General features: G+C 35.6%; 59 protein-coding genes and 2 pseudogenes (1 of these 61 only partly in view). 30 read left to right on the forward strand and 31 right to left on the reverse strand.

Annotated elements, in window-relative coordinates:
* The 4 genes from GWI68_RS19070 to GWI68_RS19085 form a co-directional block, all read right to left on the reverse strand.
* On the reverse strand, positions 1-213 hold the start of the coding sequence (locus GWI68_RS19070; RefSeq protein WP_166541311.1) for a hypothetical protein. 735 nt of this gene lie to the left of the window's left edge; only the first 213 of its 948 coding nucleotides appear in the window; its start codon is at positions 211-213; its stop codon lies off the left edge, out of view.
* 200 nt (positions 214-413) lie between these two features.
* On the reverse strand, positions 414-1,337 hold the full coding sequence (gene rluB / locus GWI68_RS19075) for a 23S rRNA pseudouridine(2605) synthase RluB (protein ID WP_166541312.1): 924 nt from the start codon (positions 1,335-1,337) through the stop codon (positions 414-416).
* 402 nt (positions 1,338-1,739) lie between these two features.
* Complete coding sequence (locus GWI68_RS19080; RefSeq protein WP_072067997.1) at positions 1,740-2,360, reverse strand: L-threonylcarbamoyladenylate synthase; 621 nt, start codon at positions 2,358-2,360, stop codon at positions 1,740-1,742.
* A gap of 24 nt (positions 2,361-2,384) precedes the next feature.
* A complete protein-coding gene (locus GWI68_RS19085; RefSeq protein ID WP_166541313.1) occupies positions 2,385-3,245 on the reverse strand; it encodes a PHP domain-containing protein in 861 nt (286 codons plus the stop codon).
* Positions 3,246-3,553: 308 nt separating this feature from the next.
* Between GWI68_RS19085 and GWI68_RS19090 the strand changes: the two genes are divergently transcribed.
* The 6 genes and pseudogenes from GWI68_RS19090 to GWI68_RS19120 all read left to right on the forward strand — a co-directional run bounded on the left by GWI68_RS19090 (position 3,554) and on the right by GWI68_RS19120 (position 10,714).
* Positions 3,554-5,131: an anthranilate synthase component 1 gene (locus GWI68_RS19090; RefSeq protein ID WP_166541314.1), complete on the forward strand. Its 1,578-nt coding sequence runs from the start codon at positions 3,554-3,556 to the stop codon at positions 5,129-5,131.
* Positions 5,131-6,727, forward strand: a pseudogene (gene trpD, locus GWI68_RS20550) (bifunctional anthranilate synthase glutamate amidotransferase component TrpG/anthranilate phosphoribosyltransferase TrpD). The gene GWI68_RS19090 and the pseudogene trpD overlap by 1 nt, the downstream one beginning before the upstream one ends.
* A gap of 4 nt (positions 6,728-6,731) precedes the next feature.
* Positions 6,732-8,087, forward strand: a complete 1,356-nt coding sequence (trpCF, locus tag GWI68_RS19105; protein WP_109408747.1) for a bifunctional indole-3-glycerol-phosphate synthase TrpC/phosphoribosylanthranilate isomerase TrpF — start codon at positions 6,732-6,734, stop codon at positions 8,085-8,087.
* Positions 8,088-8,126: 39 nt separating this feature from the next.
* Positions 8,127-9,317, forward strand: a complete 1,191-nt coding sequence (trpB, locus tag GWI68_RS19110) for a tryptophan synthase subunit beta (protein WP_036937130.1) — start codon at positions 8,127-8,129, stop codon at positions 9,315-9,317.
* On the forward strand, positions 9,317-10,123 hold the full coding sequence (gene trpA / locus GWI68_RS19115; protein ID WP_166541316.1) for a tryptophan synthase subunit alpha: 807 nt from the start codon (positions 9,317-9,319) through the stop codon (positions 10,121-10,123). Before trpB ends, trpA begins: the two co-directional genes overlap by 1 nt.
* A gap of 276 nt (positions 10,124-10,399) precedes the next feature.
* Positions 10,400-10,714 (forward strand): BON domain-containing protein, encoded by a 315-nt coding sequence (locus tag GWI68_RS19120; protein ID WP_036937135.1) that lies wholly within the window; start codon positions 10,400-10,402, stop codon positions 10,712-10,714.
* A gap of 671 nt (positions 10,715-11,385) precedes the next feature.
* Here GWI68_RS19120 and ompW read toward each other — a convergent pair.
* A complete protein-coding gene (gene ompW, locus GWI68_RS19125) occupies positions 11,386-12,021 on the reverse strand; it encodes an outer membrane protein OmpW (RefSeq protein ID WP_166541317.1) in 636 nt (211 codons plus the stop codon).
* Positions 12,022-12,454: 433 nt separating this feature from the next.
* Here ompW and GWI68_RS19130 point away from each other — a divergent pair, with 433 nt between their 5' ends.
* A complete protein-coding gene (locus tag GWI68_RS19130) occupies positions 12,455-13,228 on the forward strand; it encodes a YciC family protein (RefSeq protein WP_109408744.1) in 774 nt (257 codons plus the stop codon).
* A 120-nt stretch (positions 13,229-13,348) separates the two neighbouring features.
* Here the strand turns inward: GWI68_RS19130 and GWI68_RS19135 are convergent, their stop codons facing one another.
* A complete protein-coding gene (locus tag GWI68_RS19135; RefSeq protein ID WP_166541318.1) occupies positions 13,349-15,154 on the reverse strand; it encodes a SulP family inorganic anion transporter in 1,806 nt (601 codons plus the stop codon).
* A 308-nt stretch (positions 15,155-15,462) separates the two neighbouring features.
* Here GWI68_RS19135 and GWI68_RS19140 point away from each other — a divergent pair, with 308 nt between their 5' ends.
* Both GWI68_RS19140 and yciA read left to right on the forward strand, forming a co-directional pair.
* Complete coding sequence (locus GWI68_RS19140) at positions 15,463-16,116, forward strand: septation protein A (protein ID WP_166541319.1); 654 nt, start codon at positions 15,463-15,465, stop codon at positions 16,114-16,116.
* A gap of 150 nt (positions 16,117-16,266) precedes the next feature.
* The gene (gene yciA / locus GWI68_RS19145; protein WP_006536988.1) at positions 16,267-16,698 is read left to right on the forward strand and encodes an acyl-CoA thioester hydrolase YciA; all 432 of its coding nucleotides are present in this window, start codon (positions 16,267-16,269) and stop codon (positions 16,696-16,698) included.
* Between the two features lie 143 nt (positions 16,699-16,841).
* Here yciA and tonB read toward each other — a convergent pair whose 3' ends face one another.
* Both tonB and GWI68_RS19155 read right to left on the reverse strand, forming a co-directional pair.
* A complete protein-coding gene (gene tonB / locus GWI68_RS19150) occupies positions 16,842-17,561 on the reverse strand; it encodes a TonB system transport protein TonB (RefSeq protein ID WP_166541320.1) in 720 nt (239 codons plus the stop codon).
* A gap of 113 nt (positions 17,562-17,674) precedes the next feature.
* Positions 17,675-17,857, reverse strand: coding sequence for a YciY family protein (locus GWI68_RS19155; RefSeq protein ID WP_109408740.1), 183 nt, complete (start codon positions 17,855-17,857; stop codon positions 17,675-17,677).
* 305 nt (positions 17,858-18,162) lie between these two features.
* Here GWI68_RS19155 and cls point away from each other — a divergent pair, with 305 nt between their 5' ends.
* From cls to GWI68_RS19170, 3 genes are all read left to right on the forward strand, one after another.
* A complete protein-coding gene (gene cls / locus GWI68_RS19160; RefSeq protein ID WP_109408739.1) occupies positions 18,163-19,623 on the forward strand; it encodes a cardiolipin synthase in 1,461 nt (486 codons plus the stop codon).
* 88 nt (positions 19,624-19,711) lie between these two features.
* On the forward strand, positions 19,712-20,035 hold the full coding sequence (locus GWI68_RS19165) for an HI1450 family dsDNA-mimic protein (protein WP_109408738.1): 324 nt from the start codon (positions 19,712-19,714) through the stop codon (positions 20,033-20,035).
* Positions 20,036-20,139: 104 nt separating this feature from the next.
* A complete protein-coding gene (locus tag GWI68_RS19170) occupies positions 20,140-20,337 on the forward strand; it encodes a hypothetical protein (protein ID WP_109408737.1) in 198 nt (65 codons plus the stop codon).
* 97 nt (positions 20,338-20,434) lie between these two features.
* Here the strand turns inward: GWI68_RS19170 and GWI68_RS19175 are convergent, their stop codons facing one another.
* The 8 genes and pseudogenes from GWI68_RS19175 to GWI68_RS19210 all read right to left on the reverse strand — a co-directional run bounded on the left by GWI68_RS19175 (position 20,435) and on the right by GWI68_RS19210 (position 25,655).
* The gene (locus GWI68_RS19175; RefSeq protein ID WP_166541321.1) at positions 20,435-20,716 is read right to left on the reverse strand and encodes a hypothetical protein; all 282 of its coding nucleotides are present in this window, start codon (positions 20,714-20,716) and stop codon (positions 20,435-20,437) included.
* Between the two features lie 166 nt (positions 20,717-20,882).
* A pseudogene (locus tag GWI68_RS19180) lies at positions 20,883-21,337 on the reverse strand (GNAT family N-acetyltransferase).
* A 195-nt stretch (positions 21,338-21,532) separates the two neighbouring features.
* Positions 21,533-22,072: an Ail/Lom family outer membrane beta-barrel protein gene (locus tag GWI68_RS19185; protein ID WP_166541322.1), complete on the reverse strand. Its 540-nt coding sequence runs from the start codon at positions 22,070-22,072 to the stop codon at positions 21,533-21,535.
* A gap of 331 nt (positions 22,073-22,403) precedes the next feature.
* A complete protein-coding gene (locus GWI68_RS19190) occupies positions 22,404-22,940 on the reverse strand; it encodes an Ail/Lom family outer membrane beta-barrel protein (protein ID WP_166541323.1) in 537 nt (178 codons plus the stop codon).
* Between the two features lie 439 nt (positions 22,941-23,379).
* The gene (locus tag GWI68_RS19195; protein ID WP_166541324.1) at positions 23,380-23,979 is read right to left on the reverse strand and encodes a pentapeptide repeat-containing protein; all 600 of its coding nucleotides are present in this window, start codon (positions 23,977-23,979) and stop codon (positions 23,380-23,382) included.
* Positions 23,980-24,048: 69 nt separating this feature from the next.
* Positions 24,049-24,369, reverse strand: a complete 321-nt coding sequence (locus GWI68_RS19200) for a hypothetical protein (RefSeq protein WP_166541325.1) — start codon at positions 24,367-24,369, stop codon at positions 24,049-24,051.
* A 66-nt stretch (positions 24,370-24,435) separates the two neighbouring features.
* A complete protein-coding gene (locus GWI68_RS19205) occupies positions 24,436-24,732 on the reverse strand; it encodes a putative quinol monooxygenase (RefSeq protein ID WP_166541326.1) in 297 nt (98 codons plus the stop codon).
* 131 nt (positions 24,733-24,863) lie between these two features.
* Positions 24,864-25,655, reverse strand: a complete 792-nt coding sequence (locus tag GWI68_RS19210) for a nucleotidyltransferase domain-containing protein (protein ID WP_166541327.1) — start codon at positions 25,653-25,655, stop codon at positions 24,864-24,866.
* A 255-nt stretch (positions 25,656-25,910) separates the two neighbouring features.
* Here GWI68_RS19210 and leuE point away from each other — a divergent pair, with 255 nt between their 5' ends.
* From leuE to ttcA, 3 genes are all read left to right on the forward strand, one after another.
* Positions 25,911-26,552, forward strand: a complete 642-nt coding sequence (gene leuE, locus GWI68_RS19215) for a leucine efflux protein LeuE (RefSeq protein WP_166541328.1) — start codon at positions 25,911-25,913, stop codon at positions 26,550-26,552.
* Between the two features lie 266 nt (positions 26,553-26,818).
* Positions 26,819-27,376: a 4Fe-4S dicluster domain-containing protein gene (locus GWI68_RS19220; protein WP_166541329.1), complete on the forward strand. Its 558-nt coding sequence runs from the start codon at positions 26,819-26,821 to the stop codon at positions 27,374-27,376.
* A 290-nt stretch (positions 27,377-27,666) separates the two neighbouring features.
* Complete coding sequence (ttcA, locus tag GWI68_RS19225; RefSeq protein WP_109408727.1) at positions 27,667-28,590, forward strand: tRNA 2-thiocytidine(32) synthetase TtcA; 924 nt, start codon at positions 27,667-27,669, stop codon at positions 28,588-28,590.
* Positions 28,591-28,903: 313 nt separating this feature from the next.
* Here ttcA and zntB read toward each other — a convergent pair whose 3' ends face one another.
* Positions 28,904-29,887 (reverse strand): zinc transporter ZntB, encoded by a 984-nt coding sequence (zntB, locus tag GWI68_RS19230; protein WP_109408726.1) that lies wholly within the window; start codon positions 29,885-29,887, stop codon positions 28,904-28,906.
* A gap of 347 nt (positions 29,888-30,234) precedes the next feature.
* Between zntB and GWI68_RS19235 the strand changes: the two genes are divergently transcribed.
* Positions 30,235-30,576 (forward strand): DUF4377 domain-containing protein, encoded by a 342-nt coding sequence (locus tag GWI68_RS19235; RefSeq protein WP_166541330.1) that lies wholly within the window; start codon positions 30,235-30,237, stop codon positions 30,574-30,576.
* Between the two features lie 259 nt (positions 30,577-30,835).
* Positions 30,836-31,396: an Ail/Lom family outer membrane beta-barrel protein gene (locus tag GWI68_RS19240; protein WP_166541331.1), complete on the forward strand. Its 561-nt coding sequence runs from the start codon at positions 30,836-30,838 to the stop codon at positions 31,394-31,396.
* A gap of 614 nt (positions 31,397-32,010) precedes the next feature.
* On the opposite strand, the gene GWI68_RS19245 is transcribed toward GWI68_RS19240, so the two are convergent.
* A complete protein-coding gene (locus tag GWI68_RS19245; RefSeq protein ID WP_166541332.1) occupies positions 32,011-33,630 on the reverse strand; it encodes a peptide ABC transporter substrate-binding protein in 1,620 nt (539 codons plus the stop codon).
* Between the two features lie 224 nt (positions 33,631-33,854).
* Here GWI68_RS19245 and tpx point away from each other — a divergent pair, with 224 nt between their 5' ends.
* A complete protein-coding gene (gene tpx / locus GWI68_RS19250; protein WP_166541333.1) occupies positions 33,855-34,358 on the forward strand; it encodes a thiol peroxidase in 504 nt (167 codons plus the stop codon).
* Positions 34,359-34,425: 67 nt separating this feature from the next.
* Here tpx and tyrR read toward each other — a convergent pair whose 3' ends face one another.
* The 8 genes from tyrR to pspA all read right to left on the reverse strand — a co-directional run bounded on the left by tyrR (position 34,426) and on the right by pspA (position 41,181).
* Positions 34,426-35,991 (reverse strand): transcriptional regulator TyrR, encoded by a 1,566-nt coding sequence (tyrR, locus tag GWI68_RS19255; protein WP_166541334.1) that lies wholly within the window; start codon positions 35,989-35,991, stop codon positions 34,426-34,428.
* Between the two features lie 154 nt (positions 35,992-36,145).
* On the reverse strand, positions 36,146-36,565 hold the full coding sequence (locus GWI68_RS19260; RefSeq protein ID WP_208105249.1) for a hypothetical protein: 420 nt from the start codon (positions 36,563-36,565) through the stop codon (positions 36,146-36,148).
* A gap of 537 nt (positions 36,566-37,102) precedes the next feature.
* Positions 37,103-38,146: a YcjF family protein gene (locus tag GWI68_RS19265; protein ID WP_166541335.1), complete on the reverse strand. Its 1,044-nt coding sequence runs from the start codon at positions 38,144-38,146 to the stop codon at positions 37,103-37,105.
* Positions 38,143-39,537, reverse strand: coding sequence for a YcjX family protein (locus GWI68_RS19270; protein WP_166541336.1), 1,395 nt, complete (start codon positions 39,535-39,537; stop codon positions 38,143-38,145). Before GWI68_RS19270 ends, GWI68_RS19265 begins: the two co-directional genes overlap by 4 nt.
* Positions 39,518-39,772, reverse strand: a complete 255-nt coding sequence (locus GWI68_RS19275) for a phage shock protein PspD (RefSeq protein WP_227336812.1) — start codon at positions 39,770-39,772, stop codon at positions 39,518-39,520. Before GWI68_RS19275 ends, GWI68_RS19270 begins: the two co-directional genes overlap by 20 nt.
* A gap of 117 nt (positions 39,773-39,889) precedes the next feature.
* On the reverse strand, positions 39,890-40,246 hold the full coding sequence (gene pspC, locus GWI68_RS19280) for an envelope stress response membrane protein PspC (protein WP_109408718.1): 357 nt from the start codon (positions 40,244-40,246) through the stop codon (positions 39,890-39,892).
* Positions 40,246-40,476, reverse strand: coding sequence for an envelope stress response membrane protein PspB (pspB, locus tag GWI68_RS19285; protein ID WP_036937208.1), 231 nt, complete (start codon positions 40,474-40,476; stop codon positions 40,246-40,248). The genes pspC and pspB overlap by 1 nt, the downstream gene beginning before the upstream one ends.
* A 36-nt stretch (positions 40,477-40,512) precedes the next feature.
* Positions 40,513-41,181, reverse strand: a complete 669-nt coding sequence (gene pspA, locus GWI68_RS19290) for a phage shock protein PspA (RefSeq protein ID WP_166541337.1) — start codon at positions 41,179-41,181, stop codon at positions 40,513-40,515.
* Between the two features lie 218 nt (positions 41,182-41,399).
* Between pspA and pspF the strand changes: the two genes are divergently transcribed.
* The 11 genes from pspF to GWI68_RS19345 all read left to right on the forward strand — a co-directional run bounded on the left by pspF (position 41,400) and on the right by GWI68_RS19345 (position 51,979).
* Positions 41,400-42,398 carry a phage shock protein operon transcriptional activator gene (gene pspF, locus GWI68_RS19295; protein WP_166541338.1) on the forward strand — a complete coding sequence of 333 codons (999 nt, stop codon included), beginning with the start codon at positions 41,400-41,402 and terminating at the stop codon, positions 42,396-42,398.
* Between the two features lie 293 nt (positions 42,399-42,691).
* Entirely contained in the window at positions 42,692-44,377 is a 1,686-nt protein-coding gene (gene sapA, locus GWI68_RS19300) for an ABC transporter substrate-binding protein SapA (RefSeq protein ID WP_166541339.1), read from the forward strand.
* A gap of 3 nt (positions 44,378-44,380) precedes the next feature.
* Positions 44,381-45,346, forward strand: coding sequence for a putrescine export ABC transporter permease SapB (gene sapB, locus GWI68_RS19305; protein WP_109408715.1), 966 nt, complete (start codon positions 44,381-44,383; stop codon positions 45,344-45,346).
* On the forward strand, positions 45,333-46,226 hold the full coding sequence (gene sapC, locus GWI68_RS19310; protein WP_166541340.1) for a putrescine export ABC transporter permease SapC: 894 nt from the start codon (positions 45,333-45,335) through the stop codon (positions 46,224-46,226). Before sapB ends, sapC begins: the two co-directional genes overlap by 14 nt.
* Positions 46,226-47,227 (forward strand): putrescine export ABC transporter ATP-binding protein SapD, encoded by a 1,002-nt coding sequence (gene sapD / locus GWI68_RS19315; protein ID WP_109408714.1) that lies wholly within the window; start codon positions 46,226-46,228, stop codon positions 47,225-47,227. Before sapC ends, sapD begins: the two co-directional genes overlap by 1 nt.
* Complete coding sequence (gene sapF, locus GWI68_RS19320; RefSeq protein WP_072067956.1) at positions 47,217-48,026, forward strand: putrescine export ABC transporter ATP-binding protein SapF; 810 nt, start codon at positions 47,217-47,219, stop codon at positions 48,024-48,026. Before sapD ends, sapF begins: the two co-directional genes overlap by 11 nt.
* A gap of 207 nt (positions 48,027-48,233) precedes the next feature.
* Complete coding sequence (fabI, locus tag GWI68_RS19325; protein WP_072067955.1) at positions 48,234-49,022, forward strand: enoyl-ACP reductase FabI; 789 nt, start codon at positions 48,234-48,236, stop codon at positions 49,020-49,022.
* Between the two features lie 305 nt (positions 49,023-49,327).
* Entirely contained in the window at positions 49,328-50,029 is a 702-nt protein-coding gene (locus GWI68_RS19330) for a DUF3592 domain-containing protein (protein WP_166541341.1), read from the forward strand.
* Between the two features lie 198 nt (positions 50,030-50,227).
* Complete coding sequence (gene gstA / locus GWI68_RS19335; protein ID WP_166541342.1) at positions 50,228-50,839, forward strand: glutathione transferase GstA; 612 nt, start codon at positions 50,228-50,230, stop codon at positions 50,837-50,839.
* A gap of 168 nt (positions 50,840-51,007) precedes the next feature.
* Complete coding sequence (locus GWI68_RS19340; RefSeq protein ID WP_166541343.1) at positions 51,008-51,466, forward strand: hypothetical protein; 459 nt, start codon at positions 51,008-51,010, stop codon at positions 51,464-51,466.
* A gap of 21 nt (positions 51,467-51,487) precedes the next feature.
* A complete protein-coding gene (locus GWI68_RS19345) occupies positions 51,488-51,979 on the forward strand; it encodes an SMI1/KNR4 family protein (RefSeq protein ID WP_166541344.1) in 492 nt (163 codons plus the stop codon).
* Positions 51,980-52,074: 95 nt separating this feature from the next.
* On the opposite strand, the gene pdxY is transcribed toward GWI68_RS19345, so the two are convergent.
* From pdxY to anmK, 4 genes are all read right to left on the reverse strand, one after another.
* Positions 52,075-52,944: a pyridoxal kinase PdxY gene (gene pdxY, locus GWI68_RS19350; RefSeq protein WP_109408709.1), complete on the reverse strand. Its 870-nt coding sequence runs from the start codon at positions 52,942-52,944 to the stop codon at positions 52,075-52,077.
* 121 nt (positions 52,945-53,065) lie between these two features.
* Positions 53,066-54,340: a tyrosine--tRNA ligase gene (gene tyrS, locus GWI68_RS19355; RefSeq protein ID WP_072067950.1), complete on the reverse strand. Its 1,275-nt coding sequence runs from the start codon at positions 54,338-54,340 to the stop codon at positions 53,066-53,068.
* A 130-nt stretch (positions 54,341-54,470) separates the two neighbouring features.
* Positions 54,471-55,124, reverse strand: coding sequence for a pyridoxamine 5'-phosphate oxidase (gene pdxH, locus GWI68_RS19360; RefSeq protein WP_166541345.1), 654 nt, complete (start codon positions 55,122-55,124; stop codon positions 54,471-54,473).
* Between the two features lie 45 nt (positions 55,125-55,169).
* Positions 55,170-56,282, reverse strand: a complete 1,113-nt coding sequence (gene anmK, locus GWI68_RS19365) for an anhydro-N-acetylmuramic acid kinase (protein WP_166541346.1) — start codon at positions 56,280-56,282, stop codon at positions 55,170-55,172.
* A gap of 221 nt (positions 56,283-56,503) precedes the next feature.
* Between anmK and GWI68_RS19370 the strand changes: the two genes are divergently transcribed.
* Positions 56,504-56,971, forward strand: a complete 468-nt coding sequence (locus GWI68_RS19370; protein WP_109408706.1) for a glycine zipper 2TM domain-containing protein — start codon at positions 56,504-56,506, stop codon at positions 56,969-56,971.
* Between the two features lie 174 nt (positions 56,972-57,145).
* On the opposite strand, the gene slyA is transcribed toward GWI68_RS19370, so the two are convergent.
* Positions 57,146-57,574, reverse strand: a complete 429-nt coding sequence (gene slyA, locus GWI68_RS19375; protein WP_109408705.1) for a transcriptional regulator SlyA — start codon at positions 57,572-57,574, stop codon at positions 57,146-57,148.
* Between the last annotated feature and the right edge of the window lie 97 nt (positions 57,575-57,671).

Consider the following 57,671-nt stretch of genomic DNA (forward strand, 5'->3'; position numbering starts at 1 on the left):
TAATACATGTTTTCCATTCTCTAATTTTATTTCTTTTACTTCACCTGTATTAAGCCAAAAAGAATTTTCATCAATTTGAAAGACTAACGGTACGGTTTTATTGTTACTGATATAAAACACGCCAGATTGTGAATTTGAGTTAGCTTCTGGCTCACAACCCGTAGTAAGAGTAGTCGCACATAACATTGTTGTTAAATAAAAAAAACGATGCATATATCGCGTATACCTTATTGTAAAATATACAAACAAAATATTATTTTAATAAAAATGACTTCTTATCTTATTAATCTATGCATCATAGTTTTATTTATAGAAAAAAGAAAGCTATCAAAAAAGAGGCACCCAATGTTTATTGGCTGCCTCTTAATGAAATATGATATTTTAATTTAAAATAATAAATAATTATTCAAAAACTACTTATTATTTCCAGTTGACTGACGACGACTTGACGCTCTTTTTGCAGGTGATGTAGAGGTGCGAGCTGATATTTTAGTATGACGCTTAACCGCACGACGAATTTGATTTGCTTTAATTCGACGTTGGTCTTTTTCTACCGCTACTTTTGTTACTGTTTCATCATTTAACTCAACCAGTTGACGCAAGTAGTTAATCTGCTCTAACCCAAGCTCTACCCAGCCACCGCGTGGTAGACCTTTAGGTAAATCAATATCACCATAGCGAACACGAATAAGACGGCTTACTTGAACACCAACCGCTTCCCACATACGGCGAACTTCACGGTTACGGCCTTCTGTCAGTGAAACGTTGTACCATTGGTTAATCCCTTCACCACCACGATAAGAAACAGAGCGGAATGACGCTGGGCCATCTTCTAATTGCACACCACGAGTTAATTGACGAATTTTAGCATCATCAATTTCACCGAAAACACGAACCGCATATTCACGTTCCACTTCTCGGCTTGGGTGCATTAAACGGTTAGCTAATTCACCATCTGTTGTAAATAGCAATAATCCACTGGTATTCACATCAAGACGACCAACAGCGATCCAGCGAGCACTGTTAAGACGTGGAAGACGTTGGAAAACGGTAGGACGGCCTTGTGGATCACTACGAGTACACAGTTCACCTTCAGGTTTGTAGTACGCTAACACTCGACAAACATCTTTTTGGGCTTCGCGAATATTTAAAATACGACCATCTAAGCGGATTTTTGCTGTTGTGGTGACATCAATACGATCACCTAATTTTGCTTTTGTACCATCAATGCTGATACGTCCTTCTTGAAGGTAACCTTCAATCTCACGACGAGAGCCGTGGCCAGAACGAGCAAGGATTTTTTGTAATTTTTCAGTACGTTGCGATTTATCGCTCATGAAACAACCTCATGTGTCGCCTTCACAGGCGTCATAAAAATAGAATTAATTTTTAAAAATCAATTAAGTAAAAAATAACCCATGTTTATTAAATTCACTAATAAACACAGGTTTATTGATTCAATAGTGAACAATGTTGATGATTTTCACATCAACATTGTGATAAATAGTTTCGATAAAATAGCATGACGGTTTTAACTGCTTCTTTTGTATGCATATTAACGCATCAACGAAAACGCTCATTGACATAACCGATGTTAAAAACAAGCACCGTGATTTTTATCGCAATGTATAAATTTAACACAAGCGATAAATCCCTTCACCTTTTATCTCTTTATCTCACGATAAATTTCTTCACTATGCATCTATCGAATCGATATTTAGTTTAATCGACCAAATCATTTACTGAAATGGAGTAATATCTCCGGTACCTTCTCGGATTATCACTGGGCTATCTTCTGTTAAATCAATTACTGTTGTAGGTTTTTGACCTAAATAGCCACCATGGATCACTAAATCAACTTGTTTGCTTAATAAATCGTTGATTTCTTCAGGATCAGACTCGGCAAAATCATTACCTGGTAAAATCAGGCTAGTTGACATCAATGGCTCACCAATATTTTCTAACAATGCTAATGCAATAGGGTTAGAAGGAACACGTAAGCCAATCGTTTTACGTTTATCATTCATCAAACGCTTTGGTACATCTTTAGTCGCTTTTAAGATAAAGGTGTAATTACCTGGGGTATTATTTTTTATTAAACGAAATACCACGTTATCAACATAAGCGTAATTAGCGATTTCTGACAGATCACGACACATCAGTGTGAAATTATGGTTTTTATCTAATTGACGAATACGACAAATCCGCGTCATTGCATCTTTGTTTTCTAAACAACAGCCAATAGCATAGCCAGAATCTGTTGGATAAATCACCACTCCGCCTTTGCGTAAAATATCAGCACTTTGTTCAATTAAACGAGCCTGCGGATTATCAGGGTGAATATAAAAAAGTTGGCTCATACATCCCTCAACGAATTTCTGATGTTACTCCTGCCATAGCGACCAAACTGGTTCAACGCCACCGGGTAACCATAAATTACGCCCCAACTCTATCCACGAGCAAGGACGATGAAAATCAGAACCTAACGAAGCTTTTAACTCATAAGATTGAGCTAATGCCGCGTGTTGTTCTCGTTCTTGTGGTGGTTGTTGGCATTGTGCCACTTCGATTGCATCACCACCTTGTTGTTTAAAATAAAGTGTTAATCGTTTTAACCATTTAGAAGATAGACCATATCGACCCGGATGTGCTAACACTGCAACACCACCAGCAGCATGAATTGCTGTGACCGCGTCACCTATTGAGCACCATTGCGGGGGTACATAGCCTGTTTTTCCTTTCGCTAAATAACGTTTAAATACTTTATTAACTGAGGCAACATGTCCGTCATTCACTAAAAATCGGGCAAAGTGCCCTCTTGTTATTTGCCCACCATGCGCTAGCGCTTTAGCGCCTTCAAAAGCATTGGCAATACCTGCTTTTTCTAATCGCTCACCTATCATTATCGCACGTGTTTCACGACATTGGCTTTGTGATGAAAGGAGCGATTTCATTGCGTTATGGTCGATATCCATATTTAATCCAACAATATGGATTTCTATATTCTCCCACAAAGTCGATATTTCGACACCTGATATCAGAGTAAGAGGCAGATTTTTTTCTGCAATATAATGCTTAGCAGGTGTAATTGCCGCTGTTGTATCGTGATCCGTAATCGCTAAAACATTAATTTGACGCTCTATCGCTCTATCAACCAGTTCTTCTGGTGAAAGCTCGCCATCTGACGCGGTAGTGTGGCTGTGTAAATCATAAATCACTCTTAAATCAGATAGCCCTTCAGTCATCACGTCTCCCTTTTCACCTTAGCAAGATAATAATTTTTAAAGAGTATGCCATAAAGTACTTGACGAACCTAACGCAATCCAGTTAACTAGTACGCAACACGAGCTAGTTCACTTTCTGTTTATTTGTCGTTAGCTGTAAGGAGATCTTATGAATATCAATCAACATCTTATCGCTCTTTGGTGGCGCAACACTCTTTTATGGGCGGTTTGATCTCCGGCTTAACGTCAGTGATATCTAAAACCCGCCTACGCGGGTTTTTTTATGCTTTAAAAACAGTAAATAAAGAAAATAATATAGAGCGATAACAATGAATACATCACTTGCATTCTCATTTAATACCAAGGCAACGCCACTGCCTTATCACAGCGAACCAGCTTTGCTTTTCAATACATTATGTGAAAATCAACATTACACATTATTGCTAGAATCCGCACAAATCGACACTAAAGCAAACCTAAAAAGCTTATTAATTGTTGATAGTGCATTACGCATCAGTGCAGTAAAAAATCAAGTCACTATTGATGCACTAAGTGTTAATGGACAAGCGTTATTGCCCGCATTAAAAATCGCACTAAAAGAAAAAGCTAATTTAACGTCAGAGAGCGACAAACAGTGTGTTTTTACTTTTGCTACACCTTCACAAGAGACCGATGAAGAAAGCAAATTAAAATCAGCTAGCGTATTTGATGCGTTGCGTTTCTTTCTTGTTAATAAAGACACTAAAGATGCAAACTTTATCTTTATTGGTGGCTTATTTGCGTATGACTTAGTCTGCGGGTTTGAATCTATTCCTGAATTAGAAAGTGATTTTTCTTGCCCTGATTATTGCTTTTATTTAGCCGAACAATTAATCGTGATCGACCATCAAAATAAAGATAGTCAGTTGGTTTCCATTGCATTTACTGATGATAAAACAGAATGCCAACGTCTCGCTTTACGACAAACTGAATTAATTTCACTGGCTAAACAACCATTAAAACACCCTATTCGCCACGCTTTAACAGCGGAAGGTTCAACAATACACACCAATATGGACGATAAAGGCTATGGTGATATCGTTGAGGCAATGAAAACTTATATTCGTCGTGGTGATATTTTCCAAGTCGTACCATCACGTCGTTTTCAAATAGCTTGCCCTTCACCACTTGCCGCATATCAAGTGTTGAAACAGAAAAACCCAAGCCCGTATCTGTTTTATATGCAAGATGCTCTATTCACTGTTTTTGGTGCATCACCAGAAAGTGCACTGAAATATCAAACCAGTGATCGCCAAATTGAAATCTACCCAATTGCAGGAACTCGTCCTAGAGGACGCAATGCTGATGGTTCAATTAATGCAGATTTAGACAGCCGCATTGAGCTAGAAATGCGTACTGACACCAAAGAACTTTCAGAGCATTTAATGTTAGTTGATTTGGCGCGTAATGATTTAGCACGTATTTGCCAAGCAGGCAGCCGCTATGTTGCAGAGCTAACAAAAGTTGATCGTTATGCTTTTGTAATGCATTTAGTATCTAGAGTGGTTGGAAAATTACGTGATGACTTAGATATTTTCCATGCTTACCAAGCATGTATGAATATGGGAACACTATCAGGTGCCCCTAAAGTCAGTGCTATGCAATTAATTGCTCGTTATGAAAAAACAAAACGTGGTAGCTATGGTGGAGCCATTGGTTATTTTACTGGTACCGGTGATTTTGATACTTGCATAGTTATTCGCTCCGCTTATGTTGAAAATAATATTGCCACAATTCAAGTCGGAGCCGGAATTGTGCTCGACTCAGATCCCAAAATGGAAGCGGAAGAAACCCGCAATAAATCACAAGCTGTAATCAATGCCATTTTACAAGCTCATACAGAAATACAAATACAGGAGGCTTGCTAATGGCAACGATCTTACTTCTCGATAACATCGACTCTTTTACTTATAACCTTGTCGATCAATTACGTAGCCTTGGCAATAACGTTGTCATTTATCGCAATAGCGTCACTGCTGATTTTATTGAACAAAAACTATGCGAACTCGATAACCCGATTTTACTGTTATCCCCAGGGCCAGGTGCACCTTCACAAGCAGGCTGTATGCCTGAATTGTTGAAACGTGTACTAGGTACAACATTACCTGTTGTTGGTATCTGTTTAGGTCATCAAGCCATCATTGAAGCTTACGGTGGCAAAGTTTCTTCATGTGGAGAGATCTTACACGGTAAAGCGACATTGGCTGAACATGATAACAGCGAAATGTTTGTGAATTTACCTAATCCTTTACCCGTTGCTCGTTATCATTCGCTTTCAGGAGAACACGTTCCAGAACAACTTATTATTAATGCTTGGTGCGATAACACTGTTATGGCGGTGCGCCACCGTCAACATAAAACTTGTGGTTTTCAGTTTCACCCAGAATCAATTTTAACCACCAAAGGTGCACAACTCTTAGAACAAACAATCGCATGGGCATTAACTCCTAAAGGAGACAAATAAAATGGAAACTATCTTCAACAAATTATTTAGCGCACAGCAGTTAACATTAGAAGAAAGCCAAACCCTGTTTAGCGCGATTATCCGTGGTGAATTAACAGAATCACAATTAGCTGCTGTATTAATTAGCATGAAAATGCGTGGTGAACATCCACAAGAAATTGCTGGTGCTGTACGAGCATTACTTGAAAATGCACTGCCATTTCCTCGTCCTGATTACACCTTTTGCGATATTGTTGGCACTGGTGGCGACGGCGCGAACAGCATCAATATCTCAACAGCTAGCGCATTCGTAGCGGCAGAAGTCGGTATCAAAGTGGCGAAACACGGTAATCGTAGCGTATCTAGTCGCTCAGGCTCATCAGACTTACTCGCTGCTTTTGGTATTCCATTAGACAGAAGTGCGGATGATGCACGTCAATTATTAGATGAAGTGGGACTTTGCTTTTTATTCGCACCGCAGTATCACAGTGGTTTTCGTTTTGCAGCCCCTGTGCGCCAACAACTAAAAACACGCACCTTATTTAACGTATTAGGTCCCTTGATTAATCCAGCTCGCCCACCATTGGCATTAATTGGTGTTTATAGCCCTGAGTTATTAATGCCTATTGCAGACACGCTAAAAGTATTGGGTTATGAACGCGCTGCCGTGGTACACAGTGGTGGTATGGATGAAGTGTCGTTACATGCACCGACTCAAGTCGCTGAATTACGTAATGGTGAAATTACACGTTATGAACTCACACCAAGTGATTTTGGTCTTCGTCCTTGTTCAATGGCCGATTTAGAAGGTGGTACACCTGAAGTTAACCGCCAATTATTGGCAAGTTTACTGCAAGGTGAAGGAAAAAGAGCACATACCGAATCTGTCGCAGCTAATGTCGCTTTATTAATGCGTTTACATGGGCAAGAAGATTTAAAAATGAATACTGAAGTTGCTATGCACACCATTTATAGCGGTAAAGCAATAAATCGTGTCACCGCATTAGCAGCAAGAGGATAAAAACATGACTGTATTAAACGCCATTGTAAAAGATAAAGCAGAATATCTGATTGCACGTAAAGCAAGCCAACCATTATCAGAATTTGTGCATCAAATAGTGCCATCAACACGCTCGTTTTATCAGGCATTAACTCAACCTAATACTGTTTTTATTTTAGAGTGTAAAAAAGCATCGCCCTCAAAAGGATTAATTCGTGCTGATTTTGATCCCGCTACAATTGCAAAAATTTATCAGCCTTATGCTGCGGCAATTTCGGTATTAACTGATGAAAAGTATTTTCAAGGAAACTTTGATTATTTACGTCAAGTCAGTCAAGCCGTACATCAGCCCGTTTTGTGCAAAGATTTTATTATTGATGATTACCAAATCTATTTAGCACGTTTTTATCAAGCAGATGCGATTTTATTAATGCTCTCTGTCTTAGACGATGAACAATATCGCGCGCTATCAACGGTTGCTCATCAATTAAATATGGGTGTATTGACCGAAGTCAGCACAGAAGAAGAGCGTCAACGAGCAATTAAGCTTAATGCCAAAGTTATTGGTATTAATAATCGCGACTTGCGTGATCTCTCTATTGATTTAGCACGTACTCCGCAATTAAGCCAAGGATTACCTGAAGATACCATCGTGATCAGCGAGTCAGGTATTCATACCCACCAGCAAGTTCAAGAGCTAAGCCAATATGCTAATGGTTTTTTGGTAGGTAGTGCCTTAATGTCACAAGAAAATATTGACCAAGCAGTAAGAGCACTCGTTTTGGGAAAGCATAAAGTGTGCGGGTTAACTCGTACACAAGATGTAAAAGCGGTTTATCAAGCCGGTGCCTATTATGCAGGATTGATTTTCGCAGAGAAATCCCCGCGTAAAGTGACATTGTCACAAGCCCAAGAGCTGATAACACAAGCTCCCTTAGCATTTGTAGGTGTTTTTCAAAACCAGCCCATTGCACTTATTTGTGACTATGCTGAAAAACTTAATTTATCTGCCATTCAATTACATGGGCAAGAAGATGCTCAGTTTATTGAGCAACTTAGACAAAAAATTCAGCCTAGCTGTGAGATTTGGCAAGCAATAAACATGGCAATCCACAGTGATATTCCTCCTGTTTTACACGTTAATAAATATGTACTTGATAACGGCACAGGCGGTACAGGAACAACGTTTAATTGGCAAAAAATTCCAAACACAATACGTGAAAAAGCATTACTTGCAGGCGGTCTTAATAGTGAAAACTGTTTGGATGCAGTTAAAACAGGCTGTATCGGGCTTGATTTTAACTCAGGAGTAGAATCAGCTCCTGGCATAAAAGATGCACAACGTCTGGATCAAGTATTTGCACAATTACAGCGAAACTAAATTTCACAAAGATAAAATTTTAAACAGGATGACATCACAATGAGAAAACTTAACCCCTACTTTGGCGAATTTGGTGGCCAATATGTACCTGAAATCTTAATTCCTGCATTGGATCAACTCGAACAAGCTTTTATTGATGCACAAAACGATCCGTCATTTCAGCAAGAATTCCAAGATTTATTAAAAAATTATGCAGGTAGACCAACAGCATTAACCCTTTGCCGTAATTTAACAGAAGGCACGCGAACTCGTTTATATCTAAAACGTGAAGATTTACTGCATGGTGGCGCTCATAAAACTAACCAAGTATTAGGTCAAGCATTACTGGCAAAACGTATGGGGAAAACCGAAATAATTGCGGAAACGGGTGCTGGTCAACATGGTGTTGCAACTGCTTTGGCCTGCGCACTACTTAATATGAAGTGTCGTATCTATATGGGTGCAAAAGACGTTGAACGTCAATCACCTAACGTCTTTCGTATGCGCTTAATGGGTGCTGAAGTTATTCCTGTTCATAGTGGCTCATCTACCCTAAAAGATGCCTGTAATGAAGCATTACGCGACTGGTCTGGTTGTTACGATCGCGCTCACTATTTACTAGGAACCGCAGCAGGCCCCCATCCTTACCCAACAATTGTACGCGAATTCCAACGTATGATTGGTGATGAAGCTAAAGCACAGATCCTAGAGCGTGAAGGCCGTCTACCCGATGCAGCTATTGCCTGTATTGGTGGTGGTTCAAATGCTATCGGGTTATTTGCTTCATTTATTCCTGAAACGTCAGTACAGCTAATTGGTGTTGAACCTGCAGGTAAAGGCATTGAAACGGGTGAACATGGCGCACCACTAAAACATGGTAAATTAGGGATCTATTTTGGGATGAAATCCCCTATTATGCAGACAGATGAAGGGCAAATTGAAGAGTCATATTCAATTTCAGCAGGTCTTGACTTCCCATCTGTCGGGCCTCAGCACGCACATCTAAATAGCATTGGTCGTGCTGATTATGTTTCTGTTACAGATGATGAAGCCATAGAAGCATTTAAAGCACTCTCACGCCGAGAAGGTATTATTCCAGCATTAGAATCCTCTCATGCTCTAGCTTACGCACTTAAATTAATTGCTCAAAATCCTGATAAAGAGCAATTACTGATTGTGAACTTATCAGGCCGTGGCGATAAAGACATTTTTACTGTAAACGATATTTTAGCAGCAAGAGGAGAAATCTAATGAGCCGTTATCAAAACTGCTTTGATGCATTAGCACAAAAACAACAAGGTGCATTTGTTCCCTTTGTAACATTAGGTGATCCTTCTCCTGAGCTATCACTACAAATTATTGATGCGTTAATTGAAGGTGGTGCAGATGCTTTAGAGATTGGTATTCCTTTTTCAGATCCTCTTGCAGATGGTCCTACTATTCAAGGTGCTAATTTACGTGCCCTCAATGTTGGCGTAACCCCCACTGATTGCTTTGCGCTATTAACCAATGTACGTAAAAAACATCCTAATATTCCTATTGGTCTATTAGTTTATGCCAACCTTGTTTTTAGTAATGGGATTGATAATTTTTATGGTAAATGCCAACAAGCTGGTGTCGATTCGGTCTTAATTGGTGATGTGCCCTTACGTGAATCAAAAGAGTTCCGAGAAGCAGCCCAGCGAGTGAATATCGATCCTATCTTTATTTGCCCGCCTAACGCTGATGATGAGCTTTTACAAGAATTAGCCATCTCAGGTAAAGGCTATACCTATTTACTCTCAAGAGCTGGCGTAACAGGAACAGATAAACGTGCTGAACAATCGCTAACACACCTTACTGACAAATTAAAAACTTATAATGCACCACCTGCATTACAAGGATTTGGTATTTCAGAGCCAAAACAAGTCAAAGAGGCTATTGCAAATGGTGCCGCGGGTGCGATTTCAGGATCAGCCGTTGTACAAATTATTGAGAAAAATCTTCATCAACCTGAAGTGATGCTTAAAGCGCTTACTCAATTTGTCAAAGAAATGAAAGCGGCTACACTCGCATAACTATCGTAATCAATCCGCTTTAGGAGAATAGTTTGCTATTTTTCTAAGCGGATTACTCTTAATTCATCATTTATTGACTCTCGCTTTTGAAAGCCCGTTTTTGGGCTTAGTCTGCATGAAATGGCGCAATCCCTCTTCTTTCTCCAGTTAAAGTAACACAATTAATACCTATAAAAATTTGGCAATATTTTATTTTTTGCACATACTTTATAAAGCGCTTTATGTTTTCTTTTCAGAAATACTCAATCAATTACGCAATGTATAAGGAGTTTGATAATGAAACTATGGGCAAAAATCTCTGCTGTCATGGCGGCATTACTGATGGCATTTACGTTGTCTGCATGTTCTCCAACTGCAACGTCAGAAGGTACTGGGGGTTATTTTGATGACTCCGTGATCACCACCAAAGTTAAAACAGCACTAATCGGTGAAAAAAATCTTAATTCAACACAAATTAGCGTTGAAACTTTTAAAGGTAAAGTTCAATTAAGTGGTTTCGTTTCTTCTCAAGCGGATGCTAATCGTGCCATTGAAACAACACGCAAAGTTACAGGCGTAAAAGGCGTTATCAACTCTATGGTTGTTCGCTGATCCCTTTTTTATTCTAGTCTTTCTTTAGCTTTACGTTTAGACCACTTCGGTGGTCTTTTTTCGTTTATAAGTTTATGTTTATTTGTAGCGATTATCATAATTCAGATCAAATTTTGCAAAAAACTAAAATTAATCAAAAATAGCCTGCTTTTGTCGAGCTTTAAAAATAGCTCACAAAAAGAGCAAAACAAAAGAATTGCTAATCATTTTTCATTCAAAAACCAACCGCTTTGTTATTATCAGTGTGAGACCTTGCTAATCCTTTTTATTTCTCTATAGATTTTATCTATCCATTGATAGATAACGCACTTTTACTAAAATTAAATATAAAGATGTATTTTAAATACATCTATAAAATACCCAATTTTATCAATTACAATGCTATTTATTATTAATAAATATAAATAAATAATTTTTAATTTATTTATATCCAAGCATTAAGATGTATATTAAATGCAACTTAGAAGATATTTAAATATAAAATGTTCCATTTTAAATACACCTTTATTTATTTAACATTATTTAAAAATGACTCTTATTTTAAGTATTAACAATAAAATGATATCTTTTGATAATCTAAAAATGAGTGTTGTCTTGTGAATTTAAAACATAAAAAAAGCGAAGATAATCTTCGCTTTTCATTATGAGATATTCTTTTAAAGAAAGAATAATTAGAAACGGTAGCCCACACCAAACATAAATACAAATGGGTCTAAACGTGTACTGATTGATTGTCTATCATCACCCGCTTTAAATTTAACATCCGTTTCGATATTCATCCACCAAACAGACGCATTCAACATCCAGTTTTTATCGAGGTTATAATCTAAACCAGCTTGTGCTGCAAAGCCCCATGAATCCTTGAGGTCTAAGTCAGATAAACCAGCATCTTTACCCGCTGAATTGAATTTTTCATCAAAGAAAGTAGTAAAGTTAAGACCTGCACCTAAATAAGGACGTAATTTATCTTCACCATTACCAAAGTAATATTGTGCCATTAATGTTGGTGGTAAATGTTTAACTGTCGCAATTTCACCAAAGTTTGTTAATGATACTTTGTGCTCAAAAGGAGTCGCTGCTAATAATTCAACACCAATATTATCAGTGATCATATACCCGAAAGTTAAACCTAATTGGGTATTATTATTAGCTTCAAAATGACCAATATCTAATACATTATCAGAGCCTGCATTAGGACGAACAGTTGCAGTACCTGCACGGAATAAGAAATCACCCGCTTGGTGAGCGAAAGAAATAGAAGGCGCAAGAGTTGCAGCCGCTAAAATAAGCGCAGAAAGTTTTTTCATTATTTAACCCATTCCTGTAATAAGTAAAATCTCCGCTAAAAATATAACCATTTATTGATAATTATGATCTAATACCGATCACAACTTTGGAATTATTTTTGCAGAAAGTGTTATTTCTCTTTTTATTATTTATCAATATGATTATTTATAATTGATCCACATCAAATTACCCATTAATACAATTTTTTCTTATAATTAAATTTATTATTAGTAATATTTTTTGAATAAAAAATATCCTAAAAAGACACATTTAAAAATAAGGTTATTTTTATGTTAAAATAATGTTTGGTTTAATTTAAATAATGAGTGTGCAGTGACTATCAAGATCAAGAAATAAGCTTAATAAGCGGTTTGATAGAAAATATCCCTTTTTGCTGTTGTAAAAGGTACAATAGCGCGCATTGACACAGTCTATTTTTATAGGAGCAGTTTCATGCCTACCACGGCACGCACAATCTATCGAGACAGTCTTAATTTTTATAAGAATGAACGACGTAGTATTGTTACCCTTTCCGCTATCCTTGCTGTTGTTTTAGCAATAGTTCATGTCTTAATTGGCCCTAATCCTCAAGAATACCAATTGATGATTGAATTTGTGGCTAATTTTAAAAATACACAACTTTCTTCTGCTTCTCCTGCCGAGTTAGAAGCAATGTCAAACAGTGTCGTGGGTGTTGCCAAAAAAGTATTATCACTGTATGCATTCGAAACATTACAGCAAAGCATCTTGGTTCTCACCTTATTGATGTTCGCTATGGCAATCTCTGCAGGTCATAATGTCACCTTAGGGCAAACATTTAACGCCTGCTTACCTCGCTTACCAAAAATGTTTTTACTGATTGTCCTGTGCTCTATTTTAATTAGCGCTGGTTTTATGGTGATGATTATTCCTGGCATCATTTTGCTCATTGGTTTTGCATTAGCCCCCGTTGTTTTAGTGCGCCAACAAAATATGGGAAGTGCAATACGTTTAGGTTGGAAAATTGGATTTAGTGAATCAGGATCACTTATTCCTGCATTAGGCATTTGGATCTTATTGCAGTTTGGTATTGGTTTTGTAAGTAATCTTACAATTCAACTACCTGATCTTGTCCATAATTTCTTATTCTATCTTTTGAAAAATATGGCTTCAGCGTGGATGATTATTTACCTATTTCGTTTGTTTATGTTGGTTGAAAACAAATACACAACACAACAAACTCGCTAATTTGTTCAAAGCATAGCTATCTACAAAATTTACCGATAAAAAATCCCGTGTATAAGCTAACAACTTATCACGGGATTTTACTTTGTATTCATCACCACTGGTAAAACTTAACCAAAATGCTTAATGTGTTGATGCATGGCTCTCTATTGGCACTTCTAATATCGAGTCTTCGCTATTCTCAGCTTCTTGCTTTAATGCCTCTTTTCTTGCTTCTTTTTGCTTCTCTTTAATTTGTTGTCGGCTTTGATAAAGTCGGATCACAAAATAAAGATCGGGAGCAATAATCAAATCATCTTCATTGAGTGAAATCTTATTACGTTCAATCCAACGATTTAATTCTGTTCTGCGCCCAGCTAAAACTAATTTAACGCCTTTTATTCGCAATTCTCGTATTAGTTCATCAATAGCAGCAAACACACTGACATCGTCATAGGTAAAGCTTACAGCTGCATCTACCGCTAACCATGCTGGTCGTTGAGGTGCATTATCAACAAGTTGAAGTACCCGTTTTTTAAAATAGCCCACATTAAAATAAGTCAGTGGTGAATTAAACCGATACATCATTAAGCCATCAATAGGCTCAATGCCATTATCTTTATTCATTGAGTGAACCATACCCTGTTCATCAACACCCAATAATTGATCGCTTGGACGAAAAACAATACGTAAAAATTGTAACAAACCTAATAAAACGGCAAAACCGATACCATTAATTAGCCCTGCCAATAACACAGCTAATAAGGTGAATGATGCCAAGGTAAATGCTTGTTTATTACGTTTACGATAAGACCAAATATGACGAATACTTAGTAAAGACCATGAAGAAAAAATCAAGACTATGCCTAATGAAGATAATGGAATATAGGCGAGAAAATCAGTCATAAATAATAGTACTAGCAGAATAACCAGTGCTGCGATAATAGAAACTAACTGCGTTTTCCCACCAACAGAGTCATTGACTGCAGTACGACTACTTGCCGCACTAACCGCAAATCCTTGAGAAAGCGCTGCCGCAATATTGGCAATACCTAACGCTTTTAACTCTTGATCTGCATCGACATCATAACCGTTCTTACTGGCAAAACTGCGGGCCGTCATCATAAAACTCACGAAGCTAATAACTGCCAAGTTTATAGATGGAACTAACAATTCTCTCAAGACACCAGGATGGAATCCCGTCATAGATACAACAGGTAAAAACAGATCAACATTTCCTGCATCTTTATCTACGATAGCAATACCAAAGCTTGCTAAATCAAATTGCCAACTTAAATACGTCATCACGACCATCGCAATTAAAGGGGCTGGCCATCGACTACGAAAATAACGAATGCCTAATAAGAGTGCTAATATTATTGCAGACATTAACACTGTGGGTAAATGCGCATCCATTAATCGAAATGGAACTTCAATTAATTTTTCAATTAGGTGATCGGGGGAAGTATCAAAACCAAATACTTTGCTGATTTGCCCAACCATAATGGTGATCGCGACACCATTTAAAAGTCCTTGTAAAATAGGTCGAGATAGAAAATCAGTAAAAGCCCCTAACCGAAAATGGCTGGCTAAAATACACCAAAATCCCGTCATTGCCGTCATAATAATTGCAAGTTGCCATCTAGCATTCTCGTCACCAGCAGATAATGGAATAACAACGGCAGCAATAACAGCACAGGTTGCGGCATCAGGCCCTGTAATTAACTGCCGCGATGTGCCAAATAACGCATAAATAATCATCGGAAAAATACAGGCATATAATCCAACAATTGGGTTAATCCCTAATAATTCGGTATAAGCAATTGCGACTGGCAATGCAACGGCGGCAACAGAAAGCCCTGCTTTTAAGTCATAGCCAAAATAATCACGCTTATAATTAAACAATAAGCCTAATCCTGGCATCCATTTTATTATTCTTTTTCCGTTCATTGATTTCCTCTTATCAGAAATACTTTTTTATCTATGCATTCATCAAAAAGTAGCGATAATGTTGATGAGTTACTGAATCATATACTAGAGTGATATTAAAATCCCCTTTCATAACTCAAGCTTTAATTTTAATTCCCCCTAAATGCAATTATGTTGATTTTTCATTGAGTTATTTCAGAGGAAAACCGTGTTTTTTATATAAATCAGCACTTCATAATTAAAGATATGCAATTGTTTACCCATTTCCTGTCGCTTTGCATTAGAATAGCCTAGTTTATGAATTTAATTACCATAGGTTCCTATTTGTTATGAAAAATGGCTGGCTTAAGCAATTACTTGATTTCGCTCCACTATTAGTGTTTTTTATCTTCTATAAATGGCAAGATATTTTCTACGCTTCAGGTGCATTAATTGTCGCTACGTGGATTTCAGTCGGCTTGACGTGGCTTATTTTCCATAAAGTTGAAAAAGCACCACTCATTACGGCTATTGTTGTCACTATTTTTGGCTCATTAACTATCTTCTTCCATTCAGCTGATTTTATTAAATGGAAAGTCACGGCCATATATGCCATTTTTGCCGTTGTATTAATTGGTATGCAACTATTTACACCTAAAACATTGATGGAAAGAATGTTAGGTAAAGAGCTTGCCATGCCTGCGGCTAATTGGAAAAAAGTAAATATAGCTTGGGTGATTTTCTTTTTTGCTTGTGCCTTAGGTAATATCTACGTGGCATTCTCTTTACCAGAAGAGACTTGGGTTAATTTTAAAGTCTTCGGTTTAACCATTTTGACCTTTATCTTTACTATCGCCAGTGTAGTTTATATCTGGAATAATCGTTTACCAGAAGAACAAACTGAAGAAGAAGCCCCGCAAAATGGTGAAAACCTATTATCAGATGATATGACAAAACAAGCATCTAAACCGACATCACATGATGCTCATTCAAAATCTGAATAATCATTTTTATTTTATTGGGAGATGTGAACTCTAAATAACTCAAGTACAGCTAGGCGACAAATAAATGAGTTACTACGAGTAACGCTACGGCTTGAAGTATAACGAGTAAATATCTCCTTGGTTTCAACATTAATAGATACATTATTCCCCATGACTGAACAACAATCTTTGCCTAATGGTGAGCTCGTTTTACGTACCCTTGCCATGCCTGCTGATACTAACGCCAATGGTGATATTTTCGGTGGCTGGTTAATGTCTCAAATGGACATTGGTGGTGCAATTTTAGCAAAAGAAATTGCGTTAGGTCGTGTCGTTACTGTAAGCGTAACGGGCATTACCTTTCTTAAACCTGTTGCTGTTGGCGATGTCGTCTGTTGCTACGCACGTTGCTTAAAAACTGGCAACTCTTCAATTACTGTTAATATTGAAGTCTGGGTTAAGAAAGTCGCCACAGAACCTGTCGGCCAACGCTATCGTGCAACAGAGGCTGTATTTACCTACGTTGCTGTTGACGAGAACAATTCAGCTCGTCGCTTACCTGAAGGTAAAGCGCACTTCACGCTAACAAGCACAATGGAATAAAAAGCTATTACGACAATTCGATTACGGCGAATAGCGTGAAAACATTAAAAATTAAATACTAAAAAGGCACTTATTAAAGTGCCTTTTATTTATCTGGTATCAAATAATGATATCACTTTGTTTAACCACTAATTTTATAAAAATTAGCTTGCTGATATTCCTGTCATTTTGAACTCAATCAGAACCACTTTTCCTTTATAAGGAATTTTTTCATAACGCCATTGGCGCATCGCTCTTTTTACTTCGCGCTCAAACACATTTTTAGGATCAGCTGAAATAATTTCTACATTATCAACTCTTCCATCAGCATCAACATCAAAACGAACTTTAATTGAACCTTCCATCCCCACAGCGCGTGCTCGTGGTGGATATTCAGGTAAACCTTGACGTACTGCATTAGGTGCTTTGCCTTCACCGCTACTTGCCACTGCAACTGGTTTTTCGTCACCTTTATCACTTGGCTTTGCCGTCGGGTTAAGATTTTTGAGATCATTACCTTTATTAACAACTAAAGGTTGTGGTCGCTCAACAGGCGGTTTAGGTTTGTCCACTGGTTTTGGCTTAGGTTTCGGTTTTGGTTCTGGTTTTTTCTCTATTGGTTTTTCGATAACAGGCTTCACATCTGGAATAGGCTCAGGCTCTGGTTCGGGTTCAGGCTCGACAACCGGTTCAGGCTCTGGAGGTGTGACTTCTTCAACCACAGGTTCTGGTTCGCCAGCAGGCTCATCTGCAGCAAATGCTAACATTTGTATAGAGATAGGCTCAGGTGTAACTGGCTTATCTTCTACAACATACAACATCGCTGCCGCAACAAGTGAGGCATGCAGACAGAGTGATATGAATACCCAAAGCTTCCAACGCATAACTGATCTTATTTCACCTAAAGAAAAAATAATGCCCCTAGTTTAAATGCAAATAGCAATCATATTCAATAACGTTTAGCAAAATGATTGATATAAAGTGTTAAAAAGTGGAATTATGAGTTCCATTCTATGTGTTGAACAAACAAAAGCGCTCTATGTTTTTTAGAAGTATCAAGTTTACGCAGTTTATAAATTCGGAAATTACGACGAGATTGCCCTTCTAACCATCGACGACGTTTACGTAATACCTGTCTCATCATTCGCCAACGTGCAACTTCATTCCTACTGTGTCTCATGCTATCAGCACCTATTTTTTCGAATAAGTGGTGTATTATAAGACGTTCATTTTGTGATCCAAGGGGCGATTTATAATTTGCTTGAATTTCATCCATTCTTTGAGCATTTCTCACAAAGAAAAAATAAATAATGGGTTGTATCTTATCGCTTATTTAATGCTTATCTCTCAATAAAGAGATTTGACAGAGATAATAATCCTGATTTAATAACAACATTCGGCAAATAACAAAAATAATGAACTATTTTTAGTAAATTGCCTTTTGCTCATTCATGCAATTCATTTTCAACGGAAAATAGCTCTACTATGACAACATTTTATACTGTATTAAGTTGGCTAACCTTTTTCTTCTATTGGCTATTAATTGCGGGGGTCACATTTCGTGTCCTAATGCACCGACGACCCGTCACATCAACCATGACATGGTTATTAATCATTTATATCCTGCCACTAGTTGGGGTTATCGCTTATTTTGCCTTTGGTGAATTACATCTTGGTAAACGACGCGTTGAGCATGCTAAACAAATGTGGCCTTCTGTTGTTGCATGGCTTGAAGACTTAAGAAAATGCAAGCATATCTTTGCGACAAGTACGAGTGATGTTGCAACGCCTCTTTTCCAATTAACGGCTAAACGCCAGGGCATTAAAGGGGTTAAAGGTAACAAAATTGAACTTTTAACAACCTGTGAAGATTCTCTCAATTCGATTACACGTGATATTAACAATGCACGCGACAACATTGAAATGGTCTTTTATATTTGGCAATCAGGTGGTTTAGTTGATGAAGTCACCGAGGCATTAATTAGAGCGGCTAAACGTGGCGTAAAATGTAGGATCATGGTTGACTCAGCTGGTAGTTGGAATTTCTTTCGAACTAAAGGCCCTGATGTGATGAGGGCGGCAGGTATTGAGTTTGTCGAATCATTGCATGTTAATTTATTCCGTTTTTTCTTGCGCCGTATGGATTTGCGCCAGCATCGAAAAATCGTCTTAATTGATAACTATATTTCCTACACAGGAAGTATGAATATGGTTGATCCTCGTTATTTCAAACAAGATTCAGGCGTCGGTCAATGGATTGATATTATGGTAAGAATGGAAGGCCCTGTTTCAACCACTTTAGGGATGATTTATGCCTTTGATTGGGAAATGGAAACCGGAGAACGTCACTTACCACCACCGCCTGATGATAATATCATGCCTTGTGAACAAGAAAGTGGTCACACAACACAGGTTATCGCATCAGGCCCAGGGTTTCCTGATGAGCTTATTCAACAATCCTTAATCACAGCTATTTATTCTGCAAGAAAAGAATTAGTACTCACAACACCTTATTTTGTACCTAGTGACGATCTTGCACATGCCATCTCAACCGCAGCAATGCGTGGTGTTGAGGTAAGTATTATAGTGCCTCGTAGTAATGACTCTTTTCTTGTGCGTTGGGCAAGTCGTGCATTTTTTACAGAAATGCTTGAAGCAGGTGTGAAAGTCTTTCAGTTTGAAGATGGCTTATTACATACCAAAAGCGTCATGGTTGATGGGCAACTCAGTATGGTAGGTTCAGTAAATCTTGATATGCGTAGTTTGTGGTTAAATTTTGAAATTACCGTTGTTATTGATGATGAAGGTTTTGGAAGTGATTTAAGCATTGTTCAGTATGATTATATTGCTCGCTCTACAGAATTAACTATGGATGAATGGGAAAAACGACCATTCTTAAATCGTGTATTAGAGCGTATCTGCTATTTCTTTAGCCCTCTGTTATAATCAGAATGGTAACAATATATTTTGCTAAATGAGCAAAAATATCATACAAACAACGCGATAATTATTGGAATAATAAACAGGCATTACCATGAATGAACCAACCTTAATTAGTGAAGATGAAGCGCTAGAACAAGCTTATGATTTATTTTTAGCTCAAGCAGTCGATAATTTGGATGTTGCAGATCAATTGCTGTTTAACCTGCAATTTGAAGAAAGAGGCGCAGCTGAAGTGGTTCCATTAGGTAATGATTGGCAGTTTATTGTCGGCCTTCCTGTTACACCTGCTCGCTTTAGCGAAGTGATTATTGGTCTTGCACCTGATGACGATTCCGATATTGATGATATTTTTGGTCGTGTCCTAATTAGTCGCGATCCATTACAGCCTATGTTCCATATTATTTGGAAATCTTGATATCCGCCCCCTGAAGAACGCGGTTTTACTGCGCACCTGATAATTACCTTTATCTTCACCTGCTTATGTTTTAGTAGGTGATTTTTTATGTCAGAGAGAAATAAATGAGTGATAGTCACTTTATTATTGATGCTATTTTTGCCTTAGCTTTCTTTGGAGCATTTTACTGGTATATCTGCGTAGCAGTTATTATCGTCATGCTCTATGCCACAATAAAAACACAAAAAATATTATTTCGTCTTTTGTTTATGTTCATCGCTTTAGTTTTTGCTTATTTACCCTTTATGCAATATCTTTGGTAATAATGGTATAGAAAATGAAAAACACTATATAAGCATAAGCAATATAAGCATAAGCAATTAGTACCTTTCACCTATTTTTACCTTTGATATGGGTAATTCACTCAAAGCATTTTGATGAATGAGCAATAGTTAAAAACATTGTACCTTCTCTTGTGAGCGTACTATCTTGTCTTATTGGTGGTGATTTGATCATTCTATCAATTTCAGTTGAAGAAAATTTATCACGCGCTTCATTATAAAAACACAGACACTGCTCGTTTGTTACTGTGCTATAAATATTCAATGTATCCATGCAATATTCAATCACTCTATTTTCTTGTGACTCAGAGCAAGCCGATAGGGTGAATAAAGATAAAATAATCACTAAATTTTTTTTCATAATAATTCCACTATTATATTATTTATTAATTTATGAAAAAATTATTTCATTAAATCATGAGTGTTATTACGATATAAATCAAATTTAAGTGGATAATTATTATTTATATAAGATAAATAATAATAATTTTCACTGTCTCTTCTATTTTATATCTTTAATATTTTTCTCAGTATTTATACTTACTTTTATTTAATCTTAAATGCAATAATGGAAAAGGATTTCCTTGCCCATCTACTTCAGAGCGCCCTACTTGCTCAAATCCAATATAAAGATAAAAACCAATTGCTTGAGGATTTTGCTCGTTTACATCTAACTCATCAATATGCAATGTATTTATCGCAAAAGTTGTAAGCAATTTACCACAACCATTCCCTCTAGAATTTGCATCAACAAAGAGCATTTCTAATTTATTTTCTGCCACACCCAAGATCCCATGAATAACATTATTATTGTCTATCGCAATATAGGTATTAAGCATAGGAAAATACTTTTCTACAATATTTTTTTAAGAGATAAAATAATATTTTCAGATAGAAATGCATGCGTAGCTCTAACCGATGACTCCCAAACTGTAATCATTTCATCATAGTGTGAAGGTTCTGCTTTTATTATAGTTAGCATATAATTTCCTAATAAAAATTATTTTTTAATATGATTTATTATATCTGAATAAGAATAATTAAAAATTATAATTTTTTTGTATGTTAAGTTATAGCGATGAACTTATATTTTTCAAATAAAGGTTGATAAACATATTACCAACCCTTTTTATCAAAAAGAAAATTTATCTATTTTTTATAATTAATCGTAATAAAATTAGAATCGATAACCAAGCCCGATCACCCATGTACCAAATTCGATATTATTTAACTTTGAGTATTCGTAAGATGCATCAATAGCAAGTTTTGCAACCGGGTTATATTGTAAGCCCGCACCATAACTATTTGATATCTTATTGAAATGAATATTACCAGAGTTATTTTCACAGTTTAATTTCATGTTAATTGAGCTAATACCAATCAAACCATATAAATTTATATATTCATTAAAACGATAACTTGGGCCTATAGAGAATAAGTAATAATTATAATTTATATTCCCTTTACTATCATTAATATCAAAAGAATACTTTTCTTTATTATATGTAAATGAGCCAAACATGCCCCAATCATTCATTAATTTATAATTATATTTAACATTAATACCTTTAGGCGTATCAGTTACATTATTACTATCCATTTTTAATTGACTTTGTGCATAACCTAAAGAAAATGTATTTTTCAATGTTGCCGATGTACTAAAAGATAGTGTTGACAAAACAATCATAATCATTGAAATAAATAATTTATATTTCATTATATTTCCCGATAAATTAAATTCTACAATAAAATAAAACACCAAAATATAATTAGCATTAAAATTAATTTAGTGTTATAAAGTGAAATTCACACTTAAATAATAAATAAAAAATTGAAGAAAATAAATATATTGTTATTTATAAATTAATAATAAATATTATATTTTAACAAATAGACAAAAAATGATATTTAAACTGAAATAGAAACAAATGAAAAGTATTTAAATTTAGAATAAAGTGTTAAATGGAATGTTAATTCTAATTTTATGATGTGATTTTTAAAAGGCCACATAATGTGACCTTTTAAAAATATTATTTATCAGCTTAATATTAGAAACGATAACCGACACCTAATACCCAAGTACCGAATTTTGCATTATCAAATTTTGAATATTCATAAGATGCATCAATTGCTACGTTTGGGATTGGATTAATTTGCAAACCTAATCCATAAGCCATGGACGTTTTGCTGTATGTATCATTAACATAATAATATTTATCTTCTTGACTAACGTGACCAAGACCAATTAAACCATATGCACTAAAATAGTCATTAAAACGATAACTAGGGCCAGCCGTTAATGAAACATAGTCAATTTCACTTGAACCAATTTTTCCCCAACGACTATAATAATTATAGGTTAATTTTGTATACGTCAGTGATCCAATAACCCCCCACTCATTATCAAATTCATGGTTATACTTAAAGTTAACCCCTTTAGGATTATCATCTATTTTATCATCATTCAATTTAATTGAACTTTGAGCATAACCTAATGATAAAGTATTATCTAACGCGGCTTGTACATTAAAAGAAAGTGTAGAAATAGCTAACAACGAAGTGGATAGAAATAAATTACGATTCATTTTTATTCTCTATATAAAGCAAAGGATAGAAAAAAGGAACTAAACTAGAATTTAGCTCTCTTATTAAACTGAGTTTAATACTCAATAAATTTTATTTATAAATAATACGTTATTAATTTATTTTTATAAAGAAATTATTATGGTTAAATTGATAATTAAAAGACCATCTGTCTCAACAACAAACTTACCTTATTTTTCTCTATTATTAAGGGAATATTAAGTCTATAAATTATAAAAAAACTTATTTTAAATTTTAATTAGATTTTTTATTTTCCATCTATTATTAATATTTTATTATTTATTAAAAGTAAAAAACTTAACTGCCAACTAAAGTAAATATATTTTATTATTAATACAATATGGCTTTTATTTTAAATAATTTAAATATTTATGCTACGAAGTAACCTCAAATTAAATATCACTTAACTCTCTATGGTGATTAATCGATCAATTTAATATCAAGATATTTAAGTAAATCGAGTGCTTCTATTTTAGAAAAAATTGCTTTCGTCATTTTATTTTGCCGAATATCAATATCAAAAGAATGCGAATGAGTAAAATCAACCCCTTCTAAATTTGTTTGCATAAACAAACTATTAGAAAAATCAGAACCAACCATAAGTGATCTTTGAAGCTCCGCATTTCTAAAATCCACATCATGTAATCTACACTCTTCAAAAATAGATTCGCTCAGTTTTAATCCAAAAAAGTTACATCCGCTTAAAATGCTATTTTTAAAACTGAGTTGAGAATAAAGATCGAATTTTGGCCAATGCGCTTTTGTCCAATCAATACCAACAAGTTTACATTCAACAAATTCAGTATTAGAAAATCGAGTATTAGGAAAATTAGCTAAACTTAAATTACATTGTTCAAATAAGCAATGTACAAACTTGCAATGCAATAGCTCAGCAGATAAAAAATTACACTGGTGAAATTCACATTCCTCAAAAATAACATTGCTAAGTGCCAATTCATTAATATCAAGTTTAGTAAAAGTTCTATCTAAATATTCTTGATTACTCTTTAAATTTTCCATATATGAACTCAATAGAAATGTATATTAATCTAGAGATAAAACAGGCCTAGAGTAAAGTTTATTTTATGTTTATATATTATTAGCAAGTTGCATTTTTAACCAAAAACTTTGCTGACATAAATTAAAAAATTCTTTCCGACAAGGAGAGATAATTTTGTTATTCGATTCTACAATTTCCCAAGTGATCCAATGTTCGGGACATTGAGCGTCATTATCATAGAACTCTGTTTCTATCTCTTCTGTGCATTTCAAGATGACACCATCAGGAAATAACCAGCTATGAGTTGCTCTGGTTATTTCTGCTAAGTTATCCCAAAGTTTCTGAGTACTTAAAATTTGATAATTATCTTCTTGGTTTACAATTTGAGATATATATTTCGCTAACATCATCATCTCTCTTGTTTTATTTCTTAAAATTTAGTGTATTCACTATAATTGAGACAAGGTTTATTACTTTTAATTTTCATCAAAAGCATCTGCCATAAGCAAAAATTTAGGCTCAGCTTTTTTATATGCATTGATCATCGGAACTAGCCGCTGAAAATGTTCACTAGCACAATGTGTATCAAGCGCAGCATGATCTGGCCATTGTTCAACAAAGACAAAGTGGCCTGGATCTTTTTCATCAACATATAAATTATAGCTAATACAAAGAGGCTCTTTTTTAGTCGCTTCAACAAGCTCACGATAAAGAGGTAAAACAATTTCTATCGCTTCTGTTTTAATAAAATCTTCAGCAATCACTTTTAACATCACATTTTCCTTACCGTAATTGAATAACACAAGATGCTGTATAAAAACACAGCCAAATATAGTCTAGTTGACTTAAGAGATCTAGATTTTTTACAAAAGAAAAATGCTTCTTTAAAAGAATAAAAACCGCCTTAGTTTTTCAGGCTATCCTCTTTATCTTTCTTTAAACACTCGACTTCTAACCAATGAGTAAATAGCTTTGCTTTTTGTATAAACACATTTATATCATCGATTGGGTTTATGCTTTTAGATAAAAGATAATTAATACTTTTTTGTTGATCTGGATAATTTGCTTCTACTATTTTTACAAAGTCTTCTAGTATTTCAGGCCAATATTCATCTTTTTCACTACGTAAAATATTTGTTGAGCGAATAAGTTTACGCGCTATTGCCCTTTGTAAGTGATGTTTTTCAATAGCCAACTGCCTTTCATCTATCTGTTTAATATAGCTATCTATAACTTGTACAAAATCACCATTTATTGCCAAGGCAATTTTTCTTGATGGTGAGAATGGTAAAAAATATTGAGTTAAATCATCACCAAAAATACAACGACAGTGATGTTTTAACCAATAGCCCCAACTGTATAAATTGTTAGGCGCCAATACCTCGCTTAAAACACCAATATCGAAATCAATTTTGCTGACAATAGAGTGTTGTTTTTCTAATATTGCTCTTGCATTATCTAACAGGTGAATTTCGCTTTCGTTTATTTCATGATTTAAAATTAAGCAAATATCTAAGTCTGATATTCCCTCTGTTGCGCATCCATTGGCCACACTGCCATAAACATATATGCTATGTAACCTTTCTTTTAACAATTGAGAAAGTTGCTCAGTGACATCAGTAATAACAGATTGAAATGATGATTGAAAACACTTTGTGGAAGGTAACTTTATTTTACCTACTTGAGAAATTGTCATAGCTTACCTTTATGGAAAATCTATATATAATTAAACCCTAACTCTTTCTTAGCAAGACGCAATGCATAAAAAACAAAACGATGTAGCAACCTGTTTTGAAACAATAAAAAAGGTCTGTTTCTCACACAGTAGGCAGTAAATATCAAACATTTATTCTCAATATAGATAAAAATATACGTTTAAATAATACTGATTCTCTTTATATAATAACCATTCATTAAGTAATACAGAGAAAGTAAGATTTTGGGGGTTAACGTGTGGCTTGAACAATTTGGTGTACTCAATATCTGGACATACCTTGCAGGCATGTTTTTTATTATCCTGGTTCCTGGCCCTAATACACTTTATGTGCTAAAAACAAGCGCATCAGGGGGCGTCAGGGATGGCTATCGTGCTGCATTCGGTGTCTTTTTAGGTGATGCTATTTTAATTTTTCTCGCCTTTATTGGTGTCGCATCTGTTATAAAAGCCTCTCCTGTACTCTTTACTATTGTCCGTTTTTTAGGTGCTTTTTACCTCCTTTATTTAGGAATAAAGATTATCCATGCAACTTTTTTCTCCAAAAAAGTATATTCAGAACAAACAACGACAGTACAGAAACACGTTTTCAGAAAAGCGCTTACATTAAGCATGACCAATCCTAAAGCGATTCTATTTTATATTTCATTTTTTGTTCAGTTTATAGATTTTAATTATGCACATACTGGATTATCTTATTTAATTCTTGCTTCCATGCTTGAAGCGTTTAGCTTTATTTATCTCTCTTTTCTAATATTTGGTGGTGTAGCCCTTGCCCGCTTCTTTGGCTCACGTAAAAATATTGCAAAATTAGGCAATGGTGTTATTGGGCTTTTCTTTATGGGATTCGCGACTAAACTAGCAACATTATCATCCTGATTTTTAATAACAATCCTTATTAAAGAGATGGCAATCAGAATAAGATTGCCATTTTTTAATATACGATTATTTACGTATATTTGTAAAATTCTACTCCTATTATTTTATTAAATAATATTCATTCTCATTCTATTTTAGTTTTAAAGGCAATTTTTATTTTATTATTATTTAACCTCATTTATTTAATATAAATTTGATTAATATTATTAAAACACTCCCATTATCGATATATCATAAAATACATATCCTTATAGATAGGTATTGAGATGAATAGCCAAATTGTTATTGATTCTAAAAAATGTATTGGCTGTAAGACGTGCGAAGTCGTTTGTTCAGTCGGTCACACATCAGAAAAAGATGGAAATGATTTTCTCAATAAAAAGAATTTTCATCCTAGAATACATATTATTAAATTAATGCATCAGTTTACTGCTTCTGTTTGCCATCAATGTGAAGATGCACCTTGTGCACAAGCTTGCCAAACACAAGCATTAGTACGTGGTGAAAACTTTGTTGAAACACACCCTGAAAATTGTATTGGATGTAGAGCCTGTCTTTTAGCTTGCCCTTTTGGCGCCATTGAGCTTGAGAGAAAAAACAACACCTCCCCAACTTCATTTTTAGATCTTGGCCAACATTTCCAAGTTGATATCATCAAATGTGATTTATGTAATCATAGAGAACAAGGGCCTGCCTGTGTTGAATATTGTCCTCAAGACGCCTTAATTTTAGTCTCTGATAACGATCTAACACAATTGACTGCTGAACGTAGAAAAAACTCGATTTTACGCGAAGATCTTAATATACAGGGAATATCTATTTAAAATTACAATAGCCTTATCCATTTCTATAAGGCTATTACTTCTTACTTTTTACTACCTTGAAATCGCTTAACTGTAGTTATCTATATCGAAACTACCCTGCCATCTGCTATCATTAGCGACTTATCCATTTTCTTGCCATAAATAACTTTGTTTTCCAAACCACTCATCAAATGAGTTATAAAACATTTTATTGATTTATATAGCTTTTAAATCATTCAACGTTCGAGATAGAAAACAAAGCTTTGGTTAGCAAGTTACAGAATAATCAGCAACGATATAGAACCGTAAAAATGAGCATTCCAAAAGAACAGTATAATTTCAACAAACTACAAAAACGCTTACGCCGCGATGTTGGGCAAGCTATCGCTGACTTTAATATGATAGAAGATGGCGATAAAATCATGGTCTGCCTTTCTGGTGGTAAAGATAGTTACACTCTACTTTCTATCTTAATGAATCTGCAAAAAAGTGCGCCAATTAATTTTTCACTTATTGCCGTGAATTTAGACCAAAAACAACCTGGATTTCCTGAGCATATTTTACCAGAGTATTTAAATGAGCTCGGTGTGGAATATAGAATTGTTGAAGAAAATACCTATGGAATTGTCAAAGATATTATTCCTGAAGGTAAAACAACCTGCTCTTTATGCTCTCGTTTACGTCGTGGTATTTTGTATCGTACAGCGACAGAGTTGGGTGCTACTAAGATTGCGCTAGGACATCATCGTGATGATATTTTAGAAACATTATTCTTAAATATGTTTTATGGTGGAAAACTTAAAGGTATGCCACCTAAATTAATGAGTGATGATGGTAAACAAATCGTTATTCGCCCTCTTGCTTATGCTCGTGAAAAAGATATTGAGCGTTTTGCACAAGCAAAACAGTTCCCAATTATCCCGTGTAATCTTTGTGGTTCACAGCCTAATCTACAACGTCAAGTTATTAAAGAGATGCTAAGAGATTGGGATAAGCGTTACCCTGGACGTATTGAAACTATGTTTAGAGCAACACAGAATATTGTTCCATCACACTTATGTGATACTCAATTATTTGATTTTGCTAATATCAAACATGGGGATGAAGTCATTAATGGTGGCGATTTAGCTTTTGATAAAGATGATATTCCAACCGTACCCGTGATGTTCCAAGAAGAAGATGATGAACGTCCCGACTTTAGCCAAAATAAACTCGATATTATTGAAGTGAAATAAAACACGATATCCTAATCCTAAGTCTTGTTTTCAAGGCTTAGGACTTTTATGACCAAATAATCACCAATAATAAATTTGAGCAAAAAAAAACCGATGTTAATAAACATCGGTGTAATAATGGTCAATTATTCTGTATTAAGAACTCAATATGAGAAAAACTACAATTATGGAGCACAACGTTCATCGCTCAACGTTGTATTCACCTGCGAGAGTTATAATGCCAGATGTTCTATTTTAAAAAATTGATATATCTCAAACAGGGTTAGAGAATTCTTTTTTAAATCCATTTAGTTACGATTAATTTGCTGAATTTTTACAACCATCTACTACGCTTTAACCACCAAGTAACAATCACAATCAAAACAAAGAGAGATAAACAAAAAATGGCAAAACCATAAGGGAATTCATTTCCAGGAATTCCGCCTAAATTGACACCAAATAGCCCTGTTAGAAATGTCGTTGGTAAAAATAACATCGCCATTAATGACATAGTGTAAGTACGTCTATTCATCGCATCTGCCATCATTGATGTTATTTCATCAGCGATCACCGCTGTACGAGAAATACTACTGTCCAAATCCTCTAAACGTCGAGAAAGTCTTTCTGATATTTCGAGCATTGTGACTCTATCGCTATCACTCATCCATGGTAATTTTTCGATAGAAAGCCTAGAAAATACATCTCGTTGCGGAGCCATGTAGCGACGCAAAACTATTAACTGTTTTCTTAATAATGCGAGTTCACCTCTTGCTGGTATTTGTTGATCAAGGATCATATCTTCGAGTTCAATTAATTGGTCATGCAAAGTTTCAACAAATTCACCTATTTCATCAGTAACAGCATCTGCCATAGTTATAAGCCAATCACCACTGCTTTCAGGTCCACTGCCTAACTCTAAGGTATGAATAACAGAATCCACTGAATTAACTCGACGATGACGACTCGAAACAATTGTTTGGCTGTTAATATAAATTCTGAATGCGACTAGTTCATCAGGTCTATCATTAGGATTATTATTAATTGTTTGCAAATTGATGACGACACCTTCACCAATCCTTTGTGCTTTTGGTCTGATGTTCTCTGCTAATAATACATCTTTGGCAATAGGTGGAAGTGCTTCTGTTTCCTCTATCCATTTCGCACTTTGTGGCTTACGATAGTCCAAATGTATCCAATAAGGATTATCGTTTGTAGCGATTGTATCTGCTGTTATTTCTATTACTCCACCATGACCATCAAGTTGCGCGGTGTAAATTGCATCTGAATCTTGCAAAATAGAGTCATTAATTGTTTTCATTTAGTTTCCTCCGTACGCTTGCTTTAGTCGCAATAGATTAATTTATCGTCTCTTTATCTAATTATTTTTCAATGTTTTATTTTATACTTTTTTCTAGCTCACTGTATATCAACACTATTTTTGTATAATTAATCTAAAACTTCTATTTATATTCTCCACTTTAGGATTATTACACTAAATCCAATTCGGATAATTACATTAGTATATTAATACTAGAAATATCTATAGGTAACTTACTTTATTTATAGGAAAAATTTTATCTACTGTAATTTATAATAATTAGATCCCTAGTGTATACTAAATATTATCTTATACATTTATTGCAACCTAAAAATAAGGTCATCAATATGAAAAAATTTCTCGCTATTCCTTTATTTTTGCTTTTAGCTGGATGCAATGATGCAACATCGACTGAAAGTGCTAATACTGCCTCTACTTCTGATATAACAAAAACACTTCTAGTCGATTCACAACTTTATGATTGTGTCGGTGTTGCACCAATGAAATGCATGAAGGTGAAAGAGCTCCCTTCAGGCGAATGGTCCCTTTTCTATCAGAACATTGAAGGTTTTGAATATAAAGCAGGTACTGAATACACATTAAAAGTAAATGTTACAGATATTCCTAATCCACCAGCTGATGCACCTAGCGTAAAATATACACTGGTAGAAATTGTCGATAAGAAATAATTTTTTACTTAATTTAAACTCACAATAGACCGTATTCGCTATTGTGAGTCATTTATCTATTGATATTATTCTTCTGATAGTTTCTTATTAACAAATTAATAAAACTTATTAATAAGCTATTTATGTGATCTCATTTTTTATTATGTATTAAAGATAAGTCTGCTAATTTTTTTTAAGAGTAATTTCAATCAATTAACATTGAAATTGTGTTTGAATTTACTAAAAATAGAGCTCTTCACATCAACATAGAACCTCTATAATGAATAAATTAATACTTATTTTAATTAGCTTAATTTTACCTTACTCTTCTGCATTATATGCTTACAATGAATCACATACTGTCTATAGTGGCTATATTTACGGAAAACTAAAAGGAGATACCGCCAAAGGCCCTATAATCAATTATCGTTATGAAACAGAAAATGCTTGGGGTTTATTAATTTCTCTACTCTATTTAAATTCAAATTATAAAGAACCCTTTAAAGATCCTCGTTTTATCACTCCATCAATAAAACAATATAAAACTAAAACCACAGCTCTATTAATCGGCCCTACTTATAGAATAACGCCTAAGTTTTCTGTTTATGCCCAAATGGGGCCCAATAAATTAAAGTATCAAGAAGATAAATTTCACCCTGAAATAAATACCACAGACACGCATAGAGTGGATACAACAAGTGTTATTGGTCAAATAGGCATCGATTATAACCCCATAAAAGAGGTCGCAATTAACTTTGGTTATCTTTATTCCGATACCACTGCAAATAAACGCCATATTGAATTAAATAGCATACAATTATCTTTAGGTTATCGCTTTTAACCCCCCCTTATAAACTATAATTTAATTTAACAATTTATAGATTGCTAAGAGGTGGTTTTACCTATAAAAGGCTTAAATATAACAATAAACTCATCAATTTTTATTGTCTTTAAGGGGTTATACCTATAAATAATATGAAATATAATATTTAACATCGAACACATTGCACAATTAGTCAAAACAAAGTAGCAAAAATGTATTAACATCTCTTCTGCAATGTTTATTCCTTTTGAGTCTCCTTCTGTTTTTATAACAGAGGGACTTTTTTTATACATATATTATTAATTGCTGTAACAGTTCGATACAATAAAAAGCGTGCAAATAGGGCATTAAAAATATAATTTATATCCAGACAATAAATTAACCTGCTTTATTTTGCTACGCCCCTTTTTAAAGGGGTTCTTTTTCATTTATAGCCATCTTATTTTATACACTCCTCTATTTATTCAAGATTAAAACTGAAACGATAACTGTTTAGCTTTTTATTTATTTTTTAATAAAAAAATACCTCAAAGCAAGGGTATTAACTTTGAGGCATTATCTATTTTCTCTTATTCTTTTACACAGCCAGAGTTCACTGATGGCTATTTTCAAGTAATCTATTCATTACTATCTTAATGCTTTAATATATAAAGTGTATGGCTATAAGCGACATCTTCAGGATTCTCAATAGGATAACCCTTCAACCAAGGTTTTATCAATCGCCCATTAGTATATTGATAAATAGGTGCTATTGGTGCATCCTCTGCGATAATTTGTTCTGCTCGGTTATATAGACTATTTCTTTCATTTGCATCAATCGCCATACCTGACAATGTCAAAATTTCATCATATTGCTTATTTTGATACTTAGGTATATTACCCGCATGTTTAGAGCCTAATAAACTTAAGAAAGTAGAAGGTTCATTATAATCACCCACCCATGATGCTCTTATCACATCAAAATCCCCTGAGTTTCGGCTGTCTATATACGTTTTCCATTCTTGATTACGTAGCTCAACTTTAACCCCTAGCTTTTTCTTCCACATAGAAGCGACTGCAATGGCAATTTTCTGATGATTTTCCGAATTATTGTATAACAATGATAATTTTAATGGATTATGAGGCCCATATCCCGCTGCCGCTAACAATATCTTGGCTTGGCTATCTAATTCATCTTGATTATATTCATCATAAATAGTTGATTCAGGGGTAAAATTAGCCGTAACATCTGGTGTAAAACGATTTGCTGGCTTTTCACCTGTGCCTAACACTTTATCGGTAATGATTTTTCTGTCTATTGCCATTGCCAATGCTTTACGTACACGAATATCTTTTGTTGGCCCTGATTGAGTATTAAAAGCATAATAATATGTTCCTAATTGATCGGGTATATAAACCTCATTAGGAATATCTTTCATTAGTTTGTGGTATAAATTTTTAGGAAATGACTCTGTTATATCGATATCACCTGCTAAATAGCGTTTAGTTGCATGTGATTCATGGTTTATCGGTACAAACGTGACTTTTGTTAATACTGTATTTTTATGATCCCAATAATAAGGATTAGGTGTTAATACAATTTTTTCATTAACCACTCTGTTTGTTAAAACAAAAGCACCATTTCCAACCAAATTACCAACTTTGATCCAACCAGCACCATATTTTTCAATGCTATGGCGAGGAACTGGATATAAAGAAAAATTCGTTGTCAAACTTGGAAAATAAGAAACAGGTCGCTCTAACGTCACCTTTAACGTTTTTTCATCTATTGCTTCTACACCCAATGAGCTTGGTTTTAATTTTCCATCAATAATTTTTTGAGCATTTTCAATAGAAGCGAGCGAAGCATACCATGCAAAAGGAGAAAGATTTTTAGGATCAACTAATCGTTGCCAACTGTAAACGAAATCAGTTGCAGTGACTTTTTCTCCATTAGACCATTTCGCATTATCACGCAAAGTAAAGATCCATACACGATTATCTTCAGTACGCCAACTCTGAGCGACACCTGGAATAGCTCGTCCATGTTCATCTTCTATCGTCAATCCTTCAAATAAATCACGTTGCACCTGAGCTTCAGTTAACCCCACGGCATTAATAGGATCAAGTGACGCTGGTTCATCTTTTAAATGTCTAACCACTTCTTGTTTTTTATCGAGTATCGTTCCTGCTGGCACTACCGCCGCATTTACCTGCGATACGAGTAATCCTTGAACGACAAGTGCACATGAGATGACGAATATTTTGCGCATGTCTGTTTCGTCCTGTAATCTGTATGAGAATGAACTGCATAATTATAAGAGCCTGATAAAAAGGCACAATCACTGATTACAAATATTTTATAAATTTTTATGTTTTTCATGGTCACTATGCAAACAGTGGCAAATTTTAATAATGGTTAAGCATTAACAAGATTTTTCGTTAATAATTTAGTATTAATAACAATTAGTCTGACAACTAATAAAGGAGAACAACAATGGCACATCAAGTTACTTTACAAGGAAATGCAGTGACTCTGGCTGGTAAATTCCCAACAGTAGGTCAAAAAGCTGCTGATTTCTCTCTCGTAGGTAAAGATCTTAATGACATCTCTTTAACAAGCTTTGCAGGTAAACGTAAAGTTCTAAACATTTTCCCAAGCGTAGATACTGGAGTTTGTGCTGCGAGTGTTCGTCAATTTAATAAAGTTGCAAATGAACTAAATAACACGGTTGTTTTATGTATTTCAGCTGACTTACCTTTTGCCCAAGCGCGTTTCTGTGGCGCTGAAGGTTTAGATAATGTTGTAACATTATCTACAATGCGCGGTGCTGAATTCAAAGAAAATTACGGTGTTGCAATTACATCAGGCCCATTAGCAGGCTTAACTAGCCGCGCAGTGATTGTGTTAGATGAAAACAATACTGTTCTCTACACCCAGTTAGTTGATGAAATCACAACTGAACCAAATTATGATAATGCATTAAATGCACTAAAATAATATTCATTATAAAAAAAAAGACGAGCATTACGCTCGTCTTTTTTATGCAGAAAATCCTACAACCAAATTAACCTTCAGACTTTTCGGTCTTTTTATTTGTTAAATTATATTCTCTCAGTTTATTGGCAATCGCTGTATGAGAAATACCTAAACGTTTTGCAAGTTTCCGAGTGCTTGGATAATCACGATATAAGCGCGTTAAAATTGAAGCCTCAAAGCGTTTTGTCATTTCATCTAATGAGCCTTCTAATAAATCCACATCAAATAGAGTTTCATCTGTATGCTCAGGTAAAGTAATATCCTGAATTCGCAGAGTGTTTCCTACTAATTGCGCCATTGCTTGATAAACAGTATTTCTTAATTGGCGAACATTACCAGGCCAACCATACTGTGTTAAATAAACTGATAACTCCGGTGATATTACAGGTTTAGTTGCTTGCTGCTCAATGCAATATTGGTTAATAAAATGCATCGCTAACGGCATAATATCGGCTTTTCTTTCTCGCAACGGAGGTAGAGTTAACGTTAATACATTCAGGCGATAATAAAGATCTTCTCTAAACAACCCTTTTTGTACCAGTTCCCACAAATTTTTCTGCGTTGCACAAATAATGCGAACATTGACATTAACCTCGTGCTCCTCACCTACACGACGAAATGTCCCGTCATTTAAAAAGCGTAGAAGCTTAATTTGCATTTGAGGAGACATTTCGCCAATTTCATCAAGTAAAACGGTTCCTCTGTCGGCCTGCTCGAAGAAGCCTTTTTTTCCTTCAACAGCATTAGGGTAAGCCCCTGCCGCATAACCAAATAACTCACTTTCTACGACATCATCAGGCATTGAAGCACAATTGAGTCCCAAAAAAGGATTTCTAGCACGGGAACTAAGGAAATGACAGGCTTTAGCAAATAAATCTTTTCCTGTACCGGTATCACCTACCAATAACAGTGGCGCATCCATTTTTGCCATTTTTTTTGCACGTTCAACAAGTTGTTTCATTTGAGAACTAACAGCAATAATTTTCTCAAATTCATGATTATCACTGACAATTAATTTTGAATGATCGTGAACAACATCTCGATATTTCAATAAAATAAGCGCACCAACACAATGGTTAGATTGGTTATCATCTGCAAGTTTTATTGGTACTATTTCCATATCAAAATTTTGTTTTTTTAAATTGATTGGAATAATTTCAGCAGAAGGATCTTTTTGTTCTAACCAACGATGAATATTAAAATTAGGGATTAGTTGATTGAATGATTTTTCACTATTATCGTTAGCATCCAATTCAAACAGTTGGCGAGTTGCCGGATTTTGTAATTTTATTTGGCCTTTAATATTAATAGAAAAAACCGGAACTGGCACAGATTCAAGCAGTGTCCACATGGCTCGATGCTCTTGTTCTGATGGCATAAATGCAACTGTCCGCACATCAATAACACCATTTATTCGCCGTATTTCCGCCATTAGCGGTTGAAATATATCAAAATCAATCTGTGAAAAATTCAGGTAGATAAGACCTATTGGAAATATTTCAATTCCACGTAAGTCAATATTTTTTAATACTAGTAGATCCAATAATTCACGGGTTAACCCGATGCGATCTTCACAAGTGATCTCTAAACGCATTATAAACCTTCTTAATACTGAGTGACCCTGAACTTATTCTAGATATTATACATAAATATCAACCAAATAAAGAGCCTTGTCAGCAAAAGTTGACACCACTAGCATTTATTTTTACACAGATAAGCTTGTATTTTGATTTTAATACCTGAATTATTTATGCTTTAAAAAAATCAAATAATGAAAATGAAGAGTTTTTTATTATTTTTTTCAGCTCAAAATCAATAAGATATTCGATATCTTTTATTAAGGGGCCTAATTCCCGGCGTATTACTTTCTTAATGGTTTTACAGCCATTATCAAAACAAAAAAGAAGATACTCTAGAGCACTGATTGCCTGTTCTTTTTTATCTGTCTCTCTCAGATATTCAAAAAATTCTGATGTTTCTTTTATTTGAAATGGTTTAGATTGTTTTTGATACTGCTTTTTTTTAATTTCATCAATTGTTTCACTAAGAATAGGGATCAAAATACTCAATTGTTTATCAATATTTGAAACATTAAGAGCAGAGCTAAGATAAAGTTGGCGTCTTTTCTTCGAGAGTTTTTTTATTACTGACATCTGTATTTCTTTCATTTTTCAACCTGATTAAAAGTATTATTTGTTAACTCTTTTCCTATTTTTTATAAATAAAAAACCATCTCTATTTTTTAATAGAAATTTATCTACAAAGTAAATTTTACAAATATATTGAGATAATATTTCTGTGGTAAACTTCTTACCGTGATATTTAACGCCATTTATCACACTAAACTCAATACTATTTTCTATCAAAAAGGGAATATTTTTATAGAAATTACGAGTTTTTAACTAGAGATGCATGTATTTTCAAATAAAAACAATGGGTTATAACCTCTTTTCTTTTTGGATGTTTTTACTCTTTTTAAAGATATTTTATTTATCTAATTTCATTTGAAATAATTACACTATAATAAATAAAATATAGATAGTACTTTATAGTATGAATTTATTTGTTTAGATATAAAATATCGACACCTAAGCCACTTGCATGATTTTATACAAACTATTTTTTGCTAAATTTTTATACAAAAAAACCGTAGAAATAACTCTACGGTTTTTTATTTAAAATAACTCAACATTAGGAATTTTATTTTATTCTTTTTTCTTGCCACTAATTGTATTTTTTAATTTTCCTATAAGCTCTTTTCTAAAATCACCCAACTTAGGTTTATTATCATCGATCCAAGGCAGCGGTCGACATAATTCCATTGCCTTGAGCCCTAAACGTGCCGTTAATAAACCAGCGCCAATTCCTTGAGCTGCTCGTGTTGATAGTCGTGCGGCGAGATCTTGAGAAAGCCAATCCATCCCGACTTCTCTTACTAGTTCAGTAGCCCCTGCAAATGCAATATTGACTAATACAAGGCGAAATAATTTTAAGCGACTATAGTACCCTAGCTCTATACCATAAATTTCAGCGATACGATTAATTAAACGAATGTTACGCCAACCAATAAAAGCCATATCGACCATCGCTAGCGGACTTACTGCTATCATTAATGTTGATTCTGCAGCAGAGCGACTAATTTCAGCTCTCGCTTGTTTATCTAAAATAGGTTGAACTAATTGACTATAAAGCTCTAATACTTCCTTGTCATTATGCGTATCATGTAATGCACTCTGCCAACGAATTAGTGCAGGATGTTGTGAATGAATACCCGCTTGTTTAGCCAATTTCTCACAAAAAGGTCGACCATTACCCATCGCATGACTATAAAGTAATTCTTTTGCTCTATCTCTTTCATTTGCTCTTTGACGTAAGCGATAAATACGACGCCATTCTGTTATTACAGAGCCAATTCCTGCAATAACAATTAATCCCCCCGCACTTGCTGCACCTAATGCAATCCAATCAGAGTTTATCCAAGACTCATAAATCCATTGCCCTGTTTGAGCGATAACACTAATCCCTAAAATAGTACTTGCAACTGTGATTAAGCGTTTCCATACACTTTTTTTAGGTTTTAAAATAGATTGGATATCACCTTCTAACTGCCCTTCGTTTTCTTCATCTACTTGAGGATCAATAGGTAAAAATGCTTCATTTTCCTGAAAATCAATACCTTTTTTTAAGCTTACTTCATCTTGAAGTATGGGCTCTTTAAAATCAATTCGTGATTTTAATGGCTCATTCATTTTAATTTATCCCCTAACAAGAATTCCATTGCACTATCCATGCGAATATGAGGAACTGCGCTATCTCTTGATATTTGTTGTGGTCTAAAAGATTCGAAACTAAACCCTTGTTTTTCCCAAAATTCTTTTTCAGGCAATCGTTTAGGAACTTCACCAGGGAAATACACCAAAGGTTTGTTATCACTTAAACGAAAACCTTTTAATGCTGGAATTTTTTCACCATGGTGATCCACAATGCCACTTTCAGTTGCAGCTATAGAGGCAAGCCCCATACAATCAATGCTGATCCCTTCAAAAATAGCATTTTGTTTAGCATCTTGAATAAGTTGTTGAAGCAATGAAACTAAATTTTCGTGCTGATCAACTGTAATATGATCAGCTTTAGTCGCTGCAAATAATAACTTATCAATGCAAGGTGAAAATAAGCGTCTAAGTAAGGTTCTTTTTCCATAATGAAAACTGCGCATTAATTGTGTTAATGCTTGGCGCATATCATTAAAAACATCAGCACCTTGATTTAAAGGTTGTAGGCAATCCACTAAAACAATTTGTCTATCAAATCCTTGGAAATGATCTCGATAAAAACCTTTTACCACATGCTGGCCATAATATTCATATCGTTGCTTTAGCATGCCAATATTAGTCCGTTTATCAGCATTCTTTAGTTTAGCAATATCATGCTGTTGTAAATCAGGCCAAGGAAAAAACTGCAAAACAGGCGCACCGGCTAATTCACCAGGTAAAACAAAACGCCCCGGTTGAATAAAATGAAGCCCTTCTTTTTTACATGCTAATAAATAGTCAGTGTAAGCAGAGGCAATATCCGCTAATAATGTTTCATCAGCAGGTGCAAAGGGATCGCATTTTTTAAGTTGTGTTTGCCAATTTTGTTCTGGCAATCTTCTTTGGCGATTTACCTTATTCATTTGCTCTGACCATTCAAAATAATCTTGCTCAAGCATCGGTAAATCTAATAACCATTCGCCAGGGTAATCCACAATCTCTAAATAAAGCGAAGATGTTTCTTTGATAAAACGTGTTAATGACTCATTTGAGCGATAACGTAATTGTAAACGAATTTCACTCACTCCTTTGGTTGGAACCGGCCAACTTGGAGGTGTGTGATAAAGCGATTCCATTCCTTCGTCATAAGTAAATCGGGGGATATTTAAATTATGCTGAGGAATACGTTTTACACCCAATAGTTGCTTATCTCGTGCCGCTGAAAATAACGGTAAACGCGCACCAGTATGCACATTAATAAGTTGATTAACTAAAGAAGTAATAAATGCCGTTTTACCACTTCGGCTTAATCCAGTTACCGCTAAGCGAAGGTGCCTATCAACACCACGATTAATAAAAGCTGTAAGTTCATTTTGTAGGCGTTTCATGTTTCTCCCAAGACATTTGACGCGATAGCTTATTTAAACCTGCTTTAATAACAGGCTCTGCTATCAATAGAACCAACCAACGTAACGGTTTGCTACTTACGCGTTTTATTATACTGCCAGTTATTGCGGCCGGCCCAAATAAAGTCAATAACATTAACCCAAATGTTAACCCTTTTTTGGCAAAGTAGGTGAGTTTATTTGTTTTTAGCGAGATATAAGCTTGATTGATATTCACAGCACTCTCCTCAATCAGGAATTTTGCTCATTTATAATACATTTAGTAGAAAATAGACCGACTTAACGAAAGACGCTCCTAAATCGGAGCGTCTTATCGGATTAAATGGTGAAAATATTACAGATCGCGAAAGCGTTTATTTAACTGATAGCTGGAAGAAGTAATATATCGTTCCATTTGCTGTAAACGTTTTTCACCTTGCATTAATTGATTATCAACACCGCTTAAAATTTCTTTTAAACTCTCCTGTTGCTCATCACCTTGTTGATAATTAGCAGGCGCAGGCTCCATAAAGAAACTCAAAACAAGATAAGCAACAATCGTTAAGCCAAAAAATCCAGCAAAGAGTGCAATCACCGCAATAACCCTGACAAGTAAAACAGGAATATTAAAATAATGGGCAAGGCCTGCGCATACGCCACGGATCACGCCCTCTTGTGGCAAGCGATACAATTGTTTGCTTTGTACCGTCATTATGATTGCCTCCAGTTAGGATGTTCTGCATCAAGTATTTGTTCTAGCGTCTTAATGCGTTCCTGCATTTGCTGAGCCTTATCCACCAGCGCGCTCAGTCGCTGCATTTCTTGTTGGGTTAACTGAACATTCCCTCCACCTTTCTGATTGCTGTAATGCAACCACAGCCAGATAGGGAGAACAAATAAAATAAAAATGGTCAGTGGTATTCCCAGAAATATATAGCCCATTACATATCCTTTATAAGATGGTTATTACGCTTGCTGTTACTCTTTATTGATATTGATTTTAGCTTTTAATGCCGCTAATTGCGCGCTAATTTCATCATCAGCTTTTAATTCAGCAAACTGTTGGTCTAATGATTTCTCTTTACCTAACCCGTAGCTTTGTGCTTCACCTTCCATATGATCAATACGGCGCTCAAATTGTTCAAAACGCGCCATTGCTGCATCCATTTTACCGCTGTCTAATTGACGACGAACTTGACAAGATGAATTTGCTGCTTGATGGCGAACAACTAAAGACTGTTGTTTAGCTCGAGTTTCTGTCAATTTATTTTCTAATTCACTGATTTCACCTTTCAAACGAGTCAAGGTTTCATCAATGATAATCAACTCATGTTTTAGCGTATCATTAACTGAAGCAACACGTTGTTTTTCAATTAATGCTGCACGCGCTAAATCTTCTTTGTCTTTAATCAGAGCTAGTTCAGCTTTATCTTGCCAATCTTTAATCTGTTTTTCCGCTTGTTCAATACGACGCTCTAATCCTTTCTTTTCAGCTAAAGTACGTGCAGATGTTGTACGGATCTCAACTAACATATCTTCCATTTCTTGGATCATTAGGCGGATCATTTTTTCAGGATCTTCCGCTTTATCTAATAAAGAAGCGATATTGGCATTAATAATGTCAGCAAAACGTGAAAATATACCCATGATGTCATCCTTAATAGCTATGCTAATTAGTAATGTTAAATATTTCATTAAATGGCGTCATCTAATCATAACGCCCGGCTTACTTTAGTTAATACAATTAACGTGCCAACTTTTAAAGTTCACCTAACCTATTAATAATAGTTAATTTATATTGTTCGCCTATTTTTCGAACACCTGATAAGCTGGTAAAAAATACCTTACTATGGTGAATTTAACCAATGAATGAGAATTTAGAGACAATAATCGGTGTTGATAGTCAATTTATTGATGTTTTAGAACAAACATCAGCACTTGCTCAATTAAAAAAGCCAGTATTAATTATTGGTGAACGAGGTACAGGTAAAGAGTTAATCGCTCATCGATTACACTACCTTGCGCCTTGGTGGCAAGGCCCTTTTATTTCTATCAACTGCTCTGCGCTTAATGATAACTTGCTCGATTCTGAACTTTTTGGTCATGAAGCTGGTGCTTTCACTGGTGCTAAAAATCGTCATCAAGGGCGTTTTGAACGTGCTGATGGTGGCTCTCTTTTTCTTGATGAACTGGCAACAGCACCAATGCTTGTACAAGAAAAATTATTACGAGTTATTGAATATGGTCATTTAGAGCGTGTTGGTGGCAGTCAATCTTTGCATGTGGATGTTAGGCTTATCTGTGCTACAAATGCAGATTTACCTGCAATGGCTGAAGAAGGTAAATTTCGCGCGGATTTACTGGATAGATTAGCTTTTGATGTCATCAGATTACCCCCGCTAAGGGAACGCCGAGCTGATATTATGTTACTTGCTGAAAACTTCGCGATTTCAATGTGCCAAGAATTGGGATTACCTTTTTTTCCTGGTTTTAGTGATAACGCATGCCAAATTCTTTTAGACTATTCATGGCCTGGTAATATTCGTGAGCTAAAAAATGTTGTGGAGCGTTCGGTTTATCGCCACGGAACCAGCGATAGAGAATTAGACAATATTATTATTAACCCTTTTGCAGGCTTGCAAACACCGATATCGAAACAATCACCATTAGAAAAAAAGATTTCGTCTTTTTCACCACCTGATTTACCTCTTGATTTGCGACAATGGCAAAATGAAATGGAAAAAATATTAGTGAGCAATGCGTTGAAAGAGAGTTTATATAATCAAAAAGAAGCTGCTGAAAAACTGAAGTTAAGCTACGATCAATTTAGAGGATTGATTAAAAAGCACCAAATAACAACGTAACGCAATGATTAATAATCATTTTTTTATTTTCCGAGACGTGTTTTTAAAAAGAGGCAAAAAAAAAGCCAGCACCCGAGCTGGCTAGTAAAAAAATACTGGAAGCAATGTGAGCAATGTCGTGCCTTCTGCGGAAAACCTCTTACCGCTGAAGGACAATACGGATGATAATCTTTATCATTAGCATTTGTAAAGCTTTTTGTTGAGAATTTTTCTCACTTTGTTTTTTTGACTATTTGGGGATAGAAAGTTTTTTAAGTTACAATAGCAAAATCGTTTCTCTAAAAGACATTATTATGCGCCCTATTTTACTTATTGGTACTCTGCTAGTTAGCTTAACAAGTGCAACTTGTATCGCAGATGTAGCACCAAAAACACAAGCGCTATCGATAAAACAAGAGCCAACTCCAATTAATCAAAATGGCTTTGTTTATTGTGTTGATGGCAGTGTGAATACCTTTAATCCACAATTATCAAGTAGTGGATTAATCATCGATCCCCTTGCCGCGCAACTTTATGATCGTCTTTTAGATGTTGACCCTTACACTTATCGTCTTATTCCTGAAATAGCCGCTCGTTGGGAATCGCTAGATAATGGCGCAACATACCGCTTTTATTTGCGTAAAAATATCTCGTTTCAACAAACATCGTGGTTTACACCTACACGAAAACTCACAGCAGATGATGTGATTTTTAGTTTTGAACGGATGATCAACCCACAAAATCCTTATAATCAAGTCAATGGTGGAAAATATCCCTATTTTGATAGCTTAAGTTTTGCCGACAATATCCAATCAGTTAAAAAGTTGGGTCAATACACAGTCGAATTTAGTTTAAAAGAGCCTGATGCCTCTTTTTTATGGCATTTAGCAACACATTACGCCCCTATTCTTTCCGCTGAATATGCACAAAGCTTAGAGAAATCGGGCAACCAGACACAACTTGATTGGAAACCAGTAGGTACGGGCCCTTTCTTTCTAGATGAATATCAACCGGGACAATTTGTTCGTTTATTTAGAAATAACGACTATTGGAAAGGTCAGCCTAAAATGCAACAAGTTGTTATTGATATGGGAGCTGGAGGTACAGGCCGTATATCTAAACTGTTAACAGGCGAATGTGATGTTTTAGCCTATCCTGCGGCTAGCCAATTAAAAGTTTTACGTGATGATCCTCGGTTAAGATTAACATTGCGCTCAGGTATGAATATCGCTTATTTAGCCTTTAATACTAGTAAGCCTCCACTCAATGATCTTAAAGTTCGCCAAGCTATTGCTTATGCCATAAATAATGAACGTTTAATGGAATCGATTTATTATGGTACTGCTGAAACAGCCGCATCGGTACTTCCTCGTGCATCTTGGGCTTATGATAATCGTGCAAAAATCACAGAGTACAATCCTGAGAAATCGAAACAAATACTAAAAGAGCTAGGGCTTGATGGGCTTAAATTGAACCTTTGGGTACCCAGCGCATCACAATCTTACAACCCAAGCCCATTGAAAATGGCTGAGCTCATTCAGGCAGACTTAGCTCAAGTAGGCATTCAAATGAATATTCGCCCAATTGAAGGGCGATATCAAGAAACCAGTATGATGGATAGGACTCATGATATGACATTATCTGGCTGGTCAACAGACAGTAACGATCCTGATAGTTTTTTCCGTCCTCTCTTTAGTTGTGCAGCTATTAGTTCACAAACTAACCTTAGTCATTGGTGCCTACCGAGTTTTGATGATATTTTAAAAAAAGCGCTTTATAGTCAGCAACTTGCTTCAAGAATGGATTATTATCATCAAGCACAAGATATTCTCGCTCAAGAACTACCTGTATTGCCTTTAGCTAATTCTTTACGTATGCAAGCATATCGCTATGATATTAAAGGATTACTATTAAGTACTTTCGGTAATGCGTCTTTTGCTGGTGTTTATCGAGAAGCAGAAGTGGATGAACAAAATCACAAGAAAGAGGCTATAAAATAATCTATGATTATTTATTCAATACGTCGATTGCTTTTATTACTTGTGACACTGTTCTTTTTGTCACTGGTGAGCTTTAGCCTGAGCTATTACACGCCAAATGGTCCATTAAGTGGTGCATCACTAATAGATGCCTACTTTTTCTATGCTCACAATATGACTCATTTTGATTTTGGTATTTCTTCTATTAATGGAGAACCCATTAAAGCGCAATTAATTGAGGCATTGCCAGCAACAATGGAACTTTGCACCTTAGCTTTTCTTTTTGCCTTAATTGTGGGTATTCCTGCTGGGATCATTGCTGGTGTTTGGCGTAATAAATCTGCTGATATTATTATCAGTAACTTTGCGCTCTTAGGTTTTTCTGTGCCTGTTTTTGGACTTGCCTTGTTATTAACACTTTTCTTCTCACTAAAACTGGGTTGGCTTCCTGTTTCTGGTCGTATTGATTTACTTTATAACTTACAGCCTATTACAGGTATTGCATTAGTTGATGCTTGGTTATCTAATTCACCTTATCGCCAGCAAATGATTATTAATGTATTACAACATCTGATTTTACCTGTAACAACACTTGCTATTGCACCCACAACAGAAGTTATTCGATTAATGCGCAATAGTACGGAAGAAATTATGTCAGAGAACTACGTGAAGGCAGCCGCAACTCGAGGTCTCTCACGTTTTACAATTATTCGTCGCCATATTCTTCATAATGCTTTACCCCCTATCATCCCTAAATTAGGCTTACAGTTCTCCACCATGCTTACACTTACCATGGTGACAGAAATTGTATTTAATTGGCCGGGACTCGGCCGCTGGTTAGTCACAGCAATCCGCCAACAAGATTACTCTGCGATTTCCGCAGGAGTGATGTTAGTAGGTTCAATGGTCATTGTTGTTAACGTCTTATCAGATATTGTCGGCGCTATGAGTAATCCAATGAAACACAAGGTGGGATATGCCTTTAGATAGCCAATTTTATAAAGAGAAAAAAACACCAACACCCGTAGCGGTGATTTGGCAATGTTTTTCTAAAGACGTTATCTCAATGGTAGGGTTTTATGGTGTTCTTTTTCTCTTAGTATTGAGTGTAATTGGCCCTTATATTGCGCCTTATGCTCTTGATCAACAGTTTTTCGGACATCAATTAACGCCACCATCTTGGTATCAAAACGGGAACGTTTCTTACTTTTTTGGTACAGATGACTTAGGCAGAGATGTTTTTAGTCGAATTTTAATTGGGACAAGTATGACCTTTGGTGGTGCATTTATTGTCACTTTTGCTGCGACATTAATGGGGTTAATTATTGGTTGTTTTGCGGGGATGACTCATGGTTTAAAATCCGCCATTCTTAACCATATATTAGATACCTTATTATCAATTCCATCACTACTTCTGGCCATTATTGTTGTAGCTTTTGTGGGAACAAGCCTTGGTCATGCCATGATAGCGATTTGGCTAGCATTGTTACCTCGCTTAGTCAGAATGATCTATTCTGCGGTCAATGATGAATTAAACAAAGAGTATGTCATTGCTTCTCGACTTGATGGCGCATCGAATATTTCCATTTTATGGTATACCGTATTACCTAATATTACCCCTGTATTGGTCTCTGAATTAACGCGTGCTTTTTCAATCGCTATTCTTGATATTACCGCATTGGGTTTCCTCAATTTAGGCGCTCAGCTTCCTTCTCCTGAATGGGGTGCCATGCTGGGCGATTCACTTGAGTTAATTTATGTCGCCCCATGGACTGTCTTAATTCCAGGCGCCACAATCATGATCAGCGTTTTATTGGTGAACCTATTAGGAGATGGTTTACAGCGTGCAATAAATGAGGGAGTTGAATAATGCCTTTATTAGATATACGCAATTTAACCATTGAATTTATGACGCCTGATGGGCCAGTTAAAGCCGTCGATCGTGTTTCTATTACCTTAAATGAAGGTGAAGTCAGGGGGCTTGTCGGCGAATCAGGATCAGGTAAAAGCTTAATTGCAAAAGCCATTTGTGGCGTCACTAAAGATAATATCAACGTAACTGCTGATCGTTTCCGATTTGATGATATTGATTTACTTAAATTATCCCCAAGAGCGCGACGTCGTGTCATTGGTCATAATATTTCAATGATTTTCCAAGAGCCACAATCTTGTCTTGATCCTGCGACAAAAATTGAACAGCAGTTGATACAAGCTATCCCAGGTTGGACATTTAAAGGCCATTGGTGGCAACGCTTTCATTGGCGAAAACGCCGTGCAATTGAATTATTGCACCGTGTAGGTATTAAAGATCACAAAGATATTATGCGCAGTTACCCTTATGAATTAACAGAAGGTGAATGCCAAAAAGTGATGATAGCTATCGCCATTGCTAATCAGCCTCGATTGTTGATTGCGGATGAACCGACTAACGCAATGGAACCCGCAACACAAACACAAATATTTCGTTTACTTACTCGACTTAATCAAAATAATAATATGACAATTCTTTTGATTAGCCATGATTTGCAATGGATGAGTAAATTGGCGAATAAAATTACAGTGATGTATTGTGGTCAAATGGTTGAAACAGCCTCTCCCGATGAACTATTAGTAACACCTTATCATCCTTATACTCAAGCATTGATACGCTCTATTCCTGATTTTACCAACTCATTGGCACATAAGAGCCGTTTAAATACATTGCCAGGAGCAATCCCTTCGCTTGAACATCTACCCGTAGGTTGTCGTTTAGGCCCACGTTGCCCATATGCACAACGCCAGTGTATTGAAGCCCCTCGGTTACGTTTATTTAAAAACCATGCCGTGGCTTGTCATTTCCCGTTAAATGTGGAGCCAACTGATGTTCGATAAACTGCTTGAGGTAAAGAATCTTTCAAAAACCTTTCGCTATCGCACTGGATTATTCCGGCGTCAACAATTAGAAGCTGTAAAACCAGTTAGTTTTACACTTGAGCCAAAACAAACCTTAGCCATTATTGGTGCTAATGGTTCAGGAAAATCTACATTAGCAAGAATGTTATCAGGTGTAACTGAGCCTACCGGCGGGGATATTTTTATTAATGGGCATCAACTCCATTTCGGTGATTATCCTTATCGTAGCCAACGCATTAGAATGATATTCCAAGATCCCACTAACTCATTAAATCCGCGCCAACGTATTGGTCAAACATTAGATATTCCTTTGCGTCTTAATACGGATTTAAGTGCTATTGAACGTGAAAAGCGCATTTATCAGACATTACGCCAAGTGGGCCTTTTGCCTGAACATGCAAACTATTATCCCCATATGTTTGCATCAGGTCAGCGCCAACGTATTGCGCTTGCAAGAGCATTAATTTTACAACCTCAAGTAATTATTGCTGACGAGGCTATCGCATCATTGGATATGTCCTTACGATCACAAATTATAAACTTGATGTTAGAACTGCAAGAAACTCATGATATTGCCTATATTTATGTAACACAAAACTTAGGTATGACTAAACATATTAGCGATAAGATTATTGTGATGGATAATGGTGAAGTTGTTGAACGCGGTAATACAGCTGAAGTCCTTGCTTCACCTTTACATGAAGTCACACGAAGATTGGTTGCAAGCCATTTTGGTGAAGCCTTAACAGCCGAAGCTTGGCGTCAAGATTTAACTTAAGTGTAAACAATATAGGCCTAATGTTAATTGCACATTATTTCGCCCTTTTCCCTTAACTCCTCGGAGGTGCTAGGGAAATTAAACAAATTTACAAATGTCGTGGTAGAATCAGCCACGTTTATTAACAATAAGCGTGATAACCCAACAGATAAATAAAACTGTGAATGATGTTATTATCGCGATTTACGAAAAAACAAGGATACAGCTATGGGCTTTATGACCGGCAAACGCATTCTTATTACTGGTGTTGCTAGTAAATTATCAATTGCTTATGGTATTGCCAAAGCTATGCGTGACCAAGGTGCAGAACTTGCATTTACTTACCAAAATGAAAAACTGAAACCACGCGTTGAAGAATTTGCAGCATCATTAGACTCAAATATCGTATTAGAGTGTGATGTGTCAAAAGACGAAAGCATCGATACCATGTATGCAGAACTTGCAAAAGTTTGGCCAAAATACGATGGTTTTGTTCACTCTATCGGTTTTGCACCTGCTGACCAACTAGATGGTGACTATGTTAACGCTGTTACTCGTGAAGGTTTTAAAATTGCTCACGATATTAGCGCATACAGCTTTGTTGCGATGGCAAAAGCAAGCCGTGAAATGCTAAATCCAAACTCTGCTCTATTAACTCTGACTTATTTAGGTGCTGAACGTGCAATCCCTAATTATAACGTCATGGGTCTGGCTAAAGCGTCTTTAGAAGCTAACGTACGTTACATGGCAAACGCCATGGGTCCTGAAGGTATTCGTGTTAACGGTATCTCTGCTGGCCCAATCCGTACATTAGCGGCGTCTGGTATCAAAGACTTCCGTAAAATGTTAAGCCATTGCGAATCAGTAACCCCTCTGCGTCGCACTGTAACAACCGAAGATGTAGGTAATACAGCAGCATTCTTATGCTCTGACTTATCAGGTGGTATTACTGGCGAAATCATCCACGTTGATGGTGGCTTTAGCATTGCAGCAATGAATGAATTAGAACTAAAATAACTCTATTGCCTAAATAACAAAAGCCAGCCTAAAATCATTAAGGCTGGCTTTTTTGTGAGAATAACATTCCTGCGTATATTCATTTCATCCTCCCTGTTAGATTTTTTTAAGCTTTTTCTATGTTTAATTATTTGGCTCTTTTGTTGATAAACATCCATATTTCATCTTGTTTTCACTCTTTTTGAACTTCATATTTAGAGTAATTACTTTTTAGATAAATATAACTTTTGTTTTTTAGTTAATTCCTATAATCTTCTCACTTATTACAGATAAAATAATCACATATTAATAAAAGGATTTAATGTATGAAGAAATTTAAATTTCTGTTTTATATTTTTGCCATTATCGGCGTGATTATTTTTATCGTTGCTTTATTTGTTATTAAATCAGAATTACATTTAGTAAGAAATGGCATAGAAACAACGGGTATTGTTATTGATCAAAGTATGAGTCAATCCTCTAATGAGAGAAATGTTTATCACCCTATTATTCAATTTACTACTAATGATAATAGAAAAATTACTTTTCGCTCACTAGAAGGAAGTAACCCACCTCGTTTTCATCTTGGTGAAAACATTAGTGTTATTTATCTTCAAAATGATCCTCAAAGAGCGACAATTAACAACTTTTTAGGCTTATATGGTGCAGGCACTATATTAGGTATTTTTGGCTTGGTATTTGCCTCAACGGGACTTATCCCTCTGTATTTTATAAGAAGAAAAGCCAATAGAAATCAACGATTGAAACGTGATGGTATGCCTATTAATGTAAAAATATCTGAGGTCATTATTAATAATAATATTCGAATTAATCACCGTTCTCCTTATCAAATCATTGCAGATTATCATGACACATTAAATAATCGTTTAATTCGTTATAAAAGTGGTTATATATTTTTTGATCCCACTCCTTATATTAATAAAGAACTGGTTACAGTCTATGTTGATAAGAGAAATCCCAAGATTTATTACCTTGATATTTCTTTCCTACCTTCATTTGAAGAATGATAATTAATATAAAGAATACTTATTTTCTTATAATTTCATCAATTATCTGTCTTGTTCACAGATTTACAAAAGCCTTTTTCATTCGCATCATTTGAGTTTGCTAATTTCTTAGAACGCCTTATTATCTTATGTTAATGAAGATATTTTTTGATATCCGTAAGTCATTATCACCATCTCATTGATAGGGAGCTATTCAATATGAAATTGTACTACACACCGGGTAGTTGCTCACTTTCCCCTCATATCGTTTTACGTGAAACGGGCCTAGATTTCTCTATTGAACGCATCGATTTACGTGCTAAAAAAACAGAGTCAGGTAAAGATTTTCTAACCATCAACCCTAAAGGGCAGGTTCCTGTCCTTCAATTAGATAATGGTGATATTCTGACTGAAGGCGTTGCTATTGTTCAATACCTTGCAGACTTAAAACCAGATAGAAATTTAATTGCACCACCAAAAACATTAGAACGTTATCACCAAATAGAATGGTTAAATTTTCTTGCGAGTGAAGTTCATAAAGGTTATAGCCCACTATTTTCACCAGATACTCCTGAAAGCTACCTACCAGTGGTTAAAACCAAACTCAAAAGTAAATTTGCTTATATCAATGATATCTTAAGCAAACAAAAATTTGCATGTGGTGAGTATTTTACTGTTATTGATGCTTATTTATTTACATTAAGCCAATGGGCACCGCATGTTGGCTTAGATTTAACTGATCTAACACATCTACAAGATTACTTAAAACGCATTGCACAACGCCCTAATGTACATAGCGCACTGATTACTGAGGGGTTAATTAAAGAGTAATCTCTTTTCTATTTTTTAATTTAAATAGCTCAAGTGACATATAATTACTTGAGCTATTCTCTTTTAAATGCACAGACAATAAATGTGGTTATCTAAAGTAATACACTTTCATATCTGTATCTAAAAAGTACTCAGGGAAATGACTTTACTAGGCTAATAGGATATTACATGATTAACGTTTCGACTTACTTAAAAATAAGAGATAATTTTATTAATATCAATGACTATAATGGTTTATTAAAAGATACTTTCTATATTGAAGGTGCCATAGAATTATCTATTTATAATACTAAAATAATCGATATAAGCATGTGGGATTATGTTGACCAACTATGGAGCTATCTAGTCGAAGGTTTAGTTAAAATAAATGAAAATCAAGAGTTTAAAACCAACTTTCCTGACCAGCCTATTGAAATAAAATTTCAGCCTATCAATGAAAACGTGCTCATTACCATCAATGCTAACAGTTCAAGAAAATCGTTTATTAATAAACACCTGCTTATAAAAACAATGGCATTACATGCTCAAGGATTTTTTAATAAGTTAGTAACCTTTAAAGGTATTGTTCTTAATGATTATGCTATTGATTTTCAAAATATAGAAAACTTACTAAAAAAAGAAAGTTAATATAAAAATAAAGGAAATAAAATGAATAATAATTTCGAACACTGCGAAAAAAACATTTCTTTGTTTGAAATAGAACAATTGGAGAATAATTTAAAATATAAATTTTCTAATGATTTTGTTGAACATTACCTACAATTTAATGGAGGAGTCCCTTTAAAGAGTTGGTATTATATCAATAATGATATTGAACCTCTTGAAATTGCAAAGTTTAAATCCATAAAACACTGTAACTTAACTTTAGATAGTAGTACTTCATTACTCGATAATTGTTATTATTATATGATTGAAAAAAAAGTTATTCCTCAAAACATCATCCCCTTTGCTATTGATTGGGGTGGGAATTTTTTCTGCATTAATCAAGATGATAATAGTGTGCTATTTTATGCGATAGATCTCTTTAATGATGAACTAACTCTTGAAGAAAACCATAAAAATGCTCAACTCTATTTAGCTCCTTCATTTGATGTTTTTATCAATAATCTAATGAGTGAAGATGAGATAGACGGCTTATAATACGTATAATCCATTGATATCTTACAACTGGCTCCTAAAAAAACGGAAACTATTAAGCCTCCGTTCTGGTTCTAATCAAATTTGTTTTATTGCAATTAATCTATCTGTGTTGCGCAGAATCTATGTGTTGGATGCACCATTTGATCTTGTGCAGCAACGAGTTGCAATTCGTACTCATTCATTTCTTTCGTTTTGAGCATCACTTCATAAACTGCCGCGGCAACGTGTTCTAATGCAGTTTGTAACTCAACCCCTTTGAGTAAATCCACCAGCATTAAACCACTGGTTAAATCACCGACTCCCACGGGTTGACGCTCACCAAAATCAACTAATGGGCGACTAACATGCCAACTATGTTCTGCGGTTACTAACAGCATTTCAAAGCGATCATGGCGATATCCAGCACGTGATAAGTGTTTTACTAATACAATCTTAGGGCCTTGTTTACACAATTCACGAGCAGCGTTTACGCACTCATCAACGTTGTGAAGTGCTTTACCACCACTTAATGTTTCAAGCTCTAAAAGATTAGGGGCAATAATATCGCTAATTGGTAAAGCTTCTTCACACAGCACACCTGAAACTGCAGGAGGGACAATACAACCTTTTTCAGGATGCCCCATCACAGGATCACAAAAATACCATGCGTTAGGATTGGCTTGTTTTACTTTTTTAACGATATCAACAATACGCAAACCTTGTTCAGCCGATCCCAAATAACCACTTAGTACAGCATCACATTGTGAGAGCTTGCCGATTGCGGCAATACCATCAACAATTTCTGTAATATGTTCTGCTGACATAACACATCCAGTCCATTTTTCTGGGTACTGTGTGTGGTTTGAAAATTGCACTGTATTTAAAGGCCAAACGTTCACACCCATCCGACGCATTGGAAACTCAGAAGCACTGTTACCCGCGTGACCGAAAACAACATGAGATTGAATAGAGAGTATATTTTTCATGACATAAACCGATTATTGTGAATACACACAACACCCAAGCTTTATCATCATAGGCGAGGTATATACGTTATTTATTGTTATTAAGAAAAAGGGCAACTCACCGGCTGCCCTTTACTGTCAATTATTTCCAGATAACAAGGCAGTAGTGTTTTTTACCGCGACGTAAAATAGAATAATGACCAAATAAGAAATCTTTTTCTTCAAAGACGTATTCAGGATTGTCTTGTTTTTCACCGTTAATTGAAACAGCGTTAGAGCCAATCATTGTACGAGCCTGACCACGAGAAGGAACTAATTCTGCGTTAACCAGCGCTTGTTGCAAATCACTGCCTTTTTCTAATTCAATTGTCGGCATACCGTCTTGTGCTAATTGTTCAAGATCAGCTTGTGTTAAGTCTGCAATTGCACCAGAGAATAAGCTTTCTGTAATACGTTTAGCAGCGACTAATCCCTCTTCACCGTGAACTAAACCCGTAACTAGTTCTGCTAATACACGTTGAGCACGAGGCGCTTGACCGCTATTTTTATCTTCTTCTTCAAGTGCATTAATTTCTTCAATGCTCATAAAGGTGAAGAATTTTAAGAAGCGATAAACGTCAGCATCTGCTGTATTGATCCAGAACTGATAGAATTTGTATGGGCTTGTTTTCTTAGGATCTAACCAAACCGCACCACCTTCTGTCTTACCGAATTTAGTTCCGTCAGATTTAGTAATTAATGGTACAGTCATACCAAATACTTGTTTCTGATTGAAACGGCGGGTTAAATCGATACCTGAAGTGATATTACCCCACTGATCAGAGCCACCGATTTGTAATTCAACACCTAAATGCGTATTTAATGACGCGAAGTCATAAGCTTGTAATAGGTTATAGGCGAATTCAGTAAAAGAGATACCCACATCGTCACGGTTTAAACGCTGTTTAACCGCTTCTTTGTTGATCATTTGGTTCACAGAGAAGTGTTTACCGATATCACGCAGGAATGTCAGCACATCCATTTGACCAAACCAGTCATAGTTGTTTGCTAATTCCGCACTGTTTTCACCACTGTCGAAATCTAAGAAAGGTGACACTTGTTTACGAATTTTTTCTACCCATTCGTGAACAGTATCTTGGGTATTCAGTTTGCGCTCGGTGGCTTTAAAACTAGGATCACCAATCAGACCCGTTGCACCACCCACCAACGCCACAGGCTTATGCCCGGCTAGTTGGAATCGTTTTAAACACAGCAAAGGAACCAAATGCCCCAAGTGCAGGCTATCAGCGGTAGGATCGAAGCCACAATAGAGAGCGATAGGACCTTGCTCCAAACGCTCTACTAAAGCTGCCTCATCCGTGACCTGAGCGATTAGCCCACGCTCCTGCAATTGTGTGATTAGGTTCTTGCTAGACATCAATGACTCCATCGGTTTATTGTTTTTTGTCTATTTAAAATATAAGTGAAACACAAGTGGTATAGCATAAAGCGCCACTACGTTAAGTACCAGTAGAAAAAGACTTTTTGAGACAAATTTATTAGCACCATTAAGGTGCTAATCGCTCAATATCCCATCCTTGTGGTGATTTTTGGTAAATAAAGCGATCGTGTAGACGATTTTCTCGTCCTTGCCAAAATTCAACAGATTCAAATGTCACACGATATCCACCCCAGAAACTCGGTAATGGGACTTCTCCATTTTGGAATTTCTGTTTTAATTCCATAAACTTACTTTCCAACACGCCTCTTGCAGAAATGCGAGAAGACTGTTGAGAAGCCCAAGCCGCAATTTGACTATCTTTAGGGCGACTGTGGAAGTATTTTAAAACTTCAATAGGCGAAAGTTTTTCTGCCTTCCCTAAAAAACAGACTTGTCTTTCTAAGGGATACCAAGGAAATAACAAACTCACTCTTTGGTTATGCTCTAAATGACTCGCTTTACGACTGCCCAAGTTGGTGTAAAAAACTAATCCATGTTCGTCAAAGTGCTTTAATAACACGATACGCTGGTAAGGTTGTCCATTTTCATCAACAGTTGCAACACACATTGCTGTAGGATCGCTTAAACGCGCTTCACAAGCTTGTTTTAGCCATTTCTCAAACAATACCAATGGCTGTTCAGTTAGTTCATGACGTCGTAATCCACCTTTCATATATTCACGGCGTAAATCAGCAACATCAATAAAATCAAGATCTGTCATTTTTCATTCTCTCTCTTTTGAGAAACTGCATTCAGCATATCACGCTTAACGAGGATTTGTAGGGTAAATCGCCCCTAAAACGGTTTCTCTTGATGCCCCTGTGACAGAAGGTAAATTTCCTGATTCATTGGCAATAGTTCTAGCTGCGAGCCAAGCAAATGCAAGCGCTTCCATATCATCACCACTTAAACCATATTTATCTGTAGGTGCTACTTCTGTGCCTGGTAATAATGAGGCCAAACGATGCATAATTTGCCCATTTCTAGCACCTCCACCACAGACTAAAAGACGTTCACATCCCCCGCTTAATTGTATTTGTTGCACAATACTGATAGCGGTTAATTCAACTAAAGTGGCTTGTACATCTTCAGGGAAAACATTAGGTACTCTTGCTAAGTGATAGTTTAACCATTGCGTATTAAAATATTCTCGCCCGGTACTTTTAGGTGCTGAACGAGAAAAATAAGGATCAGACAGCATATCTTTTAATAATGCAGCATTTACTTTTCCAGTTGCTGCCCATTGCCCATTATCATCATAAGGCGTTTGGTTGTGTATCCAGTTCCAGCTATCTAACAACATATTGCCAGGGCCAGTGTCATAGCCTTTTACTGCAACACCAGGCAATAATAATGAAATATTGGCAATACCCCCAATATTTAAAATAATACGTCTCTCGATAGAATGCCCTAATACTGCAAGGTGAAAAGCAGGCACTAAAGGCGCGCCTTGTCCACCATATGCAATATCACGACGACGGAAATCACCGACAGTGGTGATCCCTGTCAATGCAGCCACACGATTGTTGTCACCGATTTGCATAGTAAATGGCATATCACTTTCAGGTTCATGCCAGACCGTTTGTCCATGGCACCCTATCGCCGTAATATCGCTTGCACTCAGTTTTACTTTTGCCAGTAACTCTATAATTGCTTGAGCATATAGCTCTCCTAATTGTGCGTCTAATAAGCCTAGCTCATGTAGAGTAGTGGGTTGTCCTTGGCAAACAGCTAAAATACGTTGACGTAGAAGTTGTGGATAAGGTAAAAAATGAGTTTCTTGTTGTGCAACGAACTTATTATTGATTGCAGCTAATACAACATCAACACCATCTAAGCTTGTGCCAGACATCACGCCAATGTATCGCCCTGCTCTCATGTTCTTTTCCTTATAATCAAGATGATGCAAATTTTTAACATATAATGTTATATTCTCTTTTTTCAGAAATCTCTTCTGTTTTTACTATCGGCCTTTACTATATAGTAAGCTATATATTATTAAAATCAGTGTCGACATAAGTAAAAAATAGTCTATAACTGATACTAGACAACATTGGTATAACCTGAACAATGTACCTCAGGTTTTCTTTAGGAGTAACTATGTTTAAGCATTTACTTATTGGTCTTTTTACGATGACCGTTCTTACTGGTTGTGTGAACACAAGTTCATTATCGGGCGACACTTACACAGCAAGCCAAGCTAAACAAGCGCAAAATATTACTTATGGTACGATTGTTTCTGTTCGTGCGGTTAATATTCAGGCAGGCAGTGATGAGAATATCTTAGGTGCCATTGGTGGTGCTGTTCTTGGCGGAATGTTAGGTAACACAATTGGTGGTGGCACAGGCCGTAACCTTGCAACAGCAGCTGGTGCAATCGCAGGTGGTATGGCTGGACAACAAGCACAAGGTGCATTAAATACTACCAAAGGTGTTCAAATTGAAGTTCGTCTAGATAGCGGTAAAACTGTGGCAATCGTTCAAAAAGCAGATAATACTGTTTATAGCCAAGGTCAACGTGTTGCTGTTATTGGTAATGGAAATAATTTAACTGTATCTCCTCGATAATTCATGGATAAAAAACAGGCAACTTAATGTTGCCTGTTTTTTTATGATCTATAATAATAAATTTAAAGAGAGATTAAATATATAACCTACCTATTTATTACCCTCACGTAATAATTATTATCACAATAGTAATTAATCTTTATTTAAATAGATTATATATTGATTTTGAAATTATTAGCTATTTAGTCTATTTATATTTTTTTCCAACTTTTGAATAATACCAATTAACGTTTCAATCTCATCTCGTCGAATATCACCCAATATCTCTCGTCTTGTTTGTTCTATAACTGCATAGACTTCATTAATAAAAGGTTCAGATTCGTTTGTTAATTTTATACGTTTTGCTCTACGATCATTTGCACATGTATGTCTACATATCAGTTTTTTTTCTTCCAGTTGATCTAGTGTTCTTACTAAAGATGGTTGCTCTATACCTATAGCTTTAGCCAATTGAATTTGTGACTGCTCTGGTGGTAATTGGCTAATATTATACAAAGTGATCCAATGGGTTTGAGTTAATTTTAATGGTTTGAGACGATGATCAATTAAAGCACGCCATAATCGAACTAAACGCGCCAAATCTGCTCCTAATGTTGATTCCACTTATCTCTCCTTAATTAGTATTTTCAGTCAACTTATTGCAAAGTTTAGATATTCATTTTTAATACAACATTTACCTATTCTTTTTAATTAAAATATT

The organism is Proteus sp. G2669 (genome assembly GCF_009915245.1).
GTDB lineage: Bacteria > Pseudomonadota > Gammaproteobacteria > Enterobacterales > Enterobacteriaceae > Proteus.

Excerpts from the sequence above, each read along its gene's own strand:
- GWI68_RS19235 (WP_166541330.1), top strand. The coding sequence starts at position 30,235 with ATGAAAAAATTTCTCGCTATTCCTTTATTTTTGCTTTTAGCTGGATGC.
- GWI68_RS19370 (WP_109408706.1), top strand. The coding sequence starts at position 56,504 with ATGTTTAAGCATTTACTTATTGGTCTTTTTACGATGACCGTTCTTACT.
- GWI68_RS19200 (WP_166541325.1), bottom strand. The coding sequence starts at position 24,369 with ATGATGTTAGCGAAATATATATCTCAAATTGTAAACCAAGAAGATAAT.
- GWI68_RS19185 (WP_166541322.1), bottom strand. The coding sequence starts at position 22,072 with ATGAAATATAAATTATTTATTTCAATGATTATGATTGTTTTGTCAACA.
- trpCF (WP_109408747.1), top strand. The coding sequence starts at position 6,732 with ATGACTGTATTAAACGCCATTGTAAAAGATAAAGCAGAATATCTGATT.
- pspC (WP_109408718.1), bottom strand. The coding sequence starts at position 40,246 with ATGACGGTACAAAGCAAACAATTGTATCGCTTGCCACAAGAGGGCGTG.
- GWI68_RS19140 (WP_166541319.1), top strand. The coding sequence starts at position 15,463 with ATGAAAAATGGCTGGCTTAAGCAATTACTTGATTTCGCTCCACTATTA.
- GWI68_RS19220 (WP_166541329.1), top strand. The coding sequence starts at position 26,819 with ATGAATAGCCAAATTGTTATTGATTCTAAAAAATGTATTGGCTGTAAG.
- ompW (WP_166541317.1), bottom strand. The coding sequence starts at position 12,021 with ATGAAAAAACTTTCTGCGCTTATTTTAGCGGCTGCAACTCTTGCGCCT.
- GWI68_RS19210 (WP_166541327.1), bottom strand. The coding sequence starts at position 25,655 with ATGACAATTTCTCAAGTAGGTAAAATAAAGTTACCTTCCACAAAGTGT.
- GWI68_RS19120 (WP_036937135.1), top strand. The coding sequence starts at position 10,400 with ATGAAACTATGGGCAAAAATCTCTGCTGTCATGGCGGCATTACTGATG.
- gstA (WP_166541342.1), top strand. The coding sequence starts at position 50,228 with ATGAAATTGTACTACACACCGGGTAGTTGCTCACTTTCCCCTCATATC.
- GWI68_RS19085 (WP_166541313.1), bottom strand. The coding sequence starts at position 3,245 with ATGACTGAAGGGCTATCTGATTTAAGAGTGATTTATGATTTACACAGC.
- GWI68_RS19165 (WP_109408738.1), top strand. The coding sequence starts at position 19,712 with ATGAATGAACCAACCTTAATTAGTGAAGATGAAGCGCTAGAACAAGCT.
- GWI68_RS19175 (WP_166541321.1), bottom strand. The coding sequence starts at position 20,716 with ATGAAAAAAAATTTAGTGATTATTTTATCTTTATTCACCCTATCGGCT.
- yciA (WP_006536988.1), top strand. The coding sequence starts at position 16,267 with ATGACTGAACAACAATCTTTGCCTAATGGTGAGCTCGTTTTACGTACC.
- GWI68_RS19195 (WP_166541324.1), bottom strand. The coding sequence starts at position 23,979 with ATGGAAAATTTAAAGAGTAATCAAGAATATTTAGATAGAACTTTTACT.
- cls (WP_109408739.1), top strand. The coding sequence starts at position 18,163 with ATGACAACATTTTATACTGTATTAAGTTGGCTAACCTTTTTCTTCTAT.
- sapC (WP_166541340.1), top strand. The coding sequence starts at position 45,333 with ATGCCTTTAGATAGCCAATTTTATAAAGAGAAAAAAACACCAACACCC.
- zntB (WP_109408726.1), bottom strand. The coding sequence starts at position 29,887 with ATGAAAACAATTAATGACTCTATTTTGCAAGATTCAGATGCAATTTAC.
- GWI68_RS19205 (WP_166541326.1), bottom strand. The coding sequence starts at position 24,732 with ATGTTAAAAGTGATTGCTGAAGATTTTATTAAAACAGAAGCGATAGAA.
- trpA (WP_166541316.1), top strand. The coding sequence starts at position 9,317 with ATGAGCCGTTATCAAAACTGCTTTGATGCATTAGCACAAAAACAACAA.
- GWI68_RS19270 (WP_166541336.1), bottom strand. The coding sequence starts at position 39,537 with ATGAAACGCCTACAAAATGAACTTACAGCTTTTATTAATCGTGGTGTT.
- trpB (WP_036937130.1), top strand. The coding sequence starts at position 8,127 with ATGAGAAAACTTAACCCCTACTTTGGCGAATTTGGTGGCCAATATGTA.
- tyrS (WP_072067950.1), bottom strand. The coding sequence starts at position 54,340 with ATGTCTAGCAAGAACCTAATCACACAATTGCAGGAGCGTGGGCTAATC.
- GWI68_RS19330 (WP_166541341.1), top strand. The coding sequence starts at position 49,328 with ATGAAGAAATTTAAATTTCTGTTTTATATTTTTGCCATTATCGGCGTG.
- GWI68_RS19080 (WP_072067997.1), bottom strand. The coding sequence starts at position 2,360 with ATGAGCCAACTTTTTTATATTCACCCTGATAATCCGCAGGCTCGTTTA.
- sapB (WP_109408715.1), top strand. The coding sequence starts at position 44,381 with ATGATTATTTATTCAATACGTCGATTGCTTTTATTACTTGTGACACTG.
- GWI68_RS19340 (WP_166541343.1), top strand. The coding sequence starts at position 51,008 with ATGATTAACGTTTCGACTTACTTAAAAATAAGAGATAATTTTATTAAT.
- GWI68_RS19130 (WP_109408744.1), top strand. The coding sequence starts at position 12,455 with ATGCCTACCACGGCACGCACAATCTATCGAGACAGTCTTAATTTTTAT.
- tpx (WP_166541333.1), top strand. The coding sequence starts at position 33,855 with ATGGCACATCAAGTTACTTTACAAGGAAATGCAGTGACTCTGGCTGGT.
- GWI68_RS19240 (WP_166541331.1), top strand. The coding sequence starts at position 30,836 with ATGAATAAATTAATACTTATTTTAATTAGCTTAATTTTACCTTACTCT.
- rluB (WP_166541312.1), bottom strand. The coding sequence starts at position 1,337 with ATGAGCGATAAATCGCAACGTACTGAAAAATTACAAAAAATCCTTGCT.
- GWI68_RS19170 (WP_109408737.1), top strand. The coding sequence starts at position 20,140 with ATGAGTGATAGTCACTTTATTATTGATGCTATTTTTGCCTTAGCTTTC.
- tyrR (WP_166541334.1), bottom strand. The coding sequence starts at position 35,991 with ATGCGTTTAGAGATCACTTGTGAAGATCGCATCGGGTTAACCCGTGAA.
- sapF (WP_072067956.1), top strand. The coding sequence starts at position 47,217 with ATGTTCGATAAACTGCTTGAGGTAAAGAATCTTTCAAAAACCTTTCGC.
- GWI68_RS19260 (WP_208105249.1), bottom strand. The coding sequence starts at position 36,565 with ATGAAAGAAATACAGATGTCAGTAATAAAAAAACTCTCGAAGAAAAGA.
- GWI68_RS19190 (WP_166541323.1), bottom strand. The coding sequence starts at position 22,940 with ATGAATCGTAATTTATTTCTATCCACTTCGTTGTTAGCTATTTCTACA.
- GWI68_RS19090 (WP_166541314.1), top strand. The coding sequence starts at position 3,554 with ATGAATACATCACTTGCATTCTCATTTAATACCAAGGCAACGCCACTG.
- GWI68_RS19245 (WP_166541332.1), bottom strand. The coding sequence starts at position 33,630 with ATGCGCAAAATATTCGTCATCTCATGTGCACTTGTCGTTCAAGGATTA.
- pspF (WP_166541338.1), top strand. The coding sequence starts at position 41,400 with ATGAATGAGAATTTAGAGACAATAATCGGTGTTGATAGTCAATTTATT.
- pspA (WP_166541337.1), bottom strand. The coding sequence starts at position 41,181 with ATGGGTATATTTTCACGTTTTGCTGACATTATTAATGCCAATATCGCT.
- GWI68_RS19155 (WP_109408740.1), bottom strand. The coding sequence starts at position 17,857 with ATGAGACACAGTAGGAATGAAGTTGCACGTTGGCGAATGATGAGACAG.
- GWI68_RS19135 (WP_166541318.1), bottom strand. The coding sequence starts at position 15,154 with ATGAACGGAAAAAGAATAATAAAATGGATGCCAGGATTAGGCTTATTG.
- pdxH (WP_166541345.1), bottom strand. The coding sequence starts at position 55,124 with ATGACAGATCTTGATTTTATTGATGTTGCTGATTTACGCCGTGAATAT.
- ttcA (WP_109408727.1), top strand. The coding sequence starts at position 27,667 with ATGAGCATTCCAAAAGAACAGTATAATTTCAACAAACTACAAAAACGC.
- pspB (WP_036937208.1), bottom strand. The coding sequence starts at position 40,476 with ATGGGCTATATATTTCTGGGAATACCACTGACCATTTTTATTTTATTT.
- sapA (WP_166541339.1), top strand. The coding sequence starts at position 42,692 with ATGCGCCCTATTTTACTTATTGGTACTCTGCTAGTTAGCTTAACAAGT.
- GWI68_RS19345 (WP_166541344.1), top strand. The coding sequence starts at position 51,488 with ATGAATAATAATTTCGAACACTGCGAAAAAAACATTTCTTTGTTTGAA.
- fabI (WP_072067955.1), top strand. The coding sequence starts at position 48,234 with ATGGGCTTTATGACCGGCAAACGCATTCTTATTACTGGTGTTGCTAGT.
- pdxY (WP_109408709.1), bottom strand. The coding sequence starts at position 52,944 with ATGAAAAATATACTCTCTATTCAATCTCATGTTGTTTTCGGTCACGCG.
- sapD (WP_109408714.1), top strand. The coding sequence starts at position 46,226 with ATGCCTTTATTAGATATACGCAATTTAACCATTGAATTTATGACGCCT.
- tonB (WP_166541320.1), bottom strand. The coding sequence starts at position 17,561 with ATGCGTTGGAAGCTTTGGGTATTCATATCACTCTGTCTGCATGCCTCA.
- anmK (WP_166541346.1), bottom strand. The coding sequence starts at position 56,282 with ATGAGAGCAGGGCGATACATTGGCGTGATGTCTGGCACAAGCTTAGAT.
- GWI68_RS19265 (WP_166541335.1), bottom strand. The coding sequence starts at position 38,146 with ATGAATGAGCCATTAAAATCACGAATTGATTTTAAAGAGCCCATACTT.